Raw genomic sequence first — 55,473 nt, 5'->3', positions numbered from 1 at the left:
AGGCCGAACGAACTCGAGCGCCGGCCCGGCACCGGCGCGGCCAGCCGCAGCGTGTCCGGGGGCGTCTCGGAATAGGTCGCGGCGATGGCCTTCAGGTGCACGGCCTCGCGCTCGTAGCGGGCCAGATCGGCCGGTGCCAGATCGACCTGGCCGGGCGCGACCGAGAGCCGCTGTTCCGCGTACTTCCAGGGCTTGACCGCGAACGACCGGGTGGCAACGCCGCCGTCCGCAGCCTCGACCGCCAGTTCGGCCGGCCCCGGCACGGTGGCGAGCGGCAGACCGACCAGCGCCGTCCACCGGCCGCCGTCGCGCACCACCAGGACCGGCACATCGCGATAGCGCACCTTGGGCGCGTCCGTCGCGGGGCCGAGATCGATGCGCGCCACGCCACCGGGCGCGAGGCGCTGCTGTGGCAGTTCGAGGCCACGAGCGTTCGCGGCGAGCGCGAGCGCCGCGACCATGACGGACAAGGACATGAGGTTCATCGCGCGATGATGCCGCAGCACCAGGCGCCGCTCCGCTGTCACAACGCGTAACCCGTTCGTTCGGGCGGCTGCCACTTATGCACGCCCCGGCACGGCGCCGCTCACTAGGATCGACGCTCGGCCTTCTGCAGGGGCCTTGGGAGCGGTGAGATGGCGGCGAGATGGCTGTTCCGTGCGGTGCGACGCGCGACCCTGGTCGGTGCGATCGCCGTCGCCTCGTTGGGTCTCGGCGGCTGCACGACCACCGGCGTGCTGCTCGGCGCCGCGGGCCTGGCGACCGACACCAGCGTGACCTGGGAAGTCGTCAAGCACGTGCACGGCCGCCTGACCGAGGGCGACGACCCGCCGTGCCAGCGCCTGGACAGCGTGCAGCGTGCTCTCAACGTGCGCTGTGGCGCCTTCGTGCCGGGCAGCGTCAGGGTTCAGGACCTGCGCAGTCCGCGGCTGCAGGGCTGCGTGCTGGCCGTCGCGACGCGCGAGCCGCGGTTCTGGGCCGCGCTACCGGAATTCATCGACAAGGGGGCGTCGCCGGAGGCCTGCGCGCGCTCGCCGCTGGTCGAGCTGGCGCAGGCGAACGCGTGCCCCGACTTCGCGGCCGCTTCACCCAGCGAGTTGCGCGCGTTGCGCTGGCTCGCCGAAGCCGATGCGCGCGCGGTGCAGCACGACGTGGTGCGCATGCTCGGCTGCCCGAACGCCCGCCGCGTCGGTCTCGATGCGGTGCTGACGACCTGGCTCGAGCAGGGCGCGCTCGATCCCGGCCAGGTCGGCTTCGGCCCGCTCGGCGCGCTCCACCCCGACCTGCTGGCCACGACGCTGGCGCGCGCGTTGGAGGCCCGCGGCCACACCGCGCAGGCCGGACTCGGTGGCCACGACGGCCAGCTCCCGGGCGGCTTCGAACTCGCGCTGCGCGACAGCCATTGGGCCGCGCTCGAATGGTGGCTCGCCCGCGTGCCGGAACTGGCCAACCGCGTGCCGGCAGCGCAGGGCCGTCAACTCGCGTGGGCGCCGCTGGAGCGCGCGCTGCGCCCTGGCTTCCTGACGCATCCCGAGACCCAGCGCGATCTGGTCGGGTTCCTGATCGCTCGCGGCGCCGACCCGTCGCGCAAGCTGTTCTACGACGCCAGCCGCTCGATCCTGCAACAGGCCCGCGCGCTGAACAGCCCGCTGGTCGCGTTGCTCGATCAGCCGCCGGCGGCGCCGCCGGCCACTGCCGTGGCGGACGCCTCGGGTGCAGTCATCGCCGGGCCGGGCCAGTAGCCGCGACAATCCGGGTCACTTGCCCCAGGAATCCTTGAGCCCGGCGATGCGGTTCAGCACCGGCCTGGCAGCGGCGTGATCGACCCGGTCGGCGACGAAGTAGCCGTGGCGCTCGAACTGGAACTTCTCGTCCGGCTGCGCGTTCGCGAGTGACGGCTCGATGTAGCCGTGGACGACCCGCTTGCTGGCCCGGTTCAGCGCGGCCTTGAAATCCTTGCCGCCGGCATCGGGCTGGGCTTCGGTGAACAGCCGGTCGTACAGGCGCAGCTCGGCTGGTAGCGCGTCGGCGACGGCGAGCCAGGTGATCGTGCCCTTGACCTTGACCGCATCGGCGCCGGGCGTCCCGCTGCGGGTGTCCGGCACGACGGTCGCGGTGACCGCGATGACCGCGCCGCTCGCGTCCTTCTCGCAGCCGGTGCACTCGACGACGAAGCCGTACTTGAGCCGAACGCGGTTTCCCGGGTACAGGCGGAAGAAGCCCTTGGCCGGCACCTCGGCGAAGTCGTCGCGCTCGATCCACAGCTCGCGGCCGAGGTGGAACGCCCGCGGCGCGAGCTCCGGCCGATGCGGGTTGGCCGGCGCATGGCAGGGTTCGAGCCGGTCGTCGCCGCCGAACAGCTCGCCGAAGTTGGTCAGCTTCAGCTTGATCGGGTCGATCACGGCCATCGCGCGCGGCGCCTTGCCTTCGAGGTCTTCGCGCAGCGCGATGTCCAGGCTCGCATAGTCGGTCCAGCCGCCGGCCTTGCTGGTGCCGGCGCGCTCGCACATCAGGCGGATCGCCTCGGGCGTGTAGCCGCGCCGGCGCAGGCCGACGATCGTCGGCATGCGCGGATCGTCCCAGCCGTCGACGATCTGCTCGTCGACCAGCTGCCGCAGCCTGCGCTTGCTGGTGATCACGTAAGTCACGTTCAGGCGCGCGAACTCGTACTGGTGCGGGCGCGGCTGCGCCAGCAGGCCGAGGGTGCACAGCGTGTCGAGCAGCCAGTCGTACCACGGCCGCTGGTCCTCGAACTCGAGGGTGCAGATGCTGTGCGTGATGCCTTCCAGCGCGTCCTCGATCGGGTGCGCGTAGGCGTACATCGGGTAGATGCACCACGCGTTGCCGGTGTTGTGGTGCTCGGCGTGCTTGATGCGGTAGAGCGCCGGGTCGCGCAGGTTGATGTTCGGGCTCGCCATGTCGAGCTTGGCGCGCAGCACCGCCGCGCCGTCGGGCAGCGCGCCGGCGCGCATCTCGCGGAAGCGTGCGAGGTTCTCGGCCGGGGTGCGGCTGCGGAACGGGCTGTCGGTGCCGGCGTGGCCGAAGTCGCCGCGGTTGGCGCGCATCTGCTCCGGCGTCTGCTCGTCGACGTAGGCGAGGCCGGCATCGATCAACGCCTCGGCCGCGCGGTACATGAAGTCGAAGTAGTTGCTGGCGTGGTACAGATGGCTCGTGCCGTTCGATTCCCAGCCGTAGCCGAGCCAGGTCACGGCGTCGAGGATGCTGTCGACGTACTCCTGCTCTTCCTTCTCGGGGTTGGTGTCGTCGAAGCGCAAGTGGCACACACCACCGTATTCCGCCGCCAGGCCGAAGTTCAGCGTGATGCTCTTGGCGTGGCCGATGTGCAGGTAGCCGTTCGGCTCGGGCGGGAAGCGCGTGCGCACCTTGGCCGGGTCCAACGGACCGGCGGCGTGGTGCGCGGCGTCGCCCGGGCTGCCGGCGAACCGGCGCTGCGCGTAGGTGCCGTCGGCCAGGTCGCGCTCGACGATCTGTCTCAAGAAGTTGCTGCTGGGCTTGGGCTGGGAATCGACGGGTGCGGTCATGGGGTCCATCTGCCGCGGATGGGCCGCTGGCGGTGGCGGGATTCTATCGGCGGGCCCCGCTTTACCAGCGGATACCTCTTCGCGGTCAACGTCGCCCCGGGGTTCGCGTTGGAGATTCGCACGGGCCGCATTCCGGCCCCGCTGAAGGAGTCCCAGATGATCAAGTCCGCACTCTGCGCGCTCGCCACCGCCGGCGCCGCGCTCGTCTCCCCCAGCGCCCACGCCGGCGTGTCCTGGTCGATCGGCATCAACGCCCCTGTTCTCGGCGCGGTCGTGTCCAACGCGCCGGGCTACTACTACGACGAGCCGGTGTACGTACCGGCGCCGGTCTATGCACCCGTGCCGGTCTACCGGGCCGCGCCGCGCGTGATCTACGAACCGCGCCCGATCTACTACCGGCCGCAGCCGATCGTGTACCCGCGCTACTACCCGGCATGGGGCCATGACCGGGGTCGCTGGGACCACCGCGGGGATCGCGGCGGCCGCGACCACGACGGCCGCCGCGGCGACCGGGACGGCCACGGCCACCGCTGAGTCGCTCCGCTGTGGGCGAACGACTACGCCGCGCGCCGGCCCGGCCCCACAGCGCGACCGCGGGTCGGCCTAGCGGGCGGCCCGGGGTGCGGCGACACGATGGCGCCATCCCAGAACTTCAGGAGACCGCGATGCGTATCCGCCAACTTTCCCTGGCCACTTCCCTCGGCGCACTGGCGCTGCTGACCGCCTGCGCGGCGCCGCCGTCCTACCGCGGCGACCAACGCGTCTACGAATCCCAGCCGGTCAACCGGCAGGTGCCGCGCTATGCGGAATACGGCCGGGTGGAAAACATTGGCTACGTCCAGGTGTCGCAGCGCCCGAGCGGCGCGGGTGCCGTGCTCGGCGCGGTGATCGGCGGCGTGATCGGCAACCAGTTCGGCAGCGGCACCGGCAAGGCGCTCGCGACCGGCGCAGGCGCGGTCGGCGGTGCGGTGGCCGGCAACGCGATCGAAGGGCGCACGCGCCGCGACGACGAGGTCTACCGCGTCACCGTGCGCTTCGACGACGGCAGCGTGCGCGACTTCGACTTCCAGCGCGTCGACGACCTGCGTCGCGGCGATCGCGTCAAGTTCGAGGACGGCCAGCTCCACCGCATGTGAGGTCGGCACGCCGCCGCTACATCGCCTTGAACAGGTGGGCGTAGAGGCGGCTCGCGACGAGCTTGTCGGCGTGTCCGCGCAAGGTCAGGTGGACCTTGCCGGACTCGTCGCGCGTGGCGGTGGCGATCGCCTCGGCGCGCACCACGGTGCCGCGGTGGATCTGCCAGAAGCGCTGCCCGTCGAGTTGCGGCAGCAGGTCGCGCAGCGAGGTGCGGATCAGGTACTCGCGCGCCGCGGTGATCACGCGGATGTATTTGTCCGCCGCTTCGAAGTACAGCACCTCGCCGATCGGCACCAGGTGCACGGCGTTGCCGACGCTGGCCTGGATCACGGTCAGCCACGGTGCCGCCCCGGGCGTGACGGCCTGTGCGCCGACGCCCGGCGCAGCCAGCAGGCTGCGCAGTTGCGCCAGCGTTGCGTCGAGTTCCCCCGCCGCTGGCGTCGTGCGCGCCTGCAACGCCGCGCGCAGGCGCGTGCAGGTCTGCGCCAGGCGGTCCGGCTGCACCGGCTTCAGCACGTAGTCGACCGCGGCGTGCTCGAAGGCCTGCAGCGCGTATTGGTCGTAGGCGGTGACGAACACCACCAGTGGCAAGGGCGCGTCACCGGTCGGCCAGTCCTCGGCGAGGGCCTGCGCGGCCTCCAGGCCGGTCATGCCGGGCATGCGGATATCCAGGAACACGATCGCGGGCCGCAGCGCGAGCGCCTGCTCGACTGCCGCCGCGCCGTGGCCGACGTTGGCGACGACCGCGAGCTCCGGCCACGCCCGCGCCAGTTCGGCCTGCAGGTTCGCGGCGAGCAGTGGCTCGTCTTCGGCGATCAGCGCGGTGAGGGTCGTGCTCACGCCGCTGCCCCGTCGATCGGCAGTCGCAGGGTCGCGAGCGCGCCGCCTTCGGCATCGTCGGCGGCGGCCAGCGTCAACGTGGCGCGCGCGCCGTAGAGCGCGGCGAGGCGCTCGCGCACCTGAACCAGGCCGAAGCGCGTGCCGTCGGTCGACGCCTCGCGCAAGCCGACGCCGGTGTCGCGCACGCGCAGCACCAGCACGCCGCCATCGCGCGCCGCGCTCACATCGATGCGGCCGCCATCGACCGCGGGCTCCAGACCGTGCTTGATGCAGTTCTCGACCAGCGGCTGCAGCAGCAGCGGCGGCACCGGCAGGTCCGCCAGCTCCGCGGGCAGCTCGAAGTGCGTGCGCAGGCGCGGGCCCATGCGCAGCTCCATCAGCGCGAGGTAGTCGGCCAGGCGCGCGAACTCGGCCTGCAGCGGGTGCTTGGCGAGGCGCGAGCCGGACAGCGTGGCGCGCAGGAAGGCGATCAGCTGGTCGAGCATCGCCTGTGCGCGCGGCGGGTCCATCCCGATCAGCACGCGCAGGTTGGCCAGCGTGTTGAACAGCATGTGCGGCTCGAGTTGCGACTCGAGCAGCTTGAGCTGGTGCTCGGCCGCCTGGCGCTGCGCGGTCTGGATGGCCGCTTCCTTGGCGGCGATGGTCTCGCGGGAATAGAAGTAGTAGGTGATCAGCAGGCCGGGCACCAGCGCGCCCATCAGCAGCCAGAACGATTGGGCCAGGCTGCCGCGGAAGAACCCGCCGCTGTGGTGCCCGGTGAGCCAGCCGGCCACCGTGTTGCCGACGCTGAAGCCGAACACCGTGCCGACGACGATCAGCGGCAGCATCAGCGGCCAGCCCGGCCAGTCGCTCAGTGCCTCCGGCGTGCCCGGCAGCGCGTGGCGATGCTTCCAGCGCGCGAGCGGCTGGCGACCCAGATCGATCGTGATCCAGCAGAGCATGCCGATCGCGACCGAATGCACCAGGCTCGCCAGGAACGAGTAGTCCATCCAGCCCGACAGCACCGCGGCGATCAGGACGCAGATCCCGAGCGTGCGCAAACCGCGCCGCAGGAAGCCACCGTTGCGCGGTCCCGGTGCGGTTGCGGAGTGCAGGGCGGAGGTCATGGTGGCGGATTCTGGCTCAGGCGGCCGCGACGCCCTGGCGCTGGCTGGCCACCGCACGCAAACCCAGGCCGCGCGCCAGGAACAGGCCGCTGAACAGCCCGTAGGCGAGGCTGCAGGTGGCGGCGAAGGTCGCGTCGGTGGCCAGCGCCGGGTGCATCGCGAGGTTGACGCCGGCGGCGTACTTGATCATGAACAGCGCGACGATCAGCGCCAGCGGCAGCCAGCTGCCCGGCACGTGCACGGTCTGCGAGTCGGCCAGCCAGCGCGCCCCGCGCACGGCGACCAGGCTGCGCGCGAAGGTCAGGGCGATGCCGAGGCCGGCCGCCCAACCGCCCAGCGCGAGCGGGAAGTGGCCGAAGGCGGTCAGCACCCCGCTCAGCGACAGCGCGACCATCGCGAGCGGCAGGATCGCGATGCGCAGCGGGCTCAGCGCGCGGTCTCGCACCTGCGACAGGCCGACGGCGATCAGCGCGGCGAACAGGCCCCAGACCCAGCCGGGGGTGTGAAGAACGATCTGGATCAGCATGGTGCAACTCCTGGTGTGAGAGGGACGGGAAGCCGGCGTTCGGTGCCGATGGGTCGCACTGTGCCGAGCCGGGCGCGCCGCCGCGACCACCCTGCGACGAAATGCCGGGCGAGGGCGCGAAACGCCGTCCTGCCGGCGCCAGCGGTCTGCTGCAAAATGGCCCGATCGCCCCCTTTGCGGGCGCATCGGAGGCGACGAGATGATCGAGACCCCCACCGCGGCGCCCCGGAGCGCCGTCGAAGCGCGGGAGACGCTGGTGCCGCAGGTCGAGTTCGCCGGTGCCCGCTATGGCAGCCTGCGCGGCCGCGGCGTGATCGTCACCGGCGGGGCCAGCGGGATCGGCGCGGACATCGTGCGCGCGTTCGTCGCACAGGGCTGCGCGGTCGGCTTCCTGGACCGCGACGAAGCCGCGGGCCAGGCGCTGGCGGCTGCGCTCCCCGAGGCTCACTTCCAGGCCTGCGACGTGACCGACGTGCCAGCGCTGCAAGCCGCGATGGCGACGCTGACGGCGCGACTCGGCCATGTCGACGTGCTGGTCAACAACGTCGCGGACGACGAGCGCCACGCGATCGAGACGGTCACGCCCGAATCCTTCGACGACCGCGTGGCCGTCAACCTGCGCCCGCACTTCTTCGCGACCCAGGCGGTGATCGGCCCGATGCGCGAGCGCGGCGGCGGCGCCGTGATCAACCTCGGCTCGGCGAGCTGGAAGAACAAAACGCCCGGGCTGTCGGTCTACGCCACCTGCAAGTCGGCGATGACCGGCTTCACGCGCAGCCTGGCGCGCGAGCTCGGGGCCGACGGCATCCGCGTCAACTGCGTGGTGCCCGGGTGGGTGATGACGGCGCGCCAGCTCGAACGCTGGGTCAACGCCGACGGCGAGGCCGCGATGGACCGCAACCAGTGCCTGCCGGGCCGCATCGTCGGCGCGGACATCGCGAACATGGTGCTGTTCCTCGCCGCCGACACCGCGCGGATGATCACGGCGCAGGAGTTCGTCGTCGATGCGGGCTGGTCTTGAGCAGGTGGAGCCGTCGATGAAGGCAGTGAAGGAACAAGGCATGCGCAAGACCCTGGGCTCGGCCCTCGCCGCGGCGTTGCTGGCGACGGCGTGCGCGGCCCCGCCGCGGGTCGCGGTGCGCCCGGTGCCGCCGGCGGTCGCGCCGGTCCCGGCGGCGCCGGTCGCACCGGTCGCGACCCCGACGCCGACTCCGGCGCCGGCGCTTCCCACGATGCGGCCGATCGAGCCGGCGACGGCCGCGAGTGCGGCAGGCGCCGCCGAGAGCGCCGGCGTCGCCGCGCGCTTTCCGGATCCGCCGGTCAGCTACCGCACGCCGGCGTTCGAGCCCGGTCGCACCGGCTTCACGACCAATGCCGAGCTGCGCAATGTCCTCAACGGCCTGGTCCGCGAGGGCGGCGCGACCAGCATCCGGCTCGTGCAGGCCGGCAGCTCGCAGACCGGCGTGCCGCTGGAGGCGCTGCACTTCAGCCGCGGCGCGGTGCCGCTGGCCGCCAGCGGCGCCACGGCCCGCGCGCCGCGACCGGTCGTGCTGCTGGTCGGCCAGCAGCATGGCGACGAGCCGGCCGGGGCCGAGGCCTTGCTGGTGATCGCGCAATCGCTGGCCGGCGGCCCGCTCGCGGCCGTGCTGGACCGCATCGATGTGGTGATCCTGCCGCGCGCCAACCCGGACGGTGCCGCGGTTGAGCGCCGTACCAGCGCCGGCGGCATCGACGTGAACCGCGATCACCTGCTGCTGCGCACGCCCGAGGCGCAGGCGGTGGCGCAACTGGTGCGCGAGTTCAACCCGGTGGTCGTCGTGGACGCGCACGAGTTCTCGGTGCTCGGCCGCTACATCGAGAAGTTCGGCGCGGTGCAGCGCTTCGACGCGCTGGTGCAGTACGCGATGACCGCGAACCTGCCCGAGTTCGTCACCAAGGCCTCGGAGGAGTGGTTCCGCAAGCCGATGCTGCAGGCGCTCAGCGCGCAGGGGCTGAGCCACGAGTGGTACTACACGACGTCGACCGACGTGAGCGACAAGAAGGTGTCGATGGGCGGCGTGCTGCCGGACACCGGGCGCAACGTCAACGGCCTGCGCAATGCGGTCAGCTTCCTGATCGAGACGCGGGGCGTGGGCCTCGGGCGCGCGCACCTGCTGCGGCGGGTCCACACGCATGTGGTCGCGATCACCAGCGTGCTGCAGAGCGCCGCGGCGCGTGCCGAGGACCTGCAGAAGCTGCGCCGCTTCGTCGATGCCGATGTCGCGGCCAAGGCCTGCCAGGGCGAGGCGATCGTCGAGGCCGTCGCGACGCCGAGCGAATACAACCTGCGCATGCTCGATCCGCAGACCGGCGCCGACAAGACCGTCAACGTCACCTGGGATTCGGCGCTCGAACTCAACGTCGTCAAGCGCCGGCCGCGGCCCTGCGGCTACTGGCTCGGCGCCGACCAGACCGATGCGGTGCTGCGGCTGCGCGCGCTGGGCGTGCAGGTGCAGCGGCTCGACGAGCCCGGTGCGCTGCGCGGTGCGGTCTACACCGAGACCGCGCGCGAACTGGCCACGCGTAGCGACGTGCGCGGCAGCATCGCGGACGCCGGTGGCATCCTGAAGCTGAAGGTCGAACTGGTGCCGGCGCTGGTCGACGTGCGCGCCGGCAGCTACTACGTCGGCCTGGACCAGCCGCTCGCCAACCTGGTGATCGCCGCGCTCGAGCCGGACACGCAAAGCGGCTTCGTCGCGAACCGCATCGTCACCGAACTCAAGTCGCTCGCGCGGGTGCAGGCGCCGCCCGAGACGAAGATGACGCCGATGCAGTAGGCGCGGCGACGCTGTAAGAACCGACGCCCGTCACCGACCGATCGCCATGAACCCGACCGACCCGTCCCGACGCCTCTATCGCCATCGTCTGCCGGTGCGCGTGATGCACTGGATCAACGTGATCTGCCTGACGATCCTGCTCGGCAGCGGCTTGCAGATCTTCAATGCGCACCCGGCGCTCTACTGGGGCCGGGACTCGACCTTCGCCGACCCGTGGGTGTCGATCGGTGCGCTGCGCACCGCCGACGGCGGCGTCACCGGCATCACGACGATCGCCGGCCACCGTTTCTCGACCGACGGCGTGCTCGGTGCGTCGACCTCCGGCGCCGACGAGGCCAAGAGCGTGCGCGCGTTCCCGTCGTGGGCCACGATCCCGGGCCCGCAGTGGCTGTCGATGGGCCGGCACTGGCACTTCTTCTTCGCCTGGCTGTTCGTGATCAACGGCGTCGCCTACGTGGCCTATGCGATCGCGAGCGGCCACCTGAGCCGCGACCTGCTGCCCACGCGCGCCGAGCTGCGCCGCATCGGCCACTCGATCAGGGACCATCTGCTGTTCCGGCACGAGACCGGCGAGGCCGCCAAGCGCTACAACGTGCTGCAGAACCTGGCCTACCTGACGGTGATCTTCGGGCTGCTGCCGCTGGTGATCCTCGCCGGGCTGGCGATGTCGCCACGGATCGATGCGGTGTTTCCCGGCTGGGTCGATCTGCTGGGCGGCCGCCAGTCCGCGCGCACGCTGCATTTCCTCGCCGCCGCCGGCTTGCTGCTGTTCGTGCTGATCCACGTGTTCGAGGTGCTGATCAACGGCGCGTGGAACCAGATTCGCTCGATGGTGACCGGCTGGTACGTCTTGCCTGCGGACGCCAAGAAGGAGGCCCGGTCATGAGCCGCCGCACCATCTCGAGCGGCTGGCCCGTGCCGCCGCCCAATCGCCGCAGCGCGCTGCGCGCCGCACTCGCCGGCATCGGCGCCGCGACGCTGGCCGGTTGCGACCGGCTGTCGAACAACCCGGCGGTCGTCGACGCGCTGAAGAGCGCGCAACACCTGAGCCATGGCGCGCAGCGCCTCGTGGCCGGCCGCAAGGCGATGGCGCAGGAGTTCAGCGAAGCCGACATCGCGAAGACCTTCAAGGCCAACGGCACGCTCGCGCCGCGCGATGCCGACTACCGCGCGTTGATGCAGGGCGGTTTCAAGGACTGGGCGCTGCGGGTCGAGGGCCTGGTCGAGCAACCCGCTGCGTTCACGCTGGCCGAGTTGCGCACGATGCCGTCGCGCACCCAGATCACCCGGCACGACTGCGTCGAGGGCTGGAGCGCGATCGGCAAGTGGAAGGGCGTGCCGCTCGCCCATGTGCTCGCGCAGGTGAAGCCGCTGCCGAACGCGAAGTACGTGGTGTTCCGCTGCGCCGACTCGATGGACGACCCGGCCGCCGCCGCCGACTCGCGCTATTACGAGAGCGTCGACATGGACGACGCCTATCACGCGCAGACCGTGCTGGCCTACGAGCTCAACGGCCAGCCGCTGCCGGTCGCCAACGGCGCGCCGCTGCGGGTGCGGATCGAGCGCCAGCTGGGCTACAAGCACGCCAAGTACCTGATGCGGATCGAACTGGTCGAGCGCTTCGACCAGATCCGCGGCGGGCAGGGCGGCTACTGGGAAGACAACGGCTACGAGTGGTACGCGGGCATCTGACGCACTCACGAACCTGGAACCCATCATGCACAAACTGCTTCGCTCGTTCGTCGTTGCCATCGGCCTGGGCGTCGTCGCGCTGGCCGCCCTGGCCGCCGAGTTGCCGTTCAACCAGGCGAAGTTCGACGCCGCGCTCGCGAAAGGCCAGCCGGTGATCGTCGACTTCAGCGCCAGCTGGTGTCCGACCTGCAAGCAGCAGAAGCCGATCGTCGCGGCGCTGCTGAAGGAGAAGAAGCTGCAGCCGGTGACGCTGTTCGTCGCCGACTTCGACCGCGAAGAGGCGCTGAAGAAGCAGCTCGGCGTGACGATGCAGAGCACCTTCGTCGTGTTCAAGGGCGGCAAGGAAGTCGCGCGCTCGACCGGCCAGACGCAGAAGCAGGCGCTGGCCGAACTGTTCGAGAAGAGCCTCTGAGCCGCGGCGCCCGCGCGCGCTGAGGCAGCGATGGACTTCGGCCCGGGCACCTTCGCGCTCGGCTACCTGGCCGGGCTGCTGTCCACGCTGTCGCCGTGCGTGCTGCCGCTGCTGCCGATCCTGATCGCGACGGCGCTCGGCCAGCACCGCTTCGGGCCGCTGGCACTCGCGGCGGGGCTGACGGTGTCGTTCATGCTGGTCGGCACGGTGATCGCGGCGTTCGGCGCGTCGGTCGGGCTCGATCCGGCGGTGTTGCGGCGGATCGCGGCCGGGCTGCTCGTCGCGTTCGGGCTCGTGCTGCTGGTGCCGGCGCTGCAAATGCGCTTCGCGGCCGCGAGCGCGGGCCTGGCCGCGTCGGGCGACGGACTGATGGCGCGCGTGTCGGGGCGCGGCTGGGGCGGGCAGTTCGCGGTCGGCTTGGTGCTCGGCCTGGTGTGGAGCCCGTGCGTCGGGCCGACGCTGGGCGCCGCCTCGACGCTCGCCTCGCAAGGCCGCGACCTGGGCTCGATCGCGCTGCTGATGCTGCTGTTCGGCCTGGGCGCCGCGACGCCGCTGCTGCTGATCGGCACGCTGTCGCGCGAGGCGCTGGCGCGTGCGCGCGGGGGGCTGCTGAAGCTCGGCGAGCGCGGCAGGATGGTGCTCGGCATCGCGCTGGTGGTGGTCGGCGTCGCGATCCTCGGCGGCGCCGACAAGCGCATCGAGACCTGGGCCGTCGAGCATTCGCCCGACTGGCTCACCGAACTGACGACGCGGTTCTGACGCGCCGCCTCAGCGCTTCCTGCCGCCCAGCAGGCTGCCCAGCACGCCGCGGATGATCTCGCGGCCGACGCTCGAGCCGATCGTGCGCACCGCCGAACGTGCCGCCGCCTCGGCCAGCCCCTCGTGCTTGCCGCCGCGCGGGCCGGTGCTGCCGAACAGCACGTCCTTCAGCCCGCCGAGCAGGCCGCCGTCGCCGTTCGACGTGGCCGACGGGCCGCCGGGCACGCTGGCGGTGCCGGTCGGCGGCAGCCGGGTCGACGGGACCTCCGACGACGGCGCCGCGTCGGCGCTGGCGACCGCGCGGCCCTTCAGCTTCTCGTAAGCCGAGTCGCGGTCGACCGCCTTCTCGTAGACGCCCGCGACCAGCGAGCCGGCGATCAGCGCCTGGCGTTGCGCCGGCGTGATCGGCCCGATCTGGCTGCCGGGCGGGATCACGAACACGCGCTGCGTCACGCTCGGCCGGCCCTTCTCGTCGAGCAGGCTGACCAGCGCCTCGCCGACCGCGAGCTCGGTGATCGCGGTCTCGATGTCCAGCCCCGGGTTCGCGCGCATCGTGCTCGCCGCCGCCTTCACGGCCTTCTGGTCGCGCGGCGTGAACGCGCGCAGTGCGTGCTGCACGCGGTTGCCGAGCTGCGCGAGCACGGTGTCGGGGATGTCGAGCGGGTTCTGCGTCACGAAGTAGACGCCGACGCCCTTGCTGCGCACCAGCCGCACGACCAGCTCGATGCGCTCGACCAGCGCCTTCGGCGCCTCGTTGAACAGCAGGTGGGCCTCGTCGAAGAAGAACACCAGCTTCGGCTGGTCGAGGTCGCCGACCTCGGGCAGCTGCTCGAACAGCTCGCTGAGCATCCACAGCAGGAAGGTCGCGTACAGCCGCGGCGCGTTCATCAGCTGGTCGGCGGCGAGGATGTTGACGACGCCCTTGCCATCGACCGTCTGCATGAAGTCGGCGATGTTCAGCATCGGCTCGCCGAAGAAGCGGTCGCCGCCCTGCTGGTCGATCTGCAGGATGCCGCGCTGGATCGCACCGATGCTGGCGGCGCTGACGTTGCCGTACTCGGTCGTGAACTGGGCGCTGTTGTCGCCGACGTACTGCAGCATCGCGCGCAGGTCTTTCAGGTCGAGCAGCAGCAGGCCGTTGTCGTCGGCGATCTTGAAGACGAGCTGCAGCACGCCCTGCTGGATCTCATTGAGCGCGAGCATGCGCGACAGCAGCAGCGGCCCCATGTCGCTGACGGTCGCGCGCACCGGATGGCCCTGGGCCGCCTTGTCGGTCGCGAACACGTCCCACAGTGTGGCGGGGCAGGCGACCGCGGGCGACGGCTCGATCCCGCGCTCCTTCAGCACCGCCGCGAGCTTGGCGCCGACCGTGCCGCTCTGGGTGATGCCGGTCAGGTCGCCCTTCACGTCGGCCATGAAGACGGGCACGCCCAGGCGGCTGAAGTTCTCGGCCAGGGTCTGCAGCGTGATCGTCTTGCCGGTGCCGGTGGCGCCGGTGATCAGGCCGTGGCGGTTGGCCAGCGCCGGCAGCAGGAAACACTCGGTCTTGTCGTGTTTGGCAATCAGGATCGGCTCGGCCATCGTCGGTGCTCCGGTGGGGGCCGCGGCCCCAAGTAAAATTCGAGTCTATCGAACAAACATCGCGGTCGGCGCGTCGGCGCTGCTGCACAAAGGGAGCCTCATGGCCGGTCATTCCAAATGGGCCAATATCCAGCACCGCAAGGGCCGCCAGGACGAGAAGCGCGGCAAGATCTGGACCCGCGTGATCCGTGAAATCACCGTCGCGGCCCGCCAGGGCGGCGGCGACCTGGCGATGAACCCGCGGCTGCGGCTGGCGGTCGAGAAGGCCAAGGCGGCCAACATGCCGGCCGACACGGTCAAGAAGAACATCGACAAGGCCACCGGCAACCTCGAAGGCGTGAACTACGAGGAGATCCGCTACGAGGGCTACGGCATCGGCGGCGCCGCGATCATCGTCGACTGCATGACGGACAACCGCGTCCGCACGGTGGCCGAGGTGCGCCACGCGTTCAGCAAGTACGGCGGCAACATGGGCACCGAAGGCTCGGTCGCGTTCCAGTTCAAGCATGTCGGCCAGTTCGTGTTCGCGCCCGGCACCAGCGAGGACAAGGTGATGGAAGTCGCGCTCGAAGCGGGCGCCGACGATGTGGTCACCGACGACGACGGTGCGATCGAGGTGCTGTGCGCGCCGCCCGGGTTCGAGGCCGTGAAGGCGGCGCTCGAGGCCGCGGGCCTGAAGCCCGACGTCGCCGAGGTCACGATGCGCGCCGAGAACACGATCGCGTTGTCGGGCGGGGACGGCCAGCGCATGCAGAAACTGCTCGACATGATCGAGGACCTGGACGACGTGCAGGAGCTGTACCACAACGCCGAGATCTCCGAATGAAGGCCGCCGCATGAAGGTTCTCGTCATCGGCAACGGCGGCCGCGAGCACGCGCTCGCCTGGAAGCTCGCGCAATCGCCCAAGGTGCAGACGGTGTTCGTCGCGCCGGGCAATGGCGGCACGGCCGCCGACCCCAAGCTCACCAACGTCGGGCTGACCGACTACGCGGCCATTGCCGACTTCGCGCAGGCCGAGAAGGTCGCGGTCACCGTCGTCGGGCCGGAGGGGCCGCTGGCCGGCGGCATCGTCGACCTGTTCCGCGCCCGCGGGCTGCGCGTGTTCGGGCCGACGCAGGCGGCGGCGCAGCTGGAGAGCTCGAAGGCCTTCGCGAAGGCGTTCATGCAGCGCCACCACATCCCGACCGCCGCGTTCGAGACCTTCACCGACGCGAAGGCGGCGCATGCGTACGTCGACGCGCAGGGTGCGCCGATCGTCATCAAGGCCGACGGCCTGGCGGCCGGCAAGGGCGTGGTCGTCGCGATGAGCCTGCCGCAGGCCCACGAGGCGATCGACTGGATGCTCAGCGACAGCGACAACAAGCTCGGCGTGCAGCACAACGCCGGCCAGGCGCGGGTCGTGATCGAGCAGTTCCTCGAGGGCGAGGAGGCCAGCTTCATTGTGATGTGCGACGGCAAGAACGTCGTCTCGCTCGCGACCAGCCAGGACCACAAGCGCCTGCTCGACGACGACCAGGGCCCGAACACCGGCGGCATGGGCGCGTACTCGCCGGCGCCGGTGGTCACGCCGAACGTCCACGCCAAGGTGATGCACGAGATCATCCACCCGACCATCGCCGGCATGGCGAAGGACGGCATCGTCTTCACCGGCTTCCTGTACGCCGGGCTGATGATCGATTCGAGCGGCCAGCCGCGCACCGTCGAGTTCAACTGCCGGATGGGCGACCCCGAGACCCAGCCGATCATGATGCGGCTCAAGAGCGACCTGTTCGACGTGCTGATGCACGCGACCGACGGGACGCTCGACAAGGTCGAGCTCGAATGGGACCGCCGCGTCGCGCTCGGCGTCGTGATGGCGGCCGCCGGCTACCCGCTCGCGCCGCGCAAGGGCGATCCGATCACCCACCTGCCGGCCGACGCGCCCGATGCGATGGTGTTCCATGCCGGCACCGCGCCCGGCAGCACCGGCCCCGTGACCGCCGGCGGCCGTGTGCTGTGCGTCACCGCGCTGGGGGACTCGGTCAAGCTGGCGCAGCAGCGCGCCTACGACGTGCTGCGCGGCATCCACTTCGATGGCGCGCAATACCGTCGCGACATCGGATACCGCGCGATCAAGCGCTGAACGTCGTGACCGCGCCGGCCCAACCGGTCCAGCTCCATGGCAGCGGCATGGCGCAGGCCGTGCTGCGCGCGCTCGGTTGGCGGGTGCGCTTCGACGGCCTGCCGGCGCGGCAGGGCGTGCTGATCGTCTACCCGCACACGTCGAACTGGGACTTCCCGCTCGGCCTGCTGGCCAAGTGGACGGTCGGCATCGACGTGACCTTCTGGGGCAAGGACGCGCTGTTCCGCATCCCGCTGTTCGGCCGCTGGCTGCGCTGGCTCGGCGGCGTGCCGGTGGATCGGCAATCGGCCAACGGCATCGTCGGCCAAATGGCGCGCGAGCTCGAAGCCGCACGCCGGGACGACCGTTTCCTCTGGCTCGCGCTGTCGCCCGAGGGCACGCGGCGCTACACGGACGCGTGGCGCTCGGGCTTCTATCACGTGGCGCTTCAGGCGCAGGTGCCGGTCGGGCTGGTGTGCTTCGACTATGCGCGGCGTGAGGTCGGCGTGCAGCGCTTCGTCCGGCTCAGCGGCGATCCGCGGGCCGATCTCGCCGAGATCGCGCGCCAGTTCAACCAGCCCGTCGGCAAGCGCCCGGCGCTCGCGGCACCGATCCGCTTCAGGACATCCCCATGAGCACGACCCAAGCCGTTCGCGATTACCTGCTGGGCCTGCAAGACCGCATCGTCGCGGCGGTGGAGGCCGAGGACGGCCAGTCGTTCATCACCGACGCCTGGCAGCGCGAGCCCGGCGGCCCGCTCGAAGGCGAAGGCCGCTCGCGCCTGCTGGAGGGCGGCGCGGTGATCGAGCGCGGCGGTTGCAGCTTCTCGCACGTCCGCGGCAAGACGCTGCCGCCGTCGGCGACCCAGCACCGGCCCGAATTGGCGGGGGCGCCGTTCGAGGCGATGGGCGTGTCGCTGGTATTCCACCCGCGCAACCCGCATGCGCCGACCGTGCACATGAACGTGCGCATGCTCGCCGCGCTGCCGGAAGGCAAGCCGCCCGTGACCTGGTTCGGTGGCGGCATGGACCTGACGCCGTACTACGGCGTCGAGGCCGACGCCGCGCACTTCCATCGCACCAATCGCGATGCGCTCGCGCCGTTCGGCGCCGACCTGTACCCGCGCTTCAAGACCTGGTGCGACGACTACTTCTTCCTGAAGCACCGCGACGAGCCGCGCGGCATCGGCGGCGTGTTCTTCGACGACTTCGCCGAGCTCGGCTTCGAGCGCAGCTTCGCGATGCTGCGCGCGGTCGGCGATGCGTTCGTGCCGGCGTACCTGCCGATCCTGCAGGCGCACAAGAACGATCCGTACGGCGAGCGCGAGCGGGAATTCCAGACCTATCGGCGCGGTCGCTATGTCGAGTTCAACCTGGTGTTCGACCGCGGGACGCTGTTCGGGCTGCAATCCGGAGGTCGCACCGAGAGCATCCTGATGTCGATGCCGCCGGTCGTGACCTGGCGCTACGACTGGAAGCCCGCGCCAGGCACGCCGGAGGCGCGGTTGTACAGCGACTTCCTGCGGCCGCGTGACTGGGCCGACTGGACCGCGGCTTGAGCGACACGACGAGCCGGGTCGGCATCTTCGGCGGCAGCTTCGACCCGGTGCACAACGCGCACGTCGCGCTGGCCCGGCAGGCGCTCGCCGAGCTCGCGCTCGACGAACTGGTCTGGCTGCCCGCCGGCCAGCCGTGGCAGAAGCAGCGCGTGCTGGCGCCGGTCGAGCACCGCGAGGCGATGGTTCGGCTGGCGATCGACGGCGAGCCGCGCTACACGCTGTCGCGCATCGAGATCGAGCGCGAGGGCCCCAGCTACACCGTCGACACCGTGCGCACGCTGACCGCGCAGCGCCCCGGCGTCGACTGGCACCTCGTGATCGGGCAGGACCAGTACGCCGGCTTCCACACCTGGCATGGCTGGCAGGAGCTGCTCGGCCTGGTGACGCTGGCGGTGGCCAACCGGGCCGACGCCCCGCTGAACGCCGATCCGCAGGTGCTGCGCGTGCCGCACGAGGCGATCGCACTGCCGATGATGGACATCTCGTCGACCGACATCCGCGCCCGCCTCGCCCGCGGCCTGGGCATCGCCGATCTGGTGCCCGCCTCCGTGGCAGGCTATATTGCCCGCCACCACCTTTACCAGGATCCGCCCGGATCCGCCCTCGCTCAGGAGCTGAATGGACATTCGTAAACTGCAACGCGTCATCGTCGATGGACTGGAAGACGTCAAGGCCCAGAACATCGTCGTGTTCAACACCGAACACCTGTCGGCCCTGTTCGAGCGCGTGATCATCGCCTCGGGCACGAGCAACCGGCAGACCAAATCGCTGGCCTCCAGCGTGCGCGACGCGGTCAAGCAGGCGGGCTACCCGGTGCCCCGCACCGAGGGCGAGGGCAACGGCGAGTGGATCATCATCGACTGCGGCGCGGCCGTGGTCCACGTGATGCAGCCGACGATCCGCGATTACTACCACCTCGAGGAAATCTGGGGTGACAAGCCGGTCAACATGAAGCTGGCGACCGGCGCCACCCGCCTCGTGAAGGCCGCCGAACCGGAAGCGCCGGCGAAGAAGTCTGCTGCCAAGAAGGTCGCAGCCAGGAAGGCGCCCGCGGCGAAGACGCCGGCCCGCGCGCCCGCCAAGACCGTGGCGAAGAAGGCCGCCGCGAAGGCGCCGGCGAAGAAAGCCCCGGCCAAGAGCATCCCGGTCGTGAAGAAGCTGATGGTCGTCGGCAAGACCCCGACGAAGAAGAAGCCGGCCGCTCCGGTCGGTCGGGGCGTGACGCGCACCGTCGGCGTCAAGTCGGCGTCGGCCAAGTCGGCGCCCGCGAAGAAGGCCGTCGCGAAGAAGGCGCCCGCGCGCCGCGCATGAAGTTGCTGGTCGTCGCGGTCGGCCAGCGCCAGCCGGCCTGGGCGCAGACGGCCTATGCCGAGTTCGAGAAGCGCTTCCCGCCCGAGATGCGGCTGGAACTGCACGCCGTGAAAGCCGAGACGCGCGGCCAGAAGACCGCCGCGCAACTGATGGCCGCCGAGGCAGTGCGGCTGCAGGCGGCGCTGCCGCGCGGCGTGCGGCGCATCGTGCTCGACGAGCGCGGCACGCGGGTCACGACGGTGCAGCTGGCCGAGCGGATGAAGGCCTGGCTGCATGACGGGCGTGACGTCGCGTTCGTGATCGGCGGGCCGGACGGCCTCGATCCTGTCCTCAAGGCGAGCGCCGACGAGACCTTGCGCCTGTCCGAACTGACGCTGCCGCACGCGTTCGTGCGCGTGCTGCTCGCCGAGGCGCTGTACCGCGCGTGGACGGTGATGGTGAACCACCCCTATCACCGTGAGTAATGTGACCCCCAAGACGACTTCGTCGTCGCCCCCCCGAGGGGGAGTGTCCGCCTTCGGGCGGCCCGGCGGCGGACTGTTCATCTACCTCGCCTCGCAGAGCCCGCGCCGCCGCCAGCTGCTCGACCAGATCGGCGTGCGCCACGAGCTGCTGCTGCCCGGTGCGGACGAAGACGCCGAGGCGCTGGAGGCCGAGCGCGCCGGCGAACTGCCGGCCGCCTACGTCGAGCGCGTGACCCGCGCCAAGCTGAAGGCGGCGCGCGAACGGCTGCAGCAACGCGGGTTGCCCGACGCGCCGATCCTGTGCGCCGACACCACCGTCGCGCTCGGCCGTCGCATCCTCGGCAAGCCGGCTGATGCGGACGATGCGCGCGCGACGCTGACGCTGCTCGCGGGCCGCACCCACCGCGTGATCACCGCGGTCGCGCTGCACGTCGGCCGGCGTTCGTGGCTGGCGGTCAGCACCTCGCGCGTGCATGTCGCGCCGATGCCGCCGGCGGCGATCGACGCCTATGTCGCCAGCGGCGAGCCCTTCGGCAAGGCCGGCGCGTACGCGATCCAGAGCGCGTACGCCGGCTGGATCGAGCGCATCGAAGGCAGCTACTCGGGGATCATGGGGCTGCCGCTGTTCGAGACCGCGCAGCTGCTGCGCCGCGCCGGCTGGCCCTGACGTTCTAGCCGCGCGCCGGCGCCAGGCCGCGCCGCACGTAGGCGCTGGCCGCATCGACCCCGATCACCAGCACGAACATCGCCAGCAGCACCGTGGCCGCCTGCGCCTGCTGGAACAGCGAGAGGTGGAAGTACAGCATCTGACCGAGTCCGCCGGCGCCGACGAAGCCGAGCACCGCGGCCATGCGGATGTTCATCTCCCAGCGGTAGAGGCCATACGCCACCCACTGCGGCGCCGCCAGCGGCAGCATGCCGTAGACGAAGGCCGCGACCGCGCCGCCGCCGGCATCGCGCAGCGCGCGCTCGGGCGCGGACGGCGCGTTATCGAGCGTCTCGCCGAACAGCCGGCCGAACACGCCGGTCGTGTGCAGCGCCAGCGCCAGTGCGCCGGCGAACGGGCCGAGTCCGGCCGCGAGCACCATCAGCGTCGCCCAGACCAGCTCCGGCACGCTGCGCAGCACGTTCAGCAGCAGGCGCGCGAGCGCGCGCGGCGCGCTGCCGAAGCGGCCCGCGGCCGGCAGCGCAAGCAGCGCGCCGGCCACGCCGGCCAGCAGGGTGCCGAGCGCCGAGACCGCGACCGTCTGCAGCGCGGCCCACGCCGTCTTCGCGAGGAACGGCGCGGACAGGTCGGGGCTCATGAACTCGGCCGCGAACTTGCGCATCGCGCGGCCCGATTCGGCCGAGAACAGGCCGGCGACATCGAGCTTCAGGTAGGCGAAGCTCGCGACGATCGCGATCAGCAGCGCCGACAGCGCCAGCACGCAGGTCAGGCACGGGCCGGCGGCCTGCGCGCGATCGGCGCGCGTCGTGGTTGCGTCTGTCTCGGGGTCGGTCGTCGGCGTCATGACAGCAGCTTGCGCAACCCGGCGCTGAGCGCGTCGGCCAGCAGCACCAGCAGCAGGAAGGTCAGCAGGATGGTGCTGGCCTCGCCGCCGTTGAGCATCTTCATCGACTGGTCCATCAGCTGACCGAGCCCGCCGGCGCCGACGAACCCCATCACGACCGACGCGCGCACCGCGCACTCCCAGCGGTACACGGTGTACGAGGCCAGTTCCTGCGCCGCCTGCGGGATCAGCCCGTAGCACAGCGCGGCGACGCGCCCGCTGCCCGCTTCCAGCAGCGCGCGTGCGGCGCGGCCATCGCTCGATTCGAGGATCTCGGCGTAGACCTTGCCGAGCATGCCGCCGTAGGTGATCGCAATCGCGAACACGCCGGCCGCCGGGCCGAGGCCGAGCGCGTGCACCAGCAACAGCGCCCACACGACCTCGGGCACCGCGCGCAGCGTCATCAGCAGCAGCCGCGCGGCGCCGCGAACGGTGCGGCCGCGCCAGACCGCACGCCCCGGACCGATGGACGAGACCGACAACGCGCCCGTCATCGCGAACGCCAGCGGCACCGCGATCAGCGCCGCCAGCGTGACCCCGGCGGTCGCCATCGCCAGCGTCTCGAGCGTGGCGCGCAGCAGCAGCGCGAGGAAGTCGCCCGAGGTGGCCGGCGGCAGGAAGCCGGCGAGGAAGCTGCCCATCACCCGCAGGTTGCCGGCATCGAACAGCGCGGCCGGGCGGAACTCGGCCAGCTGCAGCAGCGGCCACAGCAACACGATCGCCAGCAGCGTCAGGCCGGCGCGGCGCAGCGCGAGCGGGTCGCGCGGCATGTCCGCGCGCGGGTCGAGCACCGCGCTCATCGACAGCCCGGCCGCACCAGCGGCAGCACGTTGTCGCCGGTCGGCGGCGGCAGCTGCAGGTCGCTCGACTGGGTTGGCAGCGTGCGGCCCTCGGTGGCGTAGAGCGCGTGCAGCATGGCCGCGCTGACCTGGTCGGCCGGTCGGTCGAACACCAGCTCGCCGCTGCGCAGCCCGACGATGCGCGGGAACCACTTCAGCGCCAGGTCGACCGCGTGCAGCGAGGCGAGCAGCGTGGCCCCGTCGCGCTCCGATTGCGCGACCAGTTCGCCGATCGCCAGGTCGGACAGCGACGGATCGAGCGCCGACACCGGCTCGTCGGCGATCAGCAGCGGCGGCGCCTGGTACAGCACCCGCGCGATGCCGACGCGCTGCAGTTCGCCGCCCGAGAGCCGGTCGCAGCGGTCGAACACCCGGTCGGCGAGGTCGAGCCGCGCCAGCGCGGCGCGCGCCCCGCCGATGTCCGACGGGTACAGCAGCGACAGCAGCGCGCGCCGCGTCGACCAGGCGCCGAGCCGCCCCGCGAGCACCGCGGTCACGACCCGCAGCCGCGGCGGGATCGGCGGCGCCTGGTGGACCACACCGATGCGCGCGCGCAGCCGCCGCAGCTCGCCCGGTCCCAGTTGCCACGGGTGCTGGCCGAGCAACTCGACGCGCCCCTCGCCGGGCCGCACCGCGGCCGCCGCGATCCGCAGCAGGCTGGTCTTGCCGGCGCCGGACGGGCCGATCACCGCGACGCGCTCGCCGGCCGCGATCGTGAAGCTGACGTCGCGCAGCGCGCGGTGGCCGTTCGCGTGAACGAGGCCGACGCGGTCGAACGCCAGGCTCATCGTCGGATCACTTGATCAGGCCGGCCGACTTGGCCGCCGATTCGATGCCGTCGTAGTTGGCGGACGTGGTCGGCACGAACTTGCTGGCGCGCTGCAGGTCCATGATCTCCTTCATGCCGGGCTTGGACGGGTCGAGCTTCAGGAACGCGTCGGTCAGCTTCTTGCGCAGCGCGGCGTCCAGGCCGGGGCGCACGGTCCAGTTGTAGTCGAAGTAGGGCGGCGTGGTCGCGAGCACGCGGACCTTCGCCGCGTTCGGGTTGCCGGCCTCGACCAGCTTGTCCCACACCGACGCGTTCAGCACGCCGCCATCGGCGCGGCCCGAGGCCACGAACGCGACGGTCGCATCGTGCGCGCCGGAGAACGCGACGGTCTTGAAATCGGCGTCCGGCTTGATGCCGGCCTGCTGCAGGAAGAAGCGCGGCATCAGGTGGCCGGAGGTCGACGACGGCGCGCCGAACGCGAAGTTGGCCCCCTTCAGATCGGCCAGCGTCTTCGCCGGGCTCGCCACCGGCACGATGAACTTGCTGGTGAACTTCTCGTCCTCGGCGCGCTGCACGATCGGCACGACCCCGCCGTTGGTGCGGATGCGCGCCTGCACGTAGGTGAAGCCGCCGAGCCAGGCCAGGTCGATCTTGTTGCTCGCCAGGCCCTCGACCACGGCGGCGTAGTCGGTCACCGGCGTGAACTGCACGTCCAGCCCGGTCTCCTGCTTCAGGTAGTCGCCGAGCGGCTTGAACTTGCGTTGCAGTTCGGTCGGCGCCTCGTCGGGGATCGCGGAGACGCGCAGCACCGTGGTCTGCGCGACGGCGGCGAGGCTGCCGAGGGCGAGCGCGGCAGCGGCGATGGCACGGGTGAAGGTCTTGGTCATGGAGCGGCCCTGGTTGGCGTGGAAGTGGAGCGTGCCGGCGTGTCAGCGCGCGGCGGTGCGGAAGCCCGCGAATATATCGGTGCGCTGCGGCTCGAAGAAATTGCGGTAGCGCGCGTCGTGCAGCCGCGCGTGGGTCGCGAACGCGCCGCCGCGCAGTTCGCGGTGGGTGCCGAACCACGGTTCGGAATACTCGCGGTACGGCCCGGGCGTGAAACCGGGGCAGGGCGCGAACGGATCGGCAGTCCACTCCCAGACGCTGCGGCCCCATTCGAAACCGGGCGCATCGCGGGCCGAATGTTCCCATTCCGCCGCGCTCGGCAAACGGCGCCCGGCCCAGCGGCAGTAGGCCTCGGCCTCGAAGGCGTTGACGTGAATCACCGGCGCGGCCGGGTCCAGCGGGAGCCAGCGGTCGAACCAGCGCTGCTGCCACGCGCCGTCGGCACTGCGGCGCCAGCGCTGGGGATGGGGAACGCCACTCTGCGCGCGCCAGGCGCCGGCCTCGGCCGGCCAGAACGCGGGCTGCTCGTAGCCGCCAGACTCGACGAAGCGGGCGAATTCGCCAGCGCGCAGCGGGGCGCTGTCGATCTCGTGCGCGGCGAACGCCACGTGTTGCGGCGGTTGTTCGTTGTCGAACGCGAAGCCGGCGCCCGCGCCGAGCTCGACGCGGCCGGCGGGCACCGCGCGCGGCCGCGCGGCCGACACGCGCGGCGCGTCGACGCCGGGCGGCGCCGGATAGCCGAGCGCGGCGCGCAGCCAGCAGAAGGCCTCGCCGTGCATGTCCTCGTGGAACAGCGCGAGGCGGGCGAAGTAGAGCGCCTCATCGTCGGCGCCTGCGGGCAGCGCGTCGATGCAGGCGTCGAGCTGGCGCTGCATCCAGGTCGCCAGCGTCGCGCGGTCGGGCATCGGCGTCGTCCAGCGCTCGGCATGGGCCAGGCGCGCCGAATCGAAGTGGGCATCGGGCGCAATGAAGCGCGCCGGACCTCGCGCCGTTGCGTGGCCCTGCGCGTCGCGCCCGTGCGGGCCGCGCAGCATCCAGAACTCGGCAAACCACGCCAGGTGCGCCAGCTCCCACGCGATCGGGTTGACGCCGGGGCGGCGCGCCGGTGCCCACTGCGCGTCGTCGAGGTCGCCGACGAGCGCCCAGGTCCGCGCGCGGCTGTCTCTCAAAGCGTCCGCCAGGGCGGCGCCGGCCAGCCGCCGCGCGTCAGGCACCGGCCGCTCCGGGGCATGGCAACATCGGCACATGGTCCATCCGCTTCGCGTCTGCATCGTGACGCCGGCGCTCGCCGCGGCCAACAACGGCAATTGGCACACGGCTTCGCGCTGGGGGCGCTTCCTCGCGCCGCGCGCCGAGGTCCGTCTGCAACTCGCGTGGGACGGCGAACCGGCCGACGCGCTGATCGCGCTGCACGCGCGCCGCTCGGCCGACTCGATCGAGCGCTTCCACGCGCTGCATCCGCAGCGGCCGCTGGCCGTGGTGATGACCGGCACCGACCTGTACCGGGATCTGCAGACCGACGCGCGTGCTCGACATGCCCTGGAGTGTGCCAGCCACGTCGTCGTGCTGCAGGCCGAGGCGCTGAAGGCTTTGCCCGCGGCCGTGCGCGGCCGCGCCCGCTGCATCGTCCAGTCGGCAGCGCGGCTGCGCCGCAGCGACGGGGCGCGTGGCCACCTGACGATGACCGCGGTCGGCCACCTGCGCGACGAGAAGGACCCGCTGACGCTGCTGGCGGCCGTCCGCCTCCTGCCGGCGCGGACACCGATCCGCGTCGTCCATATCGGCCGCCCGCTCGATCCGGCGCTGGGCGAGGCCGCCACGCGCACGATGCAGGCGTGCCCGCACTACCGCTGGCTCGGCGGTCTCGAGGCGCCGGCCGCGCGGCGCTGGATCGCCCGCTCGCGCGCGCTCGTCCACATGAGCCGCATGGAGGGCGGCGCGAACGTCGTGATCGAGGCGGTGCGCTCCGGCGTGCCGGTGCTGGCGAGCCGGATCGACGGCAATGTCGGGTTGCTCGGCGCCGACTATGGCGGCTACTTCCCGGTTGGCGACGCGGCCGCGCTGGCCGCGCTGATGCAGCGCTTTGCCGCCGAACCCGCGTTCGCCGCCGGCCTGGCCGCCCAGTGCGCGGCGCGCGAAGCCGACTTCGCGCCCGCCGTCGAGGCCGGCCGCGTGCGCGCGCTGCTCGACGACATGCTCGGTCCACGCGACCTTCGCGCCACTGACACAATCGATCATCCGAAGATCCGCAGGAGACTCGCACCATGAACCCACTCGACACCCCGCCCGGCGCGCTGCGCCTGACCAGCTTCTCCCACGGCGGCGGCTGCGGCTGCAAGATCGCGCCCGGCGTGCTGTCGGAGATCCTGAAGAACAGCGGCGGCGGGCTGATCCCGAAGGAGCTGATGGTCGGCATCGAGACCGCCGACGACGCGGCGGTCTACCGGCTTAACGACACCCAGGCGCTGATCGCGACGACCGACTTCTTCATGCCGATCGTCGACGACCCGTACGACTTCGGCCGCATCGCCGCCACCAACGCGATCAGCGACGTCTATGCGATGGGCGGGCAGCCGATCATGGCGCTGGCGCTGGTCGCGATGCCGGTGAACCAGCTGCCGCTCGAAGCGATCGGCCAGATCATCAAGGGCGGCGAGGCGATCTGCCGCGAAGCCGGCATCCCGATCGCCGGCGGCCACACGATCGATTCGGTCGAGCCGATCTACGGCCTGGTGGTGCTGGGCCTGGTGCACCCGGACAAGGTGCGCCGCAACGCCGACGCGAAGGCCGGCGACGTGCTGATCCTGGGAAAGCCGCTGGGCGTGGGCGTGCTCTCGGCGGCGCTGAAGAAGAACAAGCTCGACGCGGACGGCTACGCGCAGCTCGTGCGTACGACCACGATGCTGAACAAGCCCGGCATCGCCTTCGCCGCGATGGACGGCGTGCACGCCCTGACCGACATCACCGGCTTCGGCCTGGCCGGCCACACGCTGGAGCTCGCACGCGGCGCCGGGCTGCGCGCCGTGATCGAGTGGCCGCGCGTGCCGCTGCTGCCGGGCGTCGGCGCGATGGCCGCGGACGGTTTCGTCACCGGCGCGTCGGGGCGCAATTGGGAAGGCTACGGCACGCAGGTCACGCTGGACGCGGCGCTGCCGGCCACAGCCCGCGACCTGCTCTCCGACCCGCAGACCTCCGGCGGCCTGCTGGTGAGTTGCGCGCCGGAAGTCGCCGACGACGTGCTGCGCGTGTTCGCGCAAGGCGGTTTCGACCAGGCCGCCGTCATCGGTCGCATGGAAGCCGGCGCGGGCCTTCGGGTCACGGCCTGACGGCGCCTGATGCAGGACATCCTGATCAACTGGACCCCGCAGGAAACCCGCGTCGCGGTGGTCGAGAACGGCGCGGTGCAGGAGCTGCACATCGAACGCGCGCTCGAACGCGGACTGGTCGGCAACATCTACGCGGGCAAGGTGGTGCGGGTGCTGCCGGGCATGCAGTCGGCGTTCATCGACATCGGCCTGGAGCGCGCCGCGTTCCTGCACGTGGCCGACGTGCAGGTGGCCGGCGTGGTGCCGCGCAGCACCTTCAGCGGCGGGCCACGCGGTACTGTCGGCGGTCAGCGCAGCGGCGACGCGCCGCCGCAGACGCCGATCGAGCGGCTCGTGTTCGAGGGCCAGACGCTGACCGTGCAGGTCATCAAGGACCCGATCGGCACCAAGGGCGCGCGCCTGTCGACCCAGGTCAGCATCGCCGGTCGGCTGCTGGTGTTCCTGCCGCAGGACGACCACATCGGCATCTCGCAGAAGATCGGTTCGCACGAGCTGCGCGAGCAGCTGCGCGCGCGCATGAACATCCTCGCGCAGGTGCCCGAGGGCAGCGGCCCGCAAGGCGGCTTCATCCTGCGCACCAACGCCGAGGAGGCGAGCGACGAGGAGCTGGCCGACGACATTCGCTACCTGCGCAAGACCTGGGCGACGGTGCGCGACCGCAGCTTCAAGTCGCCGCCCGGCACGCTGCTGCACCAGGACCTGAGCCTGGCTGAGCGCGTGCTGCGCGACCTGACCCACGACGGCACGCAGGCGGTGCGCGTCGATTCGAGCCTGCAGTTCGAGTCGCTGCAGAAGTTCGGCCGCGAGTTCACGCCGACCTCGGTCGCCAAGCTGGAACATTACGCCGGCGAGCGGCCGATCTTCGACCTGTTCAACATCGACGAGGAGATCGCCAAGGCGCTGACGCGGCGCGTCGACCTGAAGAGCGGCGGCTACCTGATCATCGACCAGACCGAGGCGCTGACGACGATCGACGTCAACACCGGCGGCTTCGTCGGCGCGCGCAATTTCGACGACACGATCTTCAAGACCAACCTCGAAGCCGGCCAGGCGATCGCGCGCCAGCTGCGGCTGCGCAACCTCGGCGGCATCATCATCATCGATTTCATCGACATGACCCGCGAGGAGCACCAGACCGCGGTGCTCGCCGAGCTGCGCAAGCAGCTCGCGCGCGACCGCACCAAGATCACGGTCAGCGGATTCACGCAACTCGGGCTCGTGGAAATGACGCGCAAACGCACCCGCGAGTCGCTCGCGCACATGCTGTGCGAGGTCTGCCCGGTGTGCGAGGGCCGCGGGCAGGTCAAGACGCCGCGCAGCGTCTGCTACGACATCCTGCGCGAGATCCTGCGCGAGGCGCGGCAGTTCAACCCGAAGGAGTTCCGCATCGTCGCGTCGGCCGCGGTCGTCGAGATGCTGCTCGACGAGGAGAGCCAGCACCTGGCGGGGTTGTCCGATTTCATCGGCAAGCCGATCTCGCTGCAGGCCGAGCCGCTGGGGTCGCCGGAGCAGTACGACATCGTGCTGCTGTGAGGCGCGCGGGCGGCTTCAGCCGTGGCGTTTCGCGACGCGTTTGAGCACGAAGAACGGCGCCATCACTGCCGGGCAGGCCGCGTAGACCAGCAGGCGCGCGCGCAGCGCCAGCGGCACGCGGCGCGCGGCGACGAAGGCACGCCAGCGCTGCGCCAGCGTCGTCGCGCCGAACACATCGCGCACGAAGACCTCGCGCTCGAACTGCAGCGACAGCGCGTCCTCGACTGCTTCCAGCTGCCCGGCGCGCCGGGCATCGGCGAGCAGTTGCGGCAGCTCGACCAGCGCGTGGCGGTTGTTCTTCAGCAGCCGCTCGACCACGTCGCGCGCGTGCAGGTTGCGGCGGCGGCGCGAGATGCCGCCGCGGCGGTACTGAACCAGCGGTTCCGCGAGCGTGATCGCGCCGCCGCTGACGATCGCGCGGAACACCATCAGCAGGTCTTCGGCGACCGTGCCGGCGGGCAAGGGACCGAAGCGGTCGAAGACGCGTCGCGTCCACGCTTGCGCGGCACCGATCACGTGCGGCGGGCGCGCGATCCAGTCGGCCGCGTCGCGGTAGGTCGAGAGGTCGGTCGGCGTGATCGCGTCGTGCGCGTGGCCGGATTCGTCCAGGTCGACCAGCGCGGACGAGATCAGGTCGGGTCGGCGCCCGGCGGCCAGCCAGGCGTCGACGACGCGTGCGCAGCGCTGCGGCAGCGAGATGTCGTCGCCGGCCGCGACGAACAGCAGTTCACCGTGCGAGAGGCCGACCATGCGGTTCAGGTGCGCGCCGATGCCGAGATTCCCCGGGTTGCGGTTGAGCACGAGGCGATGCGGTCCGCCGTAGCCCGCGACGGCGCGCTCGATCGCGGCCCAGGTGGCGTCGGTCGACGCGTCGTCCGAGATGACGATCTCGAGCGGCGAATACGCCTGCGCGAGGGCGCCGCGCACCGCGGCCTCGATCGTCGCGGCCTGCTGGTAGGCGAGGACCAGCATCGAGACCAGCGGGCGCGCGGCGTCGGTCACGGCGTCGCGCCGGGGAGGAGCCGCCCCGCGATTGCGAGCAGCGCTGCCACGTGGGTCGAGACGCGCGGGTCGTAGCCCAGCGACTGCAGCGGCTCGGCGATGCGGTGCGTGCCCGCCTGCCAGCGCGCGACGGCCTGCGCGACCGCGCGCTCCAGCGATTCGGGCTGCGCGAGCGAGAAGGGCAGCTGACCGCGCTCGTTGATGATCTCGGCGCAGCCGGCATCGTCGGCCAGCAGCACCGGCGTGCCGCACAGCACCGATTCGACGCCGACCAGGCCGAACGGCTCGTAGCGCGAGGCCATCACGGTGAAATCGACGGCGCGGTAGACGTTCTCGATGTCGCTGCGGTAGCCGAGGTGGCGCACGTTGCGCGCTGTGCCCTGCATCGCGCGGCCGGCGACGACCAGCGTGACGGGCAGGTCGGTGCGTGAGAAGAAGTCGACCAGCAGGTCGAGACCCTTGCGCTTGTGGCCGGTCGACGCGAGCAGGAAGACAGCGCGGTCCTCGGGCAGATCGAGCGCTGCGCGCAACGCGCTGCGCTGCCGAGGATCGACGCGCGAGAAGCGCCCGCCATCGACCGGCGGATAGAGCAGCGTGATCTTGCGTGCGTCGATGCCGTAGTGGCGCACCACCTCGTCGCGCATGCGCGCCGAATGCGCGACGATGACCTGCGCGTTCTCGAAATGCGCGCGTTCCAGGCCGATCTTCCAGCGGTCGTTGAGGGTCGCGCGCTCGCCCATCGCTTCGAGGAAGCCCGGGTGCGTGCCGCCGCAGATCGCGATGTCCGACCAGCGCGTCTGATTGCAACCGATCAGCGGGAACAGGCCGAGCCGGCGCTTGACGCGCCCGATGCGCCAGTCGAAGAACAGGTCGCGCAGCTTGCCCGGCGCGGCCTTCACGCTGGTGTGCACGGGCGTGACCCAGCCGTATTCGGGCAGGCGGGTGTCGAACGCCTTCGCGATCAGCACCGGCTTGATGCCGCGCTCGTGCAGGCCGCGCACCAGCGTCATCGCGTAGCGCTCGATGCCGCCGCTCGCGCGCAGGCCGTGGTTGCTGATCGCGAGGGTCTCGAGCGTCACCGCGTCAGGCCCGGTCGTCGGCGGTGAAGGCGACGGCCGGCTTGTAGGTCATCGACAACCGCGCGCGCAGCCGGGCCTTGGCGAGCAGCGCGCGGTCCGCCTCGTCGAGCGTGCGGCCCTTCAGCGCGACATCGAGCTCGACCGGCTCGCCGCGATACAGGCAGATGCGGTCGAAGTCGCGCTGGCTGATGCCCCACTTGTGCAGGAACTGCAGCCGCCCGTCGTTCTTGACGATGCGCCCGGTCGAGACGCAGGCGAAGTGGTAGACGAAGCTGTCGCCCAGGCCGATGAAGGTGCGGCAGCCGGCATGCCAGAGCTTCATCGACAGGTCGTTGTCGCTGCTCATGCCGGGCGAGAGCTCGGTGCTGTAGCCGCCGACCTCGGTCCACATCCAGGTCGGCAGCAGCGTGGGCGGCCAGGTCGAGCCGAGCCAGTGGGCGCGGCGCAGGGACGGCAGCGCGGCGATCAGCTCGGCCTCGCGGAAGGTCGCGGCGTCACGGCCGTAGTCGGCGGCCACGGTGCAGCGGTTGTTGGCACCCCCGGGCTCGACCATCGTCGACGACAGCATGAAGCGCCGGCCGGCCAGGCGCTGCGCGATCTCCAGCAGTCGCGTGTCCCAGCCCGGCAGCACCGCCATGTCGTCGTTCAGGTACAGCAGGTAGGGCTGCGTGGCGAGCGCGGCCACGCGGTTCACCGCGAAGCAGATGCCGATGTTGCCCGGGCTCGCGGTGTGCTTCAGCCCCTGCGCGCGCACCCAGGCGAGCGTGCCGTCCGAGCCGTCGTTGACGTGCACCAGGATCTCGTGCGCGTGCGCCGAGTGGCGCCGGATCGTGTCGACCGCGAGCTGCAGGAACGGCAGGTTGTTCCAGGTCGGGATGATGATCGAGAACATCGCGCCGGCGTCAGGCCTTGGGCGGCCGCGGCACCCGCCCCATCAGGTAGAACTCGTCGTTCGGCCGCATCGAGGTCATGTTGGCCATGCGGTTGGACAGCCCGAAGAACGCGGTGATGCCGGCGATGTCCCAAGCGTCCTCGTCGCGCCAGCCGTGCTCGCGCAGCGCCGCGAAGTCGTCCTCGGTCAGCGCGTACGAGGCGTTGCAGACCTTCATCGCGAAGCCGAGCATGGCCTTCTGCCGCGGCGTGATGTCGGCCTTCAGGTAGTTGACGGCGATCTGGTCGGCGATCATCGGCGCCTTCTCGTAGATGCGCAGGATCGCGCCGTGCGCGACGACGCAATACAGGCAGCCGTTCGCGCCGCTGGTGGCGACGATGATCATCTCCTTCTCGCCCTTCGTCAGCCCCTGCGGGCCGGCATCGCGCAGCAGAAGGGCGTCGTGGTACGCGAAGAACGCGCGGAACTCGGCCGGGCGGTGCGCCAGAGTCAGGAAGACGTTCGGCACAAAGCCGGCCGTTTCCTGGACCTCGAGGATCTTGGCGCGGATGTCGTCCGGCAGGCTGTCGAGGGTGGGCACCGGGAAGCGGCTGATCGCGGGTGGGGTCGTCGTCATGGGTCAACTCCTGAATTGCAGCGCGTGGAGGCGGGCGTAGAGGCCGCCGTGGGCGAGCAGCTCGGCGTGGCTGCCCTGTTCGATGACGCGGCCGGCCTCGAGCGCGATGATGCGGTCGGCGCGTTCGATGGTCGAGAGGCGGTGCGCGATCACGAGGCTGGTGCGGCCCTTCATCAGCGCCTCCAGCGCCTGCTGGACCAGGCGCTCCGATTCCGAATCGAGCGCCGACGTCGCCTCGTCGAGGATCAGGATCGGCGCGTCCTTGTAGATCGCGCGGGCGATCGCCAGCCGCTGGCGCTGGCCGCCGGAGAGCTGGGTGCCGTTGTGGCCGATCACCGTCTCGACGCCGAGCGGCAGGCCGTCGACGAAGCCGTCCAGGTTGGCCGCCGCCAGAGCCGCGCGTGTGCGCGCCGCGTCGACCGGCGCGCCGAAACAGACGTTCGCGGCGACCGTGTCGTTGAACAGCACCACGTCCTGGCTGACGAGCGCGAACTGCTCGCGCAGCGCGTGCAGGCTCCATTGCGGCAGCGCCACGCCGTCGAGCGTGATCGTACCGCTGTCCGGGTCCAGGAAGCGCGGCAGCAGGTTGACCAGCGTCGACTTGCCCGCGCCCGACGGGCCGACCAGCGCGACCGTCTCACCGGCACGGATGTCGAGCGAGATGCGGTCGAGCGCGGGCAGGTTGTCGCCGAAGCGGATCGACACCCCGCGCAGCGCGAGTTCGCCGCGCGCGCGGCCCGGCGCATGCGTGCCGCCGGTCTCGGTCGGCGCGTGGTGGATCAGGTCGAGCGCACGCTCGACCGACGCGATGCCGCGCGAGATCGGTGCCGACACATCGCTGAGCCGGCGCATTGGCGTGGCCAGCGCGACCGCGGCGGTGATGAACGCGACGAACGCGCCCATCGTCGTGCCGCCGGTGCTGCTCTGCCACAGCGCCATGCCGATCGCGGCGGCGAGCGCGGTGGCGGTCAGGAGCTGCGTCACCGGCGTGACGGTCGCGCCGGCGACGGTCGATTTCATCAGCAGGCGGCGCAGCGCCTGGCTCGTGTCCTCGAAACGCGCGCGCTGCACGTCCTGCACGCCGTGCAGGCGCACGGTGCGCCAGGCCATCACGTTTTCCTCGACCACGTAGCCGAGGCGGTCGACCGCGACCTGCGATTCCTTCGTGATGCGGTGCATGCGCTTGCCGAACACCCTCATCACGTAGCCGACCGCCGGGCCGAGCGCGGCGATCACCAGCGTCAGCTTCCAGTTCAGCAGCAGCATCGTGCCGAGGAACGCGATCACGCTGAACGTGTCTTTCAGCAGCGTCTGCGCCGCGCCGACGAGCTGGTTGACGCCGCCGAGCACCTCGTAGACCACGGTGTTCATCAGGCTGCTCGCCGAGCGCGTGACGAACAGCTGCGGGTGCCCGTCGAGCAGGCGGCCGAACAGGTGCGAGCGCAGGCGCAGCGTCGCGGCGTTGGCCGCCCAGGCGAGCGTGTAGTCGACGACGAAGCCGGCTGCGCCACGCAGCGCGAACAGCACCACCAGCGCGACCGGGATCGCCCACAGCGGCGGGTGCGGCAGGTCGGCCAGGAACTTGATCGGGATCGCCTTCATCCCGCCATCGACCAGCGGCACCAGCAGCCAGGCCACGCCGGTCTCGCAGACGGCGGCGAACGCGGCGCCCAGCGCGGCCAGCCCGAAGGCCCAGCGCGTGCCCGCGAAGTAAGGGAAGAGCACCCGCAGCTTGGTCCAGAGCCCAGCGCGCGACACCGGCTCCGCGCTCATGCGGGGAACTCTGGCCGCTGCGGCGGACTCTTCATGAACATCAGCTTGATGTACTTGTAATAAGTGTATTCGGCGTTGTAGATGGCGAGCATCAGGCCGTGCGAGCCGTCGAGGAAGCCGAGCCGCAGCACATAGGTGCGCACGAACGCGAAGAACCCATGCATCACCGCCTTGCCCACGCCCGCCGTTTTGCCCGCCGCCGCCATGTCGCGGGCGTTGCCGGTCGAGTAGCGGTCGAGCTTCTCGAGCACGTCGTGGATGTCGGGATAGCTGAAGTGGATCAGGTCCGCGCGCAACTCGCCGATGCGCCCGTCCACCGTCATGTGGGCGTGCAGGAAGTGGCCGGTGAAGTCGGCCAGCTGCCGCCGCCCGAGCCGCAGCGTGTGGTCCGGCCGCCAGCCCGAGTGGTGGATGAACCGGCCGCAGAACTCCGACAGGCGCGGAATGCGGTAGCCGTCGAAGTCCGGCGATCGGATCGCCCCCAGCACCTCGGTGCGCAGCGCGTCGGTGATGCGCTCGTCGGCGTCGAGCGACAGCACCCAAGTGCTGGTCGCGAGCCGGAAGCCGCGCGCCACCTGCGGGCCGTAGCCCGGCCAATCGGTCTGCACGACCTTGGCGCCCGCGGCCGCGGCGAGTGCCGCGGTGCGGTCGCTGCTGCCCGAATCGAGCACCACGATCTCGTCGGCGAAGGATGCGCTCGCGACGCACTCGGCGATGTTCCGCGCCTCGTTCTTCGCGACGATCACGACGGTCAGCGTGTGCTCGGGCGATGGGGCGGAAGGGGTGGCTGGCACGGCTGCGGTCAAGGTGCTCCTCTATGATGGTCATTGTCCCAGAAACATTTGCGGCCTCTCCCGCCGCCGACGCCACGATGTTCGATACCCGACGCCTCGATCTCCGATGCATGCGCGTTCTGCGCACGATGGCCGGCCTCATGGTGGCCGGCCTGCTGGCCGCGGCGGCCCCCGCCCATGCGCAATTCCGTGTCGAGATCTCCGGCGTCGGCGCCACCCAGCTGCCGATCGCGATCGCGAAATTCCGCGACGAGGACCGCGCGACCCCATCGCTGTCGGTCTCGGCGATCGTGCGGGCCGACTTGGAGCGCAGCGGCGTCTTCAAAGGCGTCGACACTGCCGGCGCTGCGCTCGACGAGAGCAGCCAGCCGGTGATGACCGAGTGGCGCGGCCGCTCGGCCGATGCGCTGGTGGCCGGCTCGGTCACGCGGCTGGCCGACGGCCGGTTCGACATCCGCTTCAAGCTGTGGGACGTCGTCAAGGGCAACGTCCTCGGCGGCCAGAGCACCGCGGTCGAGGCGGGCGACCTGCGCCTGGCCGCGCACCGCATCGCCGATTTCATCTACGAGAAGCTGACCGGCGACAAGGGTGTGTTCTCGACCCGCATCGCGTACGTGACCAAGGGCGGCAACCGCCACACGCTGCGCGTCGCCGACGCGGACGGCGAGGGCGGTCAAGTCGCGCTGAACAGCCCCGAGCCAATCATCTCGCCGGCCTGGTCGCCAGATGGCAAGCAGCTCGCCTACGTCTCGTTCGAGAAGCAGAAGGCGGTCGTGTACGTGCAGGACACCTCGACCGGTGCGCGCCGCGAACTCGCGAACTTCCGCGGCTCGAACAGCGCGCCCGCCTGGTCGCCGGACGGCCAGACGCTCGCGCTGACGCTCTCGCGCGAACACGGCTCGCAGCTCTACCTGATCGACCGCAACGGCGGCAATGTGCGCCGCCTGACGACCAGCAACGCGATCGACACCGAACCGGCGTTTGCGCCCGACGGCCGCGGCATCTACTTCGTCAGCGACCGGGGCGGCGGCCCGCAGATCTACCGCACCAGCACCAGCGGCGGCAACGTCGAGCGCGTGACCTTCAGCGGCAGCTACAACATCAGCCCGGCGATCAGCCCGGACGGCCGCACGCTCGCCTACATCTCGCGCCAGGGCGGCGCGTTCCGCCTGTACACGCTCGACCTGAGCACCAGCGGCGCGCAGCCCGTCGCGCTGACCGACACCAACGACGACGAGAGCCCGAGCTTCGCGCCGAACGGCCGGCTGATCATCTACGCTACGCGCGCCCAGGGCCGCGACGTGTTGATGACCACCACGCTCGACGGCAAGATCAAGGCGCGCCTGCTGTCGACCAACGTCGACGTGCGCGAGCCGGTCTGGGGCCCGTTCGGGCGCTGATTTTTCAATCCAAGAGGAGAATTCCCATGAACAAGCTGTCCATCCCATCCCTGACTGCCCTCGCGCTCGCCGCGATGCTCGCCGGCTGCTCGAGCGTGCCGCTCGGCGACGCCGGCGGCGCGCCGGTCGAATCGCGCACGCCGGGCGCCGGCAGCGGCACCGCGGGTGCGGGCGCCGGTGGCGCGGCAGGCGGCGAAAGCCGCGTCACGCCGGTCGACCTGAGCAAGGGCACCGGCAACGGCGACGCGCTGTCGCAGCGCACCGTCTACTTCGACTTCGACAGCTATGTCGTCAAGGACGAGTACCGTCCGCTGATCGACCGCTTCGCGAAGTCGCTGGCGGCCGATCGCAAGAAGCGCCTGCAGGTCGAAGGCCATACCGATGACCGCGGCGGCCGCGAGTACAACCTTGCGCTCGGCCAGAAGCGGGCCGAGGCGGTGGCGAAGTCGCTGGCCTTGCTCGGCGCGTCCGATTCGCAGGTCGAGGCGGTCAGCTTCGGCAAGGAGCGTCCGGCGGTGCAGGGCAGCGACGAGGCGGCGTGGGCCAAGAACCGCCGCGCCGAGCTGAACTACCGGTGAGGGGCGTCGCCATGCGTCAGATCCTTCGCGCCGCTTTCGCGGGCATGACGCTGAGCACGGCGTTGTTTGCGCCGGCGGCGCATGCCGGCCTGTTCGATGACGACGAAGCGCGCCGCGCGATCCTCGACATCCGCGCCCGCATCGACCAGAACACCGAGCGCCAGCGCGCCGGCCAGCAGCAGCTGTCTGATCAGATCGACCAGCTGCGCCGCAGCATGCTCGACTTGAACAACCAGCTCGAGCAGGTGCGCGGCGACAACAACCGGCTGCGCGGCCAGAACGAGGAGTTGACCAAGATCGTCTCCGAACTGCAGCGCAAGCAGAAGGACATCCAGTCCGGCGTGGACGACCGGCTGCGCAAGTTCGAGCCGCAGAAGGTCTCGCTCGACGGCAAGGAGTTCACCGTCGAGCCGGACGAGAAGCGCCAGTACGACGAAGCGATGGACCTGCTGCGCAAGAGCGACTTCGCCGGCACCGCGAATGCGCTGAACGCGTTCCGCAAGCGCTGGCCGACGAGCGGCTACAACGACTCGGTGCTGTTCTGGCTCGGCAACGCGCAGTACGGCGTGCGCCAGTACAAGGAGGCGATCGCCTCGTTCCGCACGCTGGTGGCCGGCTCGCCGGACAACGCCAAGGCCCCGGAAGCGATGCTCGCGATCGCGAACTGCCAGGCCGAACTGAAGGACGGCAAGGGCGCACGCAAGACGATCGACGACCTGATCAAGACCTACCCGAAGTCCGAGGCCGCGCAGGCGGGTCGCGAGCGGCTGGCGTCGCTGAAGTAGCGTCGCGCCGCGAGGCGCATGCACCCCGCACCTAAAATGCGGGCATGCAAGACATCGACCTGAAGGCCCTCGCCACCCTCGTTCTCTGGGCCGCGTTCGGCCTGTCCGTGCTGTTCGGCGCGATCGCGCAGCGCACCCACTTCTGCACCATGGGTGCCGTTTCCGACATCGTCAACATGGGCGACTGGACCCGCATGCGCATGTGGGTGATGGCCATGGGCGTGGCGATCATCGGCTTCAACCTGATGGTCGCCGCGGGCTGGCTCGACGCCGGCAAGAGCATCTACGGCGGGCCGAAATTCGTCTGGCTCTCCGCGCTCGTCGGCGGCGGGCTGTTCGGCTTCGGCATGGTGCTGGCGTCGGGCTGCGGCAGCAAGACGCTGGTGCGCATCGGCGGCGGCAACCTCAAGTCGCTGGTCGTGTTCGTCGTGCTCGGCGTCTCGGCGTTCGCGACGCTGAAGGGCATCACCGCGGTGGCCCGCGTCGCCACGGTCGATTCGGTCGCGGTGACCCTGGCCACCGGACAGGACCTGCCGTCGCTGCTGGCCGCATCGACCGGACTCGCCAAGGCCACGCTCGCCGCGGCACTCGGCTTGCTGATCGGCGGTGCCCTGGTCGTCTGGGCGCTCGCCCGCGCCGAAGGCCGATCCGGCGACAGCCTGTTGGCGGGGCTGGGCGTCGGCGCGGTCATCGCGGGCGTCTGGTACGTGTCCGGCCGGCTCGGCCACGTGACCGAGGACCCGAACACGCTGCAGGAGGCGTTCGTCGCGACCAACTCCGGCCGCATGGAGTCGCTCAGCTTCGTCGCACCGGTCGCCTACACGCTGGACTGGCTGATGTTCTTCAGCGACAAGTCGAAGCTGGTGACGGTCGGCATCGTCAGCGTGGTCGGCGTGGTGGTCGGCTCGGCCGCCTACGCGTTGGCGACGAAGAGCTTTCGATGGGAAGGTTTCCGCGATGCCGGCGACACCGCCAACCACCTCGTCGGCGCGGTGCTGATGGGCATCGGGGGCGTCACGGCGCTCGGCTGCACGATCGGGCAGGGGCTGTCGGGCATGTCCACGCTGAGCCTGACGAGCTTCGTCGCCGTCGCAGCCATCATCGCCGGCGCCGTTGCCGCGCTGCGCTACCAGGTGTGGCGCATCGAGCGCAGCAGCTGACGCGATGAACCAGGTCACCGAGATCATCGGGCTGCCGGTCGCAGACGACGCGGACCTCGAGCGCCGCTTCGGCGGTCTGCGGCGGCTCTATGGCGACGCCGGCTATGCGCGGATCCGTGCGCTGCGCGTCGCGGTCGTCGGCCTCGGCGGCGTCGGCTCATGGGCGGCCGAGGCGCTGGCACGCAGCGGTGTGGCGATGCTGACGCTGATCGATCTCGATCACGTCGCCGAGTCCAACATCAACCGCCAGGTCCAGGCCGTCGGTGCGACCGTCGGCCAGGCCAAGGTGCAGGCGCTGCGCGAACGCATCGCCGACATCCATCCGGGCTGCGAGGTGATCGGCGTCGAGGAGTTCGTCGACGAGACCAACTGGCCCGCGCTGCTGCCGCGACCGGTCGACGTCGTGATCGATGCCTGCGACCAGGTGCGCGCCAAGGCCGCCATCGCCGCCTGGGCGCTGGCAACGCACACGATGCTCGTGATCGCCGGTGCGGCCGGCGGCAAGCGGCGTCCGCACGAGGTGCAGGTCGACGACCTCGGCCTGGTCACGCACGATCCGCTGCTCGCTTCGCTGCGTCAGCGGCTGCGCAAGTTTCACGGCGCCGCACGCACCGGCAAGATCGGCGTGCGCTGCGTGTTCTCGCGCGAGGCCGTGGCGCCGCCAGACGCGTCGTGCGACATCGACGGCGCCGCGACGGACAGCACGCTGAACTGCCATGGCTACGGCTCCAGCGTGGCGGTGACGGCCACCTTCGGCATGGTGGCTGCCAGTCTTGCGCTAGAATCTTTGGCAGTGCAGAAATGATCCGCCCGGTTCCTGGCTATAATCGTGGGCTCAGCGGGTTGTTAGCTCAGTTGGTAGAGCAGTAGACTTTTAATCTATTGGTCGTGGGTTCGAGCCCCGCACAACCCACCAAGTGATCTGCGCCAGCGGTACCGAATTCGAAGAATGTGGGGCTCTTAGCTCAGTTGGTAGAGCAGCGGACTCTTAATCCGTAGGTCGAGTGTTCGAGTCACTCAGGGCCCACCAGTAAAAACAACGGCTTGCCAGAAATGGCAGGCCGTTTGTCTTTCTAGCCGTGACGAAAACGTGACATCTCGATCACGCTCGCATCACGCCCTGTCTCGATTCGAGACGCTGCGGCCAACAGATTTTCGGTAGCGAACTTGGCATAACGGTCCACCATCTGCCGCGACTTCCAGCCGCCCAGGTCCTTGAGTTCGTCGCAGGACGTTCCCGCCTGCCGGTGCCATGAGGCCCAGGTGTGCCGAAGGTCGTGGAAGCGGAAGTCCTTGATCCCCGCTCGCTCCAATGCCCCTTGCCAGCCGCTGTTGGACAACTGCCAACGAATCGGTTCGCCCAGGTGCGTGAAGCAGAAGCGCGGATGCTTGCCTATCTGCTCTCTCAACACTTGCACTGCATCCACATTCAACGGAACTCCCCTCGGTGTGCCGTTCTTGGTCTGATTGAGCCAGGCGGTGTTGCGCGCCAGGTCCACCCGTTCCCATTCCAGGCCCATGATCTCGCCGGCACGGCACCCTGTTGCCAGGGCATACCGCACAACGGCCGCCAGATGCGGGGCGCAGCACGCGATCAATCGATCCGCCTCTGCGCGCGTCAACCAGCGATCACGCTCGACCTCTCCCGAGAGCATCCGAATCTTCGGCATCGTGTCGATCCACTGCCACTCGTCACGCGCCATGCGCAGCAGCGCACGGACAACAGACAGGTAACGGTTGATCGTCGCAGGCTGGTTGCCCTTCTTGGACTCGCCTTCGATCAGCCGCCAGATCACATCGCCGTTGATGTGACTCAGCATGAGCTGACCGAGGTACGGGTCCATCAGGCGCAGCATGCGCTGCACGTCTTTGAAGCTTCGAAGCCGTCGCTTGATTTCGAGATACCGGACTACAGCCTCCTGCCAGGATCGCTGGGGCTTGATTCCGAAGTGATGCCCTCGGTAGGCGTCGAGCTTGAGTTTGGCAAGCAGCGCCTCGGCATCCTCTCGGCTTTCAGTCCCAGCGCTTTGGCGTATGCGCTGGCCGTTGGGGAGCGTCGTATTGATCCACCAGAAACCGGAGTCCGGTCGCCGGTAGAGTCCTTCAGGTCGGGCCATATAGCCTCCTTTCCGGCCCGCCTTCGCTCGCCCTTATGTTCATCGAGCCACGCATCCAGGTCAAGGCGGTCAAACACGCGCCGACGACCGAAGCAAATGCAGGGCACATCGAGTTGCGCCAGCAGCGTCAACCCGATGCCGAGATACACCGCCGCCTGTTCCTTCGACAGACAGCGCACGGGAGGCAAAGGCAGACCTGGCTCGTCCATCAAACGCCCCGATTGGGGAAGCCCTGCTTGGCCCGGTAGTACGGGTTCTGCAGGTTCGGCAGCACCGGGTCGGGATCGGCCTCGAAGTCGTTCAACGCGGTGTTGAACTTGCGATTGCAGTCGTCGACCATCTCGGAGAAACCGCCCTTCGGACTCAACCCCTTCTGCTCCTGTCGGCGGCTCAGTGCATCGGCTGCGACGTTCATCAGCTCAATGCCGGCGTGCTCGAAGTTGCGATGCCTGTTGAGCGAGGCCGTCGATGCCATCAGGGACAAGGCACGCGAACCGATCCATGCCATCGAGGGCCCGCGCGTAGGCTTGAAGCTGCGCGACAGTGACCCGCCGGGCGTGTTCCAGTCCACCGAGGCCAGCAGCATCCACAGGGGATGGATCTCCCAGCGGCTGCGCGTCTGGTCCTGGCGGTTCGGACAACGCAATGTGAGCCAGTCGGTCGTGGCGTAGTCCCACAAGCCGTCGAGGTTGCCCAAAACGGAAGACAGGCCGTCGAGCTTGAGCTGGCTCAGGGCTTCGCGCCGGAACTCGAATTCGAGCCTCCAAACCGGCGTCAAATCGTCCCAGCCGGCCTCTCGCCACAGCCCAAGAAGGTAGTCTTTGCCGGTCTTCTGGCACTCCAGGAGCTTGTGATACAGCCGAGCCATCAGGACACCGCCCGCGCCGACTGTCCAGCCGGTGAAGGTCGACCCCTCTGCGTACTGGTGCACGGCGGTGGCCCGCGTGACCCATGCATCCCGATCCCAAGCCTCCATCGAGTCAGCCGATGCGAAGTCGGCGAACAGGTCAATGCGGCTCACTTTGGACGCGCCAATGTCGCCCAGCTCTTCCAGGATTGCCCGTAGCTCGTACTCGATCAGTTCAACAGGCTTGTATGCCAGGAAGCCGCTAGAGATCTGCACATAGGCCATTGGCAGGGTCTTGGACGCTCCGGCAGACAGCCGAATGTTGAAGGCGCCATCGACCAGCGTGAAGGCGAACAGCCCTGAACTCTTGTCCTTGACTTCGAAGACGTGATCGCCGATCTGGAGTTGCGCTTTGCATGCCTCCTGCTCGGAGCCCTGCGCCTTGAGCTTCAGCTTGCGCAGGTTGGCCTTGACACCCTCGGCCAGCTCTCCGGGGTAGGACAGGTAGAGGCTGTCGATGCCCCATCGAAGAAGCCGGAAGGATGGATTGCTGTTATCAGGTGCTGTGTTACTAGGCGGCGCACCTGTTCCTCCCCCGTTTCTGGCGTGCGCTCCGCGCCCGTCAGAAACGGGGGCGGGCTGGTTTGATCCTTGAGACATGAGAGTTCCTCTTCCGCGCCAGGCATGCCACATCGGCTTCCTGGTACGGATACGAACTCTCTACATGGCCACGGCAAAGGGCGACCATCTCAGATCGCAATTTCAGATCGTCTTGATGCGGCGCGATTGCTGGTATTGCGCGCGCAGGTTTTTGCGGGCGGAGGGCGTCGAGGGATAAACGCGCAGCGTATCGACCATCAATCGTTCAAGCTGAACGTCAGAAAGCCGGTCAAAGCCAAGTTCGCGCAGTGCGAACAAGGCGTACCGGAGGTCCTGATAGGCTTCCCAATGCTTCTTCTGCGGTCCCTTAAGAGCGCTCCGCAAGTGTCTGAAAAACGTCTCATCGCGACGGATTTCCGCCTTCGCGATACGGTCTGCCACTGTTGGCGCAGAGACCACTGACCGGTCCACGCGAACGGCCTTGAACAGAGCGTCGTGACTATCTCGCTCTCGTACCTCTTGGAGGAGGCCTGACAGCGTCTGCTGGAACAGCATGATGCTAAGAATCGTGCGCTGTATCGAAAACACGAGACCGATGATTGTCTGCTTGTCCAACTTGATGCCCTCCTCGTCGATCATGTCGTCACGCCACATGTCGTCGAGAATCTGCTGCTGCGGATCAGGCAATTGCGCGACTCGTTTGATGTAGTCACCCATATTGAGGGCGTAAGCCACTAGCGCCAGATGCTCGACGAAAGACAACTCGTAGATCGCGCCCCAGCTGTAGTCTTCGATGAGCAACTCATCAAGCTTTGCCTTAGGGACCGCAGCTACGGCAGCTCGGAAATCGGTACCCTGCTTTCGTAGCTCGGGCAGTACTTCGATCAGCCCTTTGAACTGTTCAGCGGTAAGTTTTCCGTACTCTTTCATTGCGGCTGCAAAGGCCCAATTGGTTTAATGGAGTCGCCGGCTAGTTAGTTAAGCACACCTGGAGAGAAAGATGTACCTCGACAAAGTTCTAATGTTAAATAACGGTGCAATTGAGGACCTAACAATCAATGCAGACTTCTTCGAATCGGGAGATCCGAAGCCATTGGTATTTGTTGGGATTAATGGTTCTGGGAAGACGAATCTGCTATCAAGCATTGCTGATAGTCTCATAGAGATTGCCGCCGAACATTTTCAAGATGTGTCTCCCTCTTCTCACGCCGGCAGACTATTTTACAGAGTTATCGGAGCGAGCACGACAAGGCTCGGGGCGGCCTTTGACCTTACTACTATCCGATTTCGTCATAATGAAAATTTTCTTTACTACCGAAGCAAAGCGGGAACCGTTGAGGCTGGAACGCTGGCGGCTCGATTGACCGAGTTTGCACCGATTGCTTCGTGGAAGACAACTGGTAATGAAAAGGCGACGAACAGTGGTGGCCAAAACATAGCCGAAATCTACCAACCTGGTGCTTATGTTTACTTCCCAGCGAATCGATCGGAACGACCATACTGGATGAATCACGAATACGAAAAAGAGTCGGAGGCGACGTTTCCGCAGAAATGGGATAAAAGACTCGGAAAGCCTATTGTAGTTCAAAGCACGCTAGATTCGATAAAGCCGTGGCTTATTGACATAATTCTTGACCAGTCCGTTGATGCATTTCATGTGATTAGGGCTACCAGTTTGGACACTCTGCGCGCCCAGGCGCTACCAATATTGTCCAGCATTAATACATACGCGGCGATTAATAGAGTTCTTCAAGCTATTCTAGGAGTGCCAAGTGCACGGCTGGTTCGGGCTAGTCGAACCGCAACGAACAGGCGCTTGCACGTACTCAACGATCTTAACGAACCTGTTATTCCTAGTCTCGATAGTATGTCCTCCGGACAGGCGAGTTTGTTCGCTTTGTTTCTTACACTGCTTAAGTATGGCGATACCGGCACCGGTATATCTGGTCCACAAATACAAGGGATCGCTGTTATCGATGAGATTGACAACCACCTACACGTCGACCTCCAGTACAACATATTGCCGGATCTTATCAGGCTGTTTCCGAAGGTGCAATTCATCGTCTCCGCTCATTCTCCAATATTTATGCTAGGAATGAGGCGAGCCTTCGGCGATGGCAATTTTAAATTGATCGAACTGCCTAACGGTAAAATCCTTGATCCTGAAAGATATAGTGATTTTCAGGTCTCCTTTGACGCTTTCAAAGAGACGCGAAAATTCGAAAACACCGTTCAAGCCCTGCAAGCCGGCTCCGAGAAACCATTAGTGTTGTGCGAGGGCGAGACTGACCCCGTGTACCTCCGAACCGCAGCGGCACTTCGAGGTCTGATGAATCTGGTCCGGGGCGTGGAGTTCGATTGGATTGGTAGTAAATCACCTTCCGGTGCAAAAGATGGGGGCGTTGGGGCACTGAACTCCGCGTATAAGATTTTAGGAAATAATCCCAAGCTTACTCAGCGTAAAACAGTATTGCTTTACGATGCAAACGAGAAAGTCAGTCCTTCACTTGATGGAATTCTTGTTAGACAACTGCCGTTCAATTCACAGAACGCGAAGTGCCTCGCGGGAATTGAAAATCTTTTGCCGGAGGGGGTTCTTGAAGAGCGGTTTTACACTAGGACCGAGAAGCGAACGGCCGACGTCGCAGTAATCCAAAAACTGCAGAAAGTAAAACTTTGCGAGTCCTTGTGCGGGGTTTCACCTGATTGGCGAAATTTCGAGAACTTCTGGCCGTTTTTGGAAGATCTCGAAAAAGCCCTTTTCCCGAGCCAGAGCGACGTGACCTAGCTCTGCTCTAGGCAACTTACCTATATTTATGCAGTCGTGACAACTCTGGCGAGCTTCCACGCAATGTGACGAGCGAAGACGAGCCTAATTCGTTGAAAAACAAGGGATTTCTGCCTCTCTTAATACTGTCCCGCTACGAGTGAAATAGCGATCGAGCGTGACAATTTCGGTGTGAGTTCGTCGTCTTCGATCATCCTTCTCGTTAGCATTGCGGACAACTTCTAGGTACGCCAATGGCACGACGCGGACGTTCTGGGGCTCGAAAGCGTCGCAATCGGGCAGAGATTGCGCCGAAACTGATCGGTCTAGGTCTATTGCTAGGACTCGTTCCGTTGTTCTTGGGCAAGTCGCCGTTCGGTGTCGCGCTCAGACCAATGGCGCCCTTCGGCTGGCTCATCTTCGCCGTAGGTTGCGGACTTCTTTGGTGGCAAATTCGAAACAATCAGTCGAAGCGTTCCGACCCTGTACTTACCGAAAGAGACCCGACGCCAGAGCAGTTTCGAAGCCCGCGCTACGAGGCTCCTCCTGTGGACCGGACAGCTACCGAATTTGCTCGGATGATGACTCCCTCAAAGCCCCGAAGCGCTGCGCCGGTGTCTGTCCCGCAATCATGGGGAACGGCGGTCTTTGATGTGATTGAGTGGCGTCGATTCGAGGCGCTCGTAGAAGCGCTGTTTGCTCAAGCAGGATTCGAGACGAAGTCTCAGTCGCATGGTGCGGACGAAGGAATCGACATCTGGCTCTACTCGCGAAACAACCCGGGCACGCCAGTAAGCGTCGTCCAGTGCAAACATTGGCAGGGCAAGCGCGTCGGCGTTGACAAGGTTCGAGAGCTGCGTGGTGTCATGGCAGCAAAAGGCGTCTCACGAGGACAGTTCGCCACTACTTCGACGTTCACCGAAGACGCAACCGCCTTCGCAAAAGAGAATGGCGTGAATCTGCTCGACGTAAAGGCGCTCCTTGCCCTTATTGCCAAGCGCAGTGAAGAACAGCAGCAGACGCTTTTGACCGTCGCCTTGGAGGGTGATTATTGGAGGCCGACCTGCGTCAACTGCGGTATCAAGATGGTGGAGCGCAATCCGCGAAAGGGCGGAGCAGCCTTCTGGGGCTGTGAAAGCTACCCCAAGTGCAAGACTTCAATGCCTATGCGAGGAGCCGCAAGTGTTGCGTGAGAAGGAGAATGCCGAACGCCCTAATGTTGAGAGGCTGAACACCTGCCAGCGCACCTAGAAGCTATTGCTTTTCGCAAAACCACAACACCCTACTTAGCTGTTCATCGGGCCTGTACTCCATACGAAAAGCCCGAGACTCATGTAGCAGCTGCTGCCAAGTGCGACAGCCATACCTTCCGGGAATTTGCGTTGGATGATGTTCCGTCATCCAAGCGATGGCGTCTTCAAGTCGAACCCAGTCGAGGGACGCAAGCGACTGCGTCGCTTGACGCAATGCCCGAACAATGCCGGAATATTCCCAATCGATGGTGCCATCGGGCGCGATGCCGTTGAAAAAGTCGTCCACCACAGAATTCTGCAGAACTGACGTTAGGGATGCGTGCGCGCCGACCATCGTGTTCAGCCAATGCTGTACCTCCGCAATGTGATGATCGATGCGTTCGCAGAACACGGCTAGATGATCGACTGCAGCGCTGCAGCTTTCGACGGTACGAAGGTCGAATCTTTGGATAAAAGTGTGGACCAACTCATTGCGCATCGAGACAAGCAGTTCCAATGCCGACTTGACTGATGCGTGATCTTCATCTGTCAGCTCCATCCGGACACGGATCGCCATCGACACGTGATCTGCAGAAACCACCGGAGTCTTGGTCGTCCGTGGCTCGAAGCCCATTGGTACGACGAAGGATTCCAGAAGCCGCTTGGCCAAGTCACCGAGAGTTCTGCGTGAGACTTCCGCTACGCTCACGTCACGCCGGGCCTGCCACTGGCTGATCGGACCTTCAATTTCGCTATGGGCCAGCAACGTCTTAATAAGGCGCTCGTACTGTTGCAGTCGCAAGACGCAACGCCCCAAGAGACGCTCTACGTTTTGGATCAAATCAGGCAAGTGGTCGTCTCGTTCTTGCATAGGGCGAATCGTAGTGTCAACGAGCCATTGCGCGCATTCAGTTGCTAGAGGCGTTAGAGCCTCCTGACTTGGGCATTGATTGGAGGCGCCAGCCGATGATCAGGCTTCGGAGTAACCGCCTCCGGGGAATGGCGTGCCGCCGTGACAATCCCGGCGCGCGCTGGCGGAGCGTGACGAGCGAAGACGAGCCTAAGTCGTTGAAAAACAAGGGATTTCTCCCTCTCTTAATCCGTAGGTCGAGTGTTCGAGTCACTCAGGGCCCACCAGTAAAACAACGGCTTGCCAGAAATGGCAGGCCGTTTGTCTTTATGGCGTAGCCGTACAACTCGTCGCGATGGCGCAGAGTTGTCGCGGCCCGCTGCGACTCCTGCATTGCCTGGTATGCATACCACGAGGATATTCACCTTCAGGGGCGCTTTGGTCTTGGCGTCGCGCATGCCGCTGTTCGTGGCCGCGCGGCAGAGTTCGCTGAAGCCCTTGATGACCTCGGGTGTGCTCGCACCCTAGGGACCACGGGCCAGTCGAGATGGTTTTGGTGAGGTCGCGGTAGGCAGTCGTCGGTTCGCCCATGGGTGGATCTGAAGGGCGGTTCAGGGTCCGGTCTCGACGGCCGAGTTCACGATGGCATCGAACTCCGCCTGGCTGATGTACTGTGGCACGTAGGTGCCACCTTGGTGGGTCAGCACGGCGAGCTGATAGCCGTCGAGCACTGCCTTGATGGCCGCCGAGTGCGTGGCCTCGCTCGCAATGATGTTGGCGAAGACCGGAGGACTCCAAAGTGTGGCGCTGACGGCGTACGCGCCATGGGCGAACTGCTCCTCCTCGCGCATGAAGGCCAGACTGTCGGCCTCTGCTGTCGACAGGGGCGACATCAGGTAGGTGCCTACTTCTTCAAACCGATGCAGGCGTCTCGCCGGGCCGGTGCCAGGGCCTTGCCGCCACGGTCCTTGGCCTTGGAGGCCATCTGCTCGTGGTGCTGGTCCTGGTAGGACTTGCACTCTTCGTAGGTCTTCATCGAGCGCATGCGATCAAGGTGTTCGTTGCGCTCCTGCTGGGTCATCAGCGTCCAGCCGGGTGTGTAGTCCGAGCCCCACCTCGCCGCGCCGCGGCCACCGTCCGGACCCATACCCATGCCCATGCCCATTCTTGGTGAACTGGCCGCCGGGCCGGCACCCATCGGACCAGGCCCCGTACCGGGCCCCTTGCCGTCGCTGGGCTGCGCGAGTGCGATGCTCATCGACGCACCGATCACAGAGGCCAACACCATCGTTCGAATGTTCTTCACGTTTCGCTCCTTGGCTGCATACACAATGCCTCGAACATATCCAACAGGGTCTTGTTGTCGTTGAGCACTCTTAATCGCATCGGTGAACTCCTGGCGTCGAGAAAAGCGACCGTCAATGCTCAAGTCTCTCGATGCCCATTAGCTTGAGCACGTATTTCTCGTAGATCGGTTCGGAGGAACCGTTTTTCATCTTGTACAGAAAGTACTTCTCGAAGGCGACCTTCGCGACGTGGACCCACTTGCCCTTCTTGAACCAGTTGACGTTGCGCGGCGGGATCTGCGGCAACGCGACAAATGCGGCTCCGGTGTCTCCCATGTCGGCCAGGCAGATCGCGTTCCATGTTCCCTTGGCGTCGGCCGGCCGACCGGCTATTTCGGCCACGATGTTGTGCACGATGGCGGTCACCATGGTCTCGATCATGTAGCCGGTCTTCGGCGCGCCCGTCGCCACTGGCGTCACCTCGACCGGCGGAATCGCCACGCAGACCCCGGCCGAGAAGATGTTGCGGTACTTCTTGCTGCGCTGGAACTCGTCGATCAGCACGAAGCCGCGCGGGTTGCACAGCCCTTCGACCTGCGCGACCGCGTCCACGCCCTTGAACGCCGGCAGCATCATGCTGAACTTGAACGGCAGTTCGTGTTCCTTCTTCGGCTGCCCGTGTTCGTCCATCTCGGTCACGAACATCTTGCCGGCCTCGACCCGCGTTACCTTGGCGTTGGTGATCCACTTAATGTCGTTGTTGCGGAACTCGCTCTCGAGCATCGATTTCGAATCGCCCACCCCGCCCAGGCCGAGGTGCCCGATGTACGGCTCGCTGGTCACATAGGTGATCGGCACCTTGTTGCGCATCTTGCGGCGCTTGAGGTCGGTGTTGAAGATGAACGCGAACTCGTAGGCCGGGCCGAAGCACGAGGCACCCGGCATCGCGCCAATGATCGCGGGCCCGGGATCCTTCACGAACTCCTGGTATTGGCCCCACGCCTTCTCGGCATGGTCGACGAGACAGATCGACTGCGTGTGCCCGTCGGGACCGGCACCGGGCACCTCATCGAACGACAGCTTGGGCCCGGTCGTGATGACGAGGTAGTCGTAGCCGAGCGTGCTGCCGTCCTGCAACTCGATGGCGTTTCCCGTCGCGTCGATGCGCTTGACCTGCTGGGCCACGAACTCGATGCCCTTCTTCTCGAGGTGCGGCCGGATCGGGAACGTGATCGCGTCGCGATCGCGCCAGCCCACTGCAAGCCAAGGATTAGACGGCACGAACTGGAAGTAGTCGACCGCGTTGACGACGGTGATGCGGTGCTGTCGACCGAGCTTCTCACGAAGCTCATAGGCGGCCGGCATGCCGCCGGTTCCGGCGCCGAGGATGACGATGTGCGACATGGTTCGGTCTCCTTGGATGGGTGCGGCTTCAGCGGCCGCCTTGCGCTTGCAGTGAATCGTTGGCTGATCGCAGCGCCGCTTCGTCCAGCCGCCCTGCCGTCGCGGCCAGGCGCAGCCGATTCATCAGGAGCTCGATGCGGGCAGTGAGCAGCGACAGCTCGGCGTTGGCGGCGTCGTTCTCGGCGTTCAGCAGATCCAGCGTCGTGCGATCGCCGACTTGGCGACCCAGGCGCGTCGATTCCAGACGCGCGCGGCTCGATGTCAACGCCTGCGCAAGTGCCTGGACCCGGCCTGCGCCCACGGTCAAGCCCAGCCAGGCGGCGCGGGTCTGCTGGGCGACCTGTTGCCGGGCGCGATCGGCCTGGGCCTGCACCTTCTCGATCGTGCGTTGCGTCTCGCGCTGCCGCGCGTCGCGCAGGCCCCCGGTATAGAGGGGCACCGAAAGCTGGACGCCGACCATCCGGGTGCCGGCGGCGTTGCTCGCCGAGCCGAAGTCGCCACTGCCACTCAGACGATCGCGACCCACCTGGGCCACGAGCTCAACGGTCGGCGCGAGCGCGCCCTTCGACTTGGCGGCCTCCTGACGCGCGATCTCGACCCCCGCGAGCTGCATGCGCAGCTTCGGGCTGTGCATCGCCGCATCGGCGAGCCACACGTCCAGCGCCCGGACGTCGATTGGCGCGAGCTCGCCGGAGGGACGCATCAGGGGCGTGTCGGTCACCTGAAGCCCCGTCGCGTCGGCGAACACCGCCTGCTTCAACTGCAGGTCGGTGTCGAGCGCGAGCAGCTGGGCACGCAACGCTTCGGCGCGGGCAGCGGCCTCGTGCGTGTCGGTCACCGGCACGTCGCCCAGCCGAAAGCGGTCGCGGGTTTCGATCAACGCCGAATCCACCGCGCTTGACTGCCCGCGCAGCACGCGCAGCGACTCCTGCGCCACCATCACGTCGAGATAGCGCTGCGCGGTGGTGAGCATCAGCGTCTGCTTCGCGTCTTCCCATTCGAGATCGGCCAGGTCCGCGGACAGGTCGAGCTGCCGACCTTGCGCCTCGCGCTCGCGGTTGTACAGCGGCATGCTGGCCACAACAGCCCAGCGCCCCGAGGTGCCGCGATTGACCGAGGTGTCGAAGCCGACGCCGGACGACGTGCCGAAGCCCGGCGCGCTGAAGCGCGCACCGCTCACCGACGTGTCGCTGCCCGCGACGCCGGCGGTGCCGGACAGCACGACGGTGGGTCGCCACAGCGCCAGTGCCTGGTCCCGGTGGGTCGCCCCGGCCTGTTGGGCTGCGCGAGCAGCGGCGTAGTCCAGATCGCGCTGTTGCGCGGCACGCCACGCATCGATCAGATCGATCGCACTGGCGGGCATGGAGGCCGCGCCCAGCGTCACCGCCAGGGGCCAAGCGACGAGCCACCGAGGCCGATGTCGCGGCCGCATTACGCCGCCCCGAGTCGAAGCTGCTGCCGCACCCAGGCAACCAGTTGAGTCGCCGGCACTGCGCCCGACATACGTGCCACTTCGGCGCCGCCCCCGAACAGGATCAGGGTCGGTCGACTTCTGGGCCGACTGGTGCGGCCCGTGCAAGCGGTGGCGCCGCAGGAGGGGCAGACCCGGTTCATGCCGCCTCCGTCACGCGCCCGGTTGGGCGCCGAGCTTGCGCATGATGGTCTCCATCAGGCACCACTTCGTCACCGCGCTTTGCAGCAGGTTGGCGCCGACGAACGCGGTGAACGCGAGAAACCATTGACTGACGAAGATCGGGCTGCCGGGAATGCCGAGCGCGAGCGACAACAGGATGAACGTTCCCGCGACGAGGCGAACGAGTTGCCATGAGGTCATATCAAGCTCCTTGGGGGGTGGTGAAGGCAAGGACAGGCGTCGCCTGCGACACGCCGGTGATCGCGCCCAGGCGGTTGCGGTATGCGACGAAATAAAGCAGCGGGATCACAACCAGCGTGAGCACGGTCGAGACCAGGATGCCGAAGATCAGCGAGATCGCCAGACCGTTGAAGATCGGGTCGTCGAGGATGAAGAAGGCGCCCAGCATCGCGGACAACCCGGTCAGCAGGATCGGTTGTGCGCGCGTGACCGCGGAGCGCACGACCGCGCGCTTGAAGTCGGTGCCCTCGCGCACCTGCAGGTTGATGAAGTCCACCAGCAGGATCGAGTTGCGCACGATGATCCCGGCCAGCGCGATCATGCCGATCATGCTGGTCGCGGTGTATTGCGCACCGAGCAGGGCATGGCCCGGCATCACGCCGATGATCGTGAGCGGGATCGGCGCCATGATGATCAAGGGCGTCAGGTACGAGCCGAACTGCGCCACCACCAGCAGGTAGATCAGGATCAGGCCGACCGCGTACGCCGCGCCCATGTCGCGAAAGGTCTCGTAGGTGATCTGCCACTCGCCGTCCCAATTGAGCGCGTAGTCGCGATAGGCATCCTCCGGCTGGTGGATGAGGTACTCGCCGAGCGTGCCGCCGCCCGGTGTGACCATCGTCGCCAGGTCAGACCGCATCGCGAACATGCCGTACAGCGGGCTGTCGAGCCGGCCGGCCATGTCGGCGACCACGTAGTTCACCGGCAGCAGATCCTTGTGATAGATCGGCTGCTCGCGCACCGTGTCGGTGACGGCAACGAGTTCGCGGATCGGCACGAGCCGGCCGGACGTGCCGCGGACGGTGAGTTGCAGCAAGCCGTTCAGGTCGCCCTGCTGCTCGGCCGGAAGCTGCAGCGTCGCCGCGGCCGGATACTTGCTCTGGTCACGCAGGTAGCCCGTCGCCTCGCCGGCGAGGCCCGCCCGCAGCGTGGTCACGATGAGCTCCTGCGGGACGCCGAGCATCGAAGCCTTCTGGCGGTCCACCACCAGCACCGTCTTGGCGGCCGCGGCAATGCTGCTGTCGTCCACGTCGACGAGCCCCGAGGTCTTCTCGAACACCGTGCGCACCGCCCTGGCGACCTGCTGGCGTCCGGCGGCCTCGGGCCCGTAGATCTCGGCGACGATCGGCGACAGCACCGGCGGTCCGGGCGGCACCTCCACGACCTTGATGTTGGCGCCGAAGCGCCGGCCGATCTGCTGCAGCGCCGGGCGCACGCGCGTGGCGATCGCGTGGCTCTGCGCGGCGCGCTGGTGCTTGTCGACCAGGTTGACCTGCAGGTCGCCAACCGCTCCGCCACTGCGCAGGTAGTACTGGCGCACCAAGCCGTTGAAGTTGATCGGCGCGGCGGTGCCCGCGTAGGCCTGGTAGTCGGTGACCTCGGGGACGGTGACGAGGTAGGCGCCGAGCTCGCGCAACACCGCGGCGGTCTGCTCGACCGGGGTGCCGGCCGGCATGTCGACAACCACCTGAAACTCCGACTTGTTGTCGAACGGCAGCATCTTCAGCAGCACCAGCCCGGTGGCTGGCAGTGCCAACGAGACGACGATCATGGCGGCAACACCGAGGCCGAGCAGGCGACGGTTTCGCACGCCGCGCCGGTCATCGAGCAGTGGCGCGAAGATGCGCTCGAACAATGGGCCGAGCCGTCCTGCCAGGCCGTGGGTTGCCGGCGCGTGGGACTTCGCATGCGCGGCGCCCCCGGGCGGTGCGGCCTTCATCCAGATCCGTGCCAGCCATGGCGTGACCACGAAGGCAATCGCCAGCGACAGCAGCATGCCCATGCTCGCGTTGATCGGAATCGGACTCATGTACGGGCCCATCAGGCCGGAGACGAACGCCATCGGCAGCAGCGCCGCGATCACCGTCAATGTGGCCAGAATGGTCGGGCCGCCGACCTCGTCGACCGCGCGCGGAATGATCTGCGCGAGCGTCTTGCCCGGATCGAGCTGCTGGTGGCGGTGAATGTTCTCGACCACCACGATCGCGTCGTCCACCAGAATGCCGATCGAGAAGATCAGGGCGAACAGCGATACGCGGTTCAGCGTGAAGCCCCAGGCCCAGGATGCAAACAGCGTCACCGTCAAGGTCAGGATCACCGCAGCGCCGACGATCGCCGCCTCGCGCCGACCCAAGGCGACGAAGACCAGCGCCACGACCGACGCGGTGGCGAACAGCAGCTTCTGGATCAGCTTTTGCGCCTTGTCGTTCGCGGTCGCGCCGTAGTTGCGCGTCACCGCCACCTGCACGTCCGCCGGAATCACGGTGTTTCGCAACACCTCGGCACGCCGGACCACCGCATTCGCGACGTCGATCGCGTTCTCGCCCGGCTTCTTCGTGATCGACAGCGTGACGGCAGGGTAGTCCGCCGGCGCGGCGCCGGCGATGCCATGCCAGACGTAGCGGCTTGGCGGCGGCGGCCCATCCCGCACCGTCGACACGTCACGCAGGAATACCGGCTTGCCCGCGCGCGCGCCAACCACCAACTCGGCGACATCACTGGCGCGCTGCAGGAACGGGCTGGCTTCGACTTCGATCGCGCGGTTGCCCGAGATCAGTTCCCCCACCGGCACGCCGGCATTTGCCGATTGCAGCGCGGTGCGCAAATCGGTCACCGTGACTCCCGCACCGGCCATTCGCGCTGGATCGATCTCGACCACGACGGCCCGGCCCGGGCCACCAATGGTCGCGACCTCACGCGTGCCAGGCACCCGCTTGAGATCGGCCTCGATGCTGTGGGCCACGCGTTCCAGGTCGAACGGCCCCGTCGTCGCGCTCTGGCTGTACAGCGTCAGCGTCACGATGGGCACGTCGTCGATGCCCTTGGGCTTGACGATCGGCTCGAGCACGCCGAGTCCTTTGGGCAGCCAGTCGGCGTTGGAGTTGATGGTGTCGTACAGCCGCACCAGCGCCTCGCCGTGCGGCACGCCGACCTTGAACTGCACCGTGATTACGGCCAAGCCGGGCTGCGACACCGACATCACGTGGTCGACCCCGGAGATCTGCGCGAGCACCTGCTCAGCCGGCCCGGCGACCATCTGCTCGACATCGCGCACGCTCGCCCCAGGGAACGGGACCAGCACGTTGGCCATCGTGACGTCGATCTGCGGCTCTTCCTCGCGCGGGGTGACGAGCACGGCGAAGAAACCCAACAGCAACGCGACCAGCGCAAGCAAGGGCGTGATCTGCGCGCTCTGGAAGAACGCCGCGATGCGGCCCGACGGACCCAACAACGCGTCGCTCGGATGAGTCATCGCGGGTCACGCGCGCGAGCCGCGGTCTGGGGATCGGTGGCCACGCGTTCGCCGAGGTTCAGGCCGGACAGGATCTCGACGGTGCTGCCCTGAACCCGACCGAGCCGCACTTGCCGCAGGGTCGGGCGACCACTCGGGTCGAGCACATACAGCCCCGTCATCTCGGCGCGGCGCACGATGGCCGTGACTGGTACGAAGGGGCTCGGCGCCGCATCGGCCGCGACCGGTAGCCAGACGCGTGCGAACATTCCGGGCGCCAGGCCCTGGGCGCCGGGCGACAACTCGATGCGCAGTTGCACCGTGTGCGTCGCCGCGTCGACGGTGGGCAAGGTCTGGATCGCCCCGGGCGCGGCCCACCGCCGGGACTCGGGCAATCCGGGCAGTTCGATGCGCGGCGACGCACCCGCATCGATGCGC

The 55,473-nt window shown here is 68.3% G+C and carries 55 protein-coding genes and 2 tRNA genes (2 of these 57 running past the window's edge); 29 read left to right on the top strand and 28 right to left on the bottom strand.

Annotated elements, in window-relative coordinates:
• Positions 1-485, bottom strand: partial view of a peptidoglycan DD-metalloendopeptidase family protein gene (locus ASC76_RS06915; RefSeq protein WP_056464260.1) — the 5' portion only. It extends 343 nt beyond the left edge of the window; the window shows 485 of its 828 coding nt (coding positions 1-485); the start codon lies at positions 483-485; its stop codon lies beyond the left edge, outside the window.
• 150 nt (positions 486-635) lie between these two features.
• On the opposite strand from ASC76_RS06915, the gene ASC76_RS06910 reads away from it, so the two are divergent.
• Positions 636-1,742: a hypothetical protein gene (locus ASC76_RS06910; protein WP_056464258.1), complete on the top strand. Its 1,107-nt coding sequence runs from the start codon at positions 636-638 to the stop codon at positions 1,740-1,742.
• 15 nt (positions 1,743-1,757) lie between these two features.
• Here ASC76_RS06910 and ASC76_RS06905 read toward each other — a convergent pair whose 3' ends face one another.
• Positions 1,758-3,542 carry a glutamine--tRNA ligase/YqeY domain fusion protein gene (locus tag ASC76_RS06905; RefSeq protein WP_056464256.1) on the bottom strand — a complete coding sequence of 595 codons (1,785 nt, stop codon included), beginning with the start codon at positions 3,540-3,542 and terminating at the stop codon, positions 1,758-1,760.
• Positions 3,543-3,698: 156 nt separating this feature from the next.
• On the opposite strand from ASC76_RS06905, the gene ASC76_RS06900 reads away from it, so the two are divergent.
• The gene (locus ASC76_RS06900; RefSeq protein ID WP_056467031.1) at positions 3,699-4,076 is read left to right on the top strand and encodes a hypothetical protein; all 378 of its coding nucleotides are present in this window, start codon (positions 3,699-3,701) and stop codon (positions 4,074-4,076) included.
• Between the two features lie 131 nt (positions 4,077-4,207).
• Complete coding sequence (locus ASC76_RS06895) at positions 4,208-4,678, top strand: glycine zipper 2TM domain-containing protein (protein WP_056464253.1); 471 nt, start codon at positions 4,208-4,210, stop codon at positions 4,676-4,678.
• Between the two features lie 16 nt (positions 4,679-4,694).
• On the opposite strand, the gene ASC76_RS06890 is transcribed toward ASC76_RS06895, so the two are convergent.
• The 3 genes from ASC76_RS06890 to ASC76_RS06880 are packed head-to-tail and all read right to left on the bottom strand — an operon-like array spanning position 4,695 to position 7,337.
• Entirely contained in the window at positions 4,695-5,519 is an 825-nt protein-coding gene (locus ASC76_RS06890; RefSeq protein ID WP_056464251.1) for a LytTR family DNA-binding domain-containing protein, read from the bottom strand.
• Positions 5,516-6,625: a sensor histidine kinase gene (locus ASC76_RS06885; protein ID WP_056464249.1), complete on the bottom strand. Its 1,110-nt coding sequence runs from the start codon at positions 6,623-6,625 to the stop codon at positions 5,516-5,518. Before ASC76_RS06885 ends, ASC76_RS06890 begins: the two co-directional genes overlap by 4 nt.
• A gap of 16 nt (positions 6,626-6,641) precedes the next feature.
• A complete protein-coding gene (locus ASC76_RS06880; RefSeq protein WP_371262091.1) occupies positions 6,642-7,337 on the bottom strand; it encodes a DUF6622 family protein in 696 nt (231 codons plus the stop codon).
• Between the two features lie 13 nt (positions 7,338-7,350).
• Here ASC76_RS06880 and ASC76_RS06875 point away from each other — a divergent pair, with 13 nt between their 5' ends.
• From ASC76_RS06875 to ASC76_RS06850, 6 genes are read left to right on the top strand one after another with little or no spacing between them, the layout of a single operon-like run.
• A complete protein-coding gene (locus ASC76_RS06875; protein ID WP_082548867.1) occupies positions 7,351-8,172 on the top strand; it encodes an SDR family NAD(P)-dependent oxidoreductase in 822 nt (273 codons plus the stop codon).
• Between the two features lie 40 nt (positions 8,173-8,212).
• A complete protein-coding gene (locus ASC76_RS06870) occupies positions 8,213-9,967 on the top strand; it encodes a M14 family metallocarboxypeptidase (RefSeq protein ID WP_235580377.1) in 1,755 nt (584 codons plus the stop codon).
• Positions 9,968-10,013: 46 nt separating this feature from the next.
• Positions 10,014-10,853, top strand: a complete 840-nt coding sequence (locus ASC76_RS06865) for a cytochrome b/b6 domain-containing protein (RefSeq protein WP_056464242.1) — start codon at positions 10,014-10,016, stop codon at positions 10,851-10,853.
• Complete coding sequence (locus ASC76_RS06860) at positions 10,850-11,659, top strand: molybdopterin-binding protein (RefSeq protein WP_056464240.1); 810 nt, start codon at positions 10,850-10,852, stop codon at positions 11,657-11,659. The genes ASC76_RS06865 and ASC76_RS06860 overlap by 4 nt, the downstream gene beginning before the upstream one ends.
• A 25-nt stretch (positions 11,660-11,684) precedes the next feature.
• Positions 11,685-12,071: a thioredoxin family protein gene (locus tag ASC76_RS06855; protein WP_056464239.1), complete on the top strand. Its 387-nt coding sequence runs from the start codon at positions 11,685-11,687 to the stop codon at positions 12,069-12,071.
• Positions 12,072-12,101: 30 nt separating this feature from the next.
• Positions 12,102-12,830: a cytochrome c biogenesis CcdA family protein gene (locus tag ASC76_RS06850; protein WP_056464237.1), complete on the top strand. Its 729-nt coding sequence runs from the start codon at positions 12,102-12,104 to the stop codon at positions 12,828-12,830.
• A 9-nt stretch (positions 12,831-12,839) separates the two neighbouring features.
• Here ASC76_RS06850 and ASC76_RS06845 read toward each other — a convergent pair whose 3' ends face one another.
• On the bottom strand, positions 12,840-14,411 hold the full coding sequence (locus tag ASC76_RS06845; protein ID WP_056464235.1) for a helicase HerA-like domain-containing protein: 1,572 nt from the start codon (positions 14,409-14,411) through the stop codon (positions 12,840-12,842).
• Positions 14,412-14,511: 100 nt separating this feature from the next.
• On the opposite strand from ASC76_RS06845, the gene ASC76_RS06840 reads away from it, so the two are divergent.
• Genes ASC76_RS06840 through ASC76_RS06805 form a run of 8 tightly spaced genes read left to right on the top strand, consistent with a single transcriptional unit; the run spans position 14,512 to position 20,513 of the window.
• Positions 14,512-15,237, top strand: a complete 726-nt coding sequence (locus ASC76_RS06840; protein WP_056464233.1) for a YebC/PmpR family DNA-binding transcriptional regulator — start codon at positions 14,512-14,514, stop codon at positions 15,235-15,237.
• 10 nt (positions 15,238-15,247) lie between these two features.
• Entirely contained in the window at positions 15,248-16,534 is a 1,287-nt protein-coding gene (gene purD / locus ASC76_RS06835) for a phosphoribosylamine--glycine ligase (RefSeq protein ID WP_056464231.1), read from the top strand.
• A gap of 5 nt (positions 16,535-16,539) precedes the next feature.
• Positions 16,540-17,148, top strand: coding sequence for a 1-acyl-sn-glycerol-3-phosphate acyltransferase (locus ASC76_RS06830; protein ID WP_235580376.1), 609 nt, complete (start codon positions 16,540-16,542; stop codon positions 17,146-17,148).
• Complete coding sequence (hemF, locus tag ASC76_RS06825; protein WP_056464229.1) at positions 17,145-18,071, top strand: oxygen-dependent coproporphyrinogen oxidase; 927 nt, start codon at positions 17,145-17,147, stop codon at positions 18,069-18,071. The genes ASC76_RS06830 and hemF overlap by 4 nt, the downstream gene beginning before the upstream one ends.
• Positions 18,068-18,703 (top strand): nicotinate-nucleotide adenylyltransferase, encoded by a 636-nt coding sequence (gene nadD, locus ASC76_RS06820; protein WP_082548865.1) that lies wholly within the window; start codon positions 18,068-18,070, stop codon positions 18,701-18,703. The genes hemF and nadD overlap by 4 nt, the downstream gene beginning before the upstream one ends.
• Positions 18,690-19,382, top strand: coding sequence for a ribosome silencing factor (rsfS, locus tag ASC76_RS06815; RefSeq protein WP_056464225.1), 693 nt, complete (start codon positions 18,690-18,692; stop codon positions 19,380-19,382). Before nadD ends, rsfS begins: the two co-directional genes overlap by 14 nt.
• The gene (rlmH, locus tag ASC76_RS06810; RefSeq protein ID WP_056464223.1) at positions 19,379-19,846 is read left to right on the top strand and encodes a 23S rRNA (pseudouridine(1915)-N(3))-methyltransferase RlmH; all 468 of its coding nucleotides are present in this window, start codon (positions 19,379-19,381) and stop codon (positions 19,844-19,846) included. The genes rsfS and rlmH overlap by 4 nt, the downstream gene beginning before the upstream one ends.
• Positions 19,847-19,889: 43 nt before the next feature.
• Complete coding sequence (locus ASC76_RS06805) at positions 19,890-20,513, top strand: nucleoside triphosphate pyrophosphatase (protein WP_082548864.1); 624 nt, start codon at positions 19,890-19,892, stop codon at positions 20,511-20,513.
• Between the two features lie 4 nt (positions 20,514-20,517).
• Here the strand turns inward: ASC76_RS06805 and phnE are convergent, their stop codons facing one another.
• From phnE to senA, 5 genes are read right to left on the bottom strand one after another with little or no spacing between them, the layout of a single operon-like run.
• On the bottom strand, positions 20,518-21,357 hold the full coding sequence (gene phnE, locus ASC76_RS06800) for a phosphonate ABC transporter, permease protein PhnE (RefSeq protein ID WP_082548862.1): 840 nt from the start codon (positions 21,355-21,357) through the stop codon (positions 20,518-20,520).
• Entirely contained in the window at positions 21,354-22,196 is an 843-nt protein-coding gene (locus tag ASC76_RS06795; protein WP_157615384.1) for an ABC transporter permease, read from the bottom strand. Before ASC76_RS06795 ends, phnE begins: the two co-directional genes overlap by 4 nt.
• On the bottom strand, positions 22,193-23,023 hold the full coding sequence (locus tag ASC76_RS06790) for a phosphonate ABC transporter ATP-binding protein (RefSeq protein WP_056464221.1): 831 nt from the start codon (positions 23,021-23,023) through the stop codon (positions 22,193-22,195). The genes ASC76_RS06795 and ASC76_RS06790 overlap by 4 nt, the downstream gene beginning before the upstream one ends.
• A gap of 7 nt (positions 23,024-23,030) precedes the next feature.
• Positions 23,031-23,891, bottom strand: a complete 861-nt coding sequence (locus ASC76_RS06785) for a putative selenate ABC transporter substrate-binding protein (protein ID WP_082548861.1) — start codon at positions 23,889-23,891, stop codon at positions 23,031-23,033.
• A 42-nt stretch (positions 23,892-23,933) separates the two neighbouring features.
• Positions 23,934-25,103, bottom strand: coding sequence for a selenoneine synthase SenA (gene senA / locus ASC76_RS06780; RefSeq protein ID WP_056464219.1), 1,170 nt, complete (start codon positions 25,101-25,103; stop codon positions 23,934-23,936).
• A gap of 31 nt (positions 25,104-25,134) precedes the next feature.
• Here senA and senB point away from each other — a divergent pair, with 31 nt between their 5' ends.
• From senB to rng, 3 genes are read left to right on the top strand one after another with little or no spacing between them, the layout of a single operon-like run.
• A complete protein-coding gene (senB, locus tag ASC76_RS06775; RefSeq protein WP_056464217.1) occupies positions 25,135-26,157 on the top strand; it encodes a selenoneine biosynthesis selenosugar synthase SenB in 1,023 nt (340 codons plus the stop codon).
• The gene (selD, locus tag ASC76_RS06770) at positions 26,154-27,215 is read left to right on the top strand and encodes a selenide, water dikinase SelD (RefSeq protein ID WP_056464215.1); all 1,062 of its coding nucleotides are present in this window, start codon (positions 26,154-26,156) and stop codon (positions 27,213-27,215) included. The genes senB and selD overlap by 4 nt, the downstream gene beginning before the upstream one ends.
• Positions 27,216-27,224: 9 nt before the next feature.
• The gene (rng, locus tag ASC76_RS06765) at positions 27,225-28,748 is read left to right on the top strand and encodes a ribonuclease G (RefSeq protein ID WP_371262089.1); all 1,524 of its coding nucleotides are present in this window, start codon (positions 27,225-27,227) and stop codon (positions 28,746-28,748) included.
• A gap of 15 nt (positions 28,749-28,763) precedes the next feature.
• Here rng and ASC76_RS06760 read toward each other — a convergent pair whose 3' ends face one another.
• Genes ASC76_RS06760 through ASC76_RS06735 form a run of 6 tightly spaced genes read right to left on the bottom strand, consistent with a single transcriptional unit; the run spans position 28,764 to position 34,916 of the window.
• On the bottom strand, positions 28,764-29,750 hold the full coding sequence (locus ASC76_RS06760) for a glycosyltransferase (RefSeq protein ID WP_235580375.1): 987 nt from the start codon (positions 29,748-29,750) through the stop codon (positions 28,764-28,766).
• Positions 29,747-30,829 carry a glycosyltransferase family 4 protein gene (locus tag ASC76_RS06755; RefSeq protein ID WP_235580374.1) on the bottom strand — a complete coding sequence of 361 codons (1,083 nt, stop codon included), beginning with the start codon at positions 30,827-30,829 and terminating at the stop codon, positions 29,747-29,749. Before ASC76_RS06755 ends, ASC76_RS06760 begins: the two co-directional genes overlap by 4 nt.
• Positions 30,830-30,833: 4 nt before the next feature.
• Positions 30,834-31,721 carry a glycosyltransferase family 2 protein gene (locus ASC76_RS06750; RefSeq protein WP_056464210.1) on the bottom strand — a complete coding sequence of 296 codons (888 nt, stop codon included), beginning with the start codon at positions 31,719-31,721 and terminating at the stop codon, positions 30,834-30,836.
• 10 nt (positions 31,722-31,731) lie between these two features.
• On the bottom strand, positions 31,732-32,337 hold the full coding sequence (locus ASC76_RS06745; protein ID WP_056464208.1) for a peroxidase-related enzyme: 606 nt from the start codon (positions 32,335-32,337) through the stop codon (positions 31,732-31,734).
• A 3-nt stretch (positions 32,338-32,340) separates the two neighbouring features.
• Positions 32,341-34,110 (bottom strand): lipid A export permease/ATP-binding protein MsbA, encoded by a 1,770-nt coding sequence (gene msbA, locus ASC76_RS06740; protein ID WP_056464206.1) that lies wholly within the window; start codon positions 34,108-34,110, stop codon positions 32,341-32,343.
• Complete coding sequence (locus ASC76_RS06735) at positions 34,107-34,916, bottom strand: glycosyltransferase family 2 protein (RefSeq protein WP_235580373.1); 810 nt, start codon at positions 34,914-34,916, stop codon at positions 34,107-34,109. Before ASC76_RS06735 ends, msbA begins: the two co-directional genes overlap by 4 nt.
• A 98-nt stretch (positions 34,917-35,014) precedes the next feature.
• Here ASC76_RS06735 and tolB point away from each other — a divergent pair, with 98 nt between their 5' ends.
• The 7 genes from tolB to ASC76_RS06700 all read left to right on the top strand — a co-directional run bounded on the left by tolB (position 35,015) and on the right by ASC76_RS06700 (position 39,857).
• Complete coding sequence (gene tolB, locus ASC76_RS06730) at positions 35,015-36,304, top strand: Tol-Pal system beta propeller repeat protein TolB (RefSeq protein WP_235580372.1); 1,290 nt, start codon at positions 35,015-35,017, stop codon at positions 36,302-36,304.
• 26 nt (positions 36,305-36,330) lie between these two features.
• Entirely contained in the window at positions 36,331-36,882 is a 552-nt protein-coding gene (gene pal, locus ASC76_RS06725; RefSeq protein ID WP_056464204.1) for a peptidoglycan-associated lipoprotein Pal, read from the top strand.
• Positions 36,883-36,893: 11 nt separating this feature from the next.
• The gene (gene ybgF / locus ASC76_RS06720; protein ID WP_235580371.1) at positions 36,894-37,667 is read left to right on the top strand and encodes a tol-pal system protein YbgF; all 774 of its coding nucleotides are present in this window, start codon (positions 36,894-36,896) and stop codon (positions 37,665-37,667) included.
• Positions 37,668-37,711: 44 nt separating this feature from the next.
• Positions 37,712-38,827, top strand: a complete 1,116-nt coding sequence (locus ASC76_RS06715; protein WP_056464200.1) for a YeeE/YedE family protein — start codon at positions 37,712-37,714, stop codon at positions 38,825-38,827.
• Between the two features lie 4 nt (positions 38,828-38,831).
• Positions 38,832-39,632, top strand: a complete 801-nt coding sequence (locus ASC76_RS06710; protein WP_056464199.1) for a ThiF family adenylyltransferase — start codon at positions 38,832-38,834, stop codon at positions 39,630-39,632.
• A 35-nt stretch (positions 39,633-39,667) separates the two neighbouring features.
• Positions 39,668-39,743 (top strand) — tRNA-Lys (locus ASC76_RS06705).
• A 38-nt stretch (positions 39,744-39,781) separates the two neighbouring features.
• Positions 39,782-39,857 (top strand) — tRNA-Lys (locus tag ASC76_RS06700).
• Between the two features lie 43 nt (positions 39,858-39,900).
• Here ASC76_RS06700 and ASC76_RS06695 read toward each other — a convergent pair.
• The 3 genes from ASC76_RS06695 to ASC76_RS06685 all read right to left on the bottom strand — a co-directional run bounded on the left by ASC76_RS06695 (position 39,901) and on the right by ASC76_RS06685 (position 43,321).
• The gene (locus tag ASC76_RS06695; protein ID WP_056464196.1) at positions 39,901-40,944 is read right to left on the bottom strand and encodes a site-specific integrase; all 1,044 of its coding nucleotides are present in this window, start codon (positions 40,942-40,944) and stop codon (positions 39,901-39,903) included.
• Between the two features lie 208 nt (positions 40,945-41,152).
• A complete protein-coding gene (locus ASC76_RS06690) occupies positions 41,153-42,451 on the bottom strand; it encodes a replication initiation factor (RefSeq protein WP_157615380.1) in 1,299 nt (432 codons plus the stop codon).
• Positions 42,452-42,553: 102 nt separating this feature from the next.
• Positions 42,554-43,321 (bottom strand): hypothetical protein, encoded by a 768-nt coding sequence (locus tag ASC76_RS06685; protein ID WP_056464192.1) that lies wholly within the window; start codon positions 43,319-43,321, stop codon positions 42,554-42,556.
• A gap of 70 nt (positions 43,322-43,391) precedes the next feature.
• On the opposite strand from ASC76_RS06685, the gene ASC76_RS24365 reads away from it, so the two are divergent.
• Positions 43,392-45,179, top strand: a complete 1,788-nt coding sequence (locus ASC76_RS24365) for an AAA family ATPase (RefSeq protein ID WP_082548858.1) — start codon at positions 43,392-43,394, stop codon at positions 45,177-45,179.
• Between the two features lie 332 nt (positions 45,180-45,511).
• Positions 45,512-46,351 carry a restriction endonuclease gene (locus ASC76_RS24360; RefSeq protein ID WP_162247067.1) on the top strand — a complete coding sequence of 280 codons (840 nt, stop codon included), beginning with the start codon at positions 45,512-45,514 and terminating at the stop codon, positions 46,349-46,351.
• 61 nt (positions 46,352-46,412) lie between these two features.
• Here ASC76_RS24360 and ASC76_RS06680 read toward each other — a convergent pair whose 3' ends face one another.
• From ASC76_RS06680 to ASC76_RS06645, 8 genes are all read right to left on the bottom strand, one after another.
• Entirely contained in the window at positions 46,413-47,261 is an 849-nt protein-coding gene (locus tag ASC76_RS06680) for an OST-HTH/LOTUS domain-containing protein (RefSeq protein WP_056464190.1), read from the bottom strand.
• 590 nt (positions 47,262-47,851) lie between these two features.
• A complete protein-coding gene (locus tag ASC76_RS06675) occupies positions 47,852-48,133 on the bottom strand; it encodes a DUF2202 domain-containing protein (RefSeq protein WP_056464185.1) in 282 nt (93 codons plus the stop codon).
• Between the two features lie 11 nt (positions 48,134-48,144).
• Positions 48,145-48,546: a hypothetical protein gene (locus ASC76_RS06670; RefSeq protein WP_157615378.1), complete on the bottom strand. Its 402-nt coding sequence runs from the start codon at positions 48,544-48,546 to the stop codon at positions 48,145-48,147.
• A 112-nt stretch (positions 48,547-48,658) separates the two neighbouring features.
• Positions 48,659-49,930 (bottom strand): NAD(P)/FAD-dependent oxidoreductase, encoded by a 1,272-nt coding sequence (locus ASC76_RS06665; protein WP_056464182.1) that lies wholly within the window; start codon positions 49,928-49,930, stop codon positions 48,659-48,661.
• Positions 49,931-49,958: 28 nt separating this feature from the next.
• Positions 49,959-51,293 (bottom strand): TolC family protein, encoded by a 1,335-nt coding sequence (locus ASC76_RS06660; protein WP_157615376.1) that lies wholly within the window; start codon positions 51,291-51,293, stop codon positions 49,959-49,961.
• A 261-nt stretch (positions 51,294-51,554) separates the two neighbouring features.
• On the bottom strand, positions 51,555-51,764 hold the full coding sequence (locus ASC76_RS06655; RefSeq protein WP_056464177.1) for a DUF2892 domain-containing protein: 210 nt from the start codon (positions 51,762-51,764) through the stop codon (positions 51,555-51,557).
• Position 51,765: 1 nt separating this feature from the next.
• The gene (locus ASC76_RS06650) at positions 51,766-55,056 is read right to left on the bottom strand and encodes an efflux RND transporter permease subunit (protein WP_056464175.1); all 3,291 of its coding nucleotides are present in this window, start codon (positions 55,054-55,056) and stop codon (positions 51,766-51,768) included.
• On the bottom strand, positions 55,053-55,473 hold the 3' end of the coding sequence (locus ASC76_RS06645) for an efflux RND transporter periplasmic adaptor subunit (RefSeq protein ID WP_056464173.1). 626 nt of this gene lie beyond the right edge of the window; only the last 421 of its 1,047 coding nucleotides appear in the window; its start codon lies off the right edge, out of view; the stop codon is at positions 55,053-55,055. Before ASC76_RS06645 ends, ASC76_RS06650 begins: the two co-directional genes overlap by 4 nt.

Source organism: Rhizobacter sp. Root404 (assembly GCF_001425865.1).
Classification (GTDB): Bacteria; Pseudomonadota; Gammaproteobacteria; order Burkholderiales; family Burkholderiaceae_C; genus LMDS01.
Note: the sequence above shows the minus strand (reverse complement) of the source record. Positions and strands in the feature narration are given on the sequence as shown.

Excerpts from the sequence above, each read along its gene's own strand:
- ASC76_RS06910 (WP_056464258.1), top strand. The coding sequence starts at position 636 with ATGGCGGCGAGATGGCTGTTCCGTGCGGTGCGACGCGCGACCCTGGTC.
- ASC76_RS06905 (WP_056464256.1), bottom strand. The coding sequence starts at position 3,542 with ATGACCGCACCCGTCGATTCCCAGCCCAAGCCCAGCAGCAACTTCTTG.
- ASC76_RS06900 (WP_056467031.1), top strand. The coding sequence starts at position 3,699 with ATGATCAAGTCCGCACTCTGCGCGCTCGCCACCGCCGGCGCCGCGCTC.
- ASC76_RS06895 (WP_056464253.1), top strand. The coding sequence starts at position 4,208 with ATGCGTATCCGCCAACTTTCCCTGGCCACTTCCCTCGGCGCACTGGCG.
- ASC76_RS06885 (WP_056464249.1), bottom strand. The coding sequence starts at position 6,625 with ATGACCTCCGCCCTGCACTCCGCAACCGCACCGGGACCGCGCAACGGT.
- ASC76_RS06880 (WP_371262091.1), bottom strand. The coding sequence starts at position 7,337 with ATGCGCCCGCAAAGGGGGCGATCGGGCCATTTTGCAGCAGACCGCTGG.
- ASC76_RS06875 (WP_082548867.1), top strand. The coding sequence starts at position 7,351 with ATGATCGAGACCCCCACCGCGGCGCCCCGGAGCGCCGTCGAAGCGCGG.
- ASC76_RS06870 (WP_235580377.1), top strand. The coding sequence starts at position 8,213 with ATGCGCAAGACCCTGGGCTCGGCCCTCGCCGCGGCGTTGCTGGCGACG.
- ASC76_RS06865 (WP_056464242.1), top strand. The coding sequence starts at position 10,014 with ATGAACCCGACCGACCCGTCCCGACGCCTCTATCGCCATCGTCTGCCG.
- ASC76_RS06860 (WP_056464240.1), top strand. The coding sequence starts at position 10,850 with ATGAGCCGCCGCACCATCTCGAGCGGCTGGCCCGTGCCGCCGCCCAAT.
- ASC76_RS06855 (WP_056464239.1), top strand. The coding sequence starts at position 11,685 with ATGCACAAACTGCTTCGCTCGTTCGTCGTTGCCATCGGCCTGGGCGTC.
- ASC76_RS06850 (WP_056464237.1), top strand. The coding sequence starts at position 12,102 with ATGGACTTCGGCCCGGGCACCTTCGCGCTCGGCTACCTGGCCGGGCTG.
- ASC76_RS06845 (WP_056464235.1), bottom strand. The coding sequence starts at position 14,411 with ATGGCCGAGCCGATCCTGATTGCCAAACACGACAAGACCGAGTGTTTC.
- ASC76_RS06840 (WP_056464233.1), top strand. The coding sequence starts at position 14,512 with ATGGCCGGTCATTCCAAATGGGCCAATATCCAGCACCGCAAGGGCCGC.
- purD (WP_056464231.1), top strand. The coding sequence starts at position 15,248 with ATGAAGGTTCTCGTCATCGGCAACGGCGGCCGCGAGCACGCGCTCGCC.
- hemF (WP_056464229.1), top strand. The coding sequence starts at position 17,145 with ATGAGCACGACCCAAGCCGTTCGCGATTACCTGCTGGGCCTGCAAGAC.
- rsfS (WP_056464225.1), top strand. The coding sequence starts at position 18,690 with ATGGACATTCGTAAACTGCAACGCGTCATCGTCGATGGACTGGAAGAC.
- rlmH (WP_056464223.1), top strand. The coding sequence starts at position 19,379 with ATGAAGTTGCTGGTCGTCGCGGTCGGCCAGCGCCAGCCGGCCTGGGCG.
- phnE (WP_082548862.1), bottom strand. The coding sequence starts at position 21,357 with ATGACGCCGACGACCGACCCCGAGACAGACGCAACCACGACGCGCGCC.
- ASC76_RS06795 (WP_157615384.1), bottom strand. The coding sequence starts at position 22,196 with ATGAGCGCGGTGCTCGACCCGCGCGCGGACATGCCGCGCGACCCGCTC.
- ASC76_RS06790 (WP_056464221.1), bottom strand. The coding sequence starts at position 23,023 with ATGAGCCTGGCGTTCGACCGCGTCGGCCTCGTTCACGCGAACGGCCAC.
- ASC76_RS06785 (WP_082548861.1), bottom strand. The coding sequence starts at position 23,891 with ATGACCAAGACCTTCACCCGTGCCATCGCCGCTGCCGCGCTCGCCCTC.
- senB (WP_056464217.1), top strand. The coding sequence starts at position 25,135 with ATGGTCCATCCGCTTCGCGTCTGCATCGTGACGCCGGCGCTCGCCGCG.
- selD (WP_056464215.1), top strand. The coding sequence starts at position 26,154 with ATGAACCCACTCGACACCCCGCCCGGCGCGCTGCGCCTGACCAGCTTC.
- rng (WP_371262089.1), top strand. The coding sequence starts at position 27,225 with ATGCAGGACATCCTGATCAACTGGACCCCGCAGGAAACCCGCGTCGCG.
- ASC76_RS06750 (WP_056464210.1), bottom strand. The coding sequence starts at position 31,721 with ATGTTCTCGATCATCATCCCGACCTGGAACAACCTGCCGTTCCTGCAG.
- ASC76_RS06745 (WP_056464208.1), bottom strand. The coding sequence starts at position 32,337 with ATGACGACGACCCCACCCGCGATCAGCCGCTTCCCGGTGCCCACCCTC.
- msbA (WP_056464206.1), bottom strand. The coding sequence starts at position 34,110 with ATGAGCGCGGAGCCGGTGTCGCGCGCTGGGCTCTGGACCAAGCTGCGG.
- tolB (WP_235580372.1), top strand. The coding sequence starts at position 35,015 with ATGCGCGTTCTGCGCACGATGGCCGGCCTCATGGTGGCCGGCCTGCTG.
- pal (WP_056464204.1), top strand. The coding sequence starts at position 36,331 with ATGAACAAGCTGTCCATCCCATCCCTGACTGCCCTCGCGCTCGCCGCG.
- ybgF (WP_235580371.1), top strand. The coding sequence starts at position 36,894 with ATGCGTCAGATCCTTCGCGCCGCTTTCGCGGGCATGACGCTGAGCACG.
- ASC76_RS06715 (WP_056464200.1), top strand. The coding sequence starts at position 37,712 with ATGCAAGACATCGACCTGAAGGCCCTCGCCACCCTCGTTCTCTGGGCC.
- ASC76_RS06710 (WP_056464199.1), top strand. The coding sequence starts at position 38,832 with ATGAACCAGGTCACCGAGATCATCGGGCTGCCGGTCGCAGACGACGCG.
- ASC76_RS06695 (WP_056464196.1), bottom strand. The coding sequence starts at position 40,944 with ATGGCCCGACCTGAAGGACTCTACCGGCGACCGGACTCCGGTTTCTGG.
- ASC76_RS06690 (WP_157615380.1), bottom strand. The coding sequence starts at position 42,451 with ATGTCTCAAGGATCAAACCAGCCCGCCCCCGTTTCTGACGGGCGCGGA.
- ASC76_RS06685 (WP_056464192.1), bottom strand. The coding sequence starts at position 43,321 with ATGAAAGAGTACGGAAAACTTACCGCTGAACAGTTCAAAGGGCTGATC.
- ASC76_RS24365 (WP_082548858.1), top strand. The coding sequence starts at position 43,392 with ATGTACCTCGACAAAGTTCTAATGTTAAATAACGGTGCAATTGAGGAC.
- ASC76_RS06680 (WP_056464190.1), bottom strand. The coding sequence starts at position 47,261 with ATGCAAGAACGAGACGACCACTTGCCTGATTTGATCCAAAACGTAGAG.
- ASC76_RS06675 (WP_056464185.1), bottom strand. The coding sequence starts at position 48,133 with ATGTCGCCCCTGTCGACAGCAGAGGCCGACAGTCTGGCCTTCATGCGC.
- ASC76_RS06665 (WP_056464182.1), bottom strand. The coding sequence starts at position 49,930 with ATGTCGCACATCGTCATCCTCGGCGCCGGAACCGGCGGCATGCCGGCC.
- ASC76_RS06660 (WP_157615376.1), bottom strand. The coding sequence starts at position 51,293 with ATGCCCGCCAGTGCGATCGATCTGATCGATGCGTGGCGTGCCGCGCAA.
- ASC76_RS06655 (WP_056464177.1), bottom strand. The coding sequence starts at position 51,764 with ATGACCTCATGGCAACTCGTTCGCCTCGTCGCGGGAACGTTCATCCTG.
- ASC76_RS06650 (WP_056464175.1), bottom strand. The coding sequence starts at position 55,056 with ATGACTCATCCGAGCGACGCGTTGTTGGGTCCGTCGGGCCGCATCGCG.